Origin of the sequence: Pelomonas sp. KK5, from assembly GCF_001984095.1 — a bacterium.
GTDB lineage: Bacteria > Pseudomonadota > Gammaproteobacteria > Burkholderiales > Burkholderiaceae_C > KK5.
The window spans coordinates 1-50,084 of record NZ_LYVQ01000010.1; the positions used below are offsets into that span (position 1 = coordinate 1).

At 61.2% G+C, this 50,084-nt stretch carries 45 protein-coding genes, 4 pseudogenes and 1 riboswitch; of the genes and pseudogenes, 34 read left to right on the forward strand and 15 right to left on the reverse strand.

Going from position 1 to position 50,084, the window contains the following annotated elements; genetic code table 11:
- Positions 1-388: pseudogene (locus B0W88_RS02445) on the forward strand (ATP-binding protein); the annotation flags it as partial.
- Positions 389-640: 252 nt separating this feature from the next.
- Here the strand turns inward: B0W88_RS02445 and B0W88_RS02450 are convergent.
- Both B0W88_RS02450 and B0W88_RS02455 read right to left on the reverse strand, forming a co-directional pair.
- Positions 641-2,827: a HAMP domain-containing sensor histidine kinase gene (locus tag B0W88_RS02450; protein WP_077033064.1), complete on the reverse strand. Its 2,187-nt coding sequence runs from the start codon at positions 2,825-2,827 to the stop codon at positions 641-643.
- A gap of 16 nt (positions 2,828-2,843) precedes the next feature.
- Complete coding sequence (locus B0W88_RS02455) at positions 2,844-3,536, reverse strand: response regulator transcription factor (RefSeq protein WP_077033065.1); 693 nt, start codon at positions 3,534-3,536, stop codon at positions 2,844-2,846.
- A gap of 232 nt (positions 3,537-3,768) precedes the next feature.
- On the opposite strand from B0W88_RS02455, the gene B0W88_RS35085 reads away from it, so the two are divergent.
- From B0W88_RS35085 to B0W88_RS02490, 8 genes are all read left to right on the forward strand, one after another.
- Positions 3,769-3,903, forward strand: coding sequence for a hypothetical protein (locus B0W88_RS35085; protein WP_255378642.1), 135 nt, complete (start codon positions 3,769-3,771; stop codon positions 3,901-3,903).
- A gap of 242 nt (positions 3,904-4,145) precedes the next feature.
- Positions 4,146-5,081 carry a WYL domain-containing protein gene (locus B0W88_RS02460; protein WP_077033066.1) on the forward strand — a complete coding sequence of 312 codons (936 nt, stop codon included), beginning with the start codon at positions 4,146-4,148 and terminating at the stop codon, positions 5,079-5,081.
- A gap of 140 nt (positions 5,082-5,221) precedes the next feature.
- Entirely contained in the window at positions 5,222-5,458 is a 237-nt protein-coding gene (locus tag B0W88_RS02465; protein WP_077033067.1) for a multiubiquitin domain-containing protein, read from the forward strand.
- 8 nt (positions 5,459-5,466) lie between these two features.
- Positions 5,467-5,865, forward strand: coding sequence for an E2/UBC family protein (locus tag B0W88_RS02470; protein WP_077033068.1), 399 nt, complete (start codon positions 5,467-5,469; stop codon positions 5,863-5,865).
- Positions 5,862-7,199, forward strand: a complete 1,338-nt coding sequence (locus B0W88_RS02475; protein ID WP_077033069.1) for a ThiF family adenylyltransferase — start codon at positions 5,862-5,864, stop codon at positions 7,197-7,199. Before B0W88_RS02470 ends, B0W88_RS02475 begins: the two co-directional genes overlap by 4 nt.
- Position 7,200: 1 nt before the next feature.
- Entirely contained in the window at positions 7,201-8,877 is a 1,677-nt protein-coding gene (locus tag B0W88_RS02480; RefSeq protein WP_077033070.1) for a phosphotransferase, read from the forward strand.
- Positions 8,874-9,404, forward strand: coding sequence for a DUF6527 family protein (locus B0W88_RS02485; RefSeq protein ID WP_144006557.1), 531 nt, complete (start codon positions 8,874-8,876; stop codon positions 9,402-9,404). Before B0W88_RS02480 ends, B0W88_RS02485 begins: the two co-directional genes overlap by 4 nt.
- A gap of 92 nt (positions 9,405-9,496) precedes the next feature.
- The gene (locus tag B0W88_RS02490) at positions 9,497-10,051 is read left to right on the forward strand and encodes a hypothetical protein (RefSeq protein WP_144006558.1); all 555 of its coding nucleotides are present in this window, start codon (positions 9,497-9,499) and stop codon (positions 10,049-10,051) included.
- Between the two features lie 369 nt (positions 10,052-10,420).
- On the opposite strand, the gene B0W88_RS02500 is transcribed toward B0W88_RS02490, so the two are convergent.
- The 3 genes from B0W88_RS02500 to B0W88_RS02505 are packed head-to-tail and all read right to left on the reverse strand — an operon-like array spanning position 10,421 to position 12,109.
- A complete protein-coding gene (locus tag B0W88_RS02500) occupies positions 10,421-10,969 on the reverse strand; it encodes a 3'-5' exoribonuclease (protein ID WP_077033073.1) in 549 nt (182 codons plus the stop codon).
- Positions 10,970-10,976: 7 nt separating this feature from the next.
- Complete coding sequence (locus B0W88_RS32800) at positions 10,977-11,678, reverse strand: hypothetical protein (RefSeq protein ID WP_144006559.1); 702 nt, start codon at positions 11,676-11,678, stop codon at positions 10,977-10,979.
- An 8-nt stretch (positions 11,679-11,686) separates the two neighbouring features.
- Positions 11,687-12,109, reverse strand: coding sequence for a helix-turn-helix domain-containing protein (locus B0W88_RS02505; RefSeq protein ID WP_077033074.1), 423 nt, complete (start codon positions 12,107-12,109; stop codon positions 11,687-11,689).
- Positions 12,110-12,271: 162 nt separating this feature from the next.
- Here B0W88_RS02505 and B0W88_RS02510 point away from each other — a divergent pair, with 162 nt between their 5' ends.
- The 10 genes and pseudogenes from B0W88_RS02510 to B0W88_RS02540 all read left to right on the forward strand — a co-directional run bounded on the left by B0W88_RS02510 (position 12,272) and on the right by B0W88_RS02540 (position 20,879).
- Positions 12,272-12,667: a helix-turn-helix domain-containing protein gene (locus tag B0W88_RS02510; protein WP_083748521.1), complete on the forward strand. Its 396-nt coding sequence runs from the start codon at positions 12,272-12,274 to the stop codon at positions 12,665-12,667.
- A 166-nt stretch (positions 12,668-12,833) separates the two neighbouring features.
- Positions 12,834-13,589 carry a hypothetical protein gene (locus B0W88_RS32805; RefSeq protein ID WP_144006560.1) on the forward strand — a complete coding sequence of 252 codons (756 nt, stop codon included), beginning with the start codon at positions 12,834-12,836 and terminating at the stop codon, positions 13,587-13,589.
- A 49-nt stretch (positions 13,590-13,638) separates the two neighbouring features.
- The gene (locus B0W88_RS02515) at positions 13,639-15,495 is read left to right on the forward strand and encodes a hypothetical protein (RefSeq protein WP_144006561.1); all 1,857 of its coding nucleotides are present in this window, start codon (positions 13,639-13,641) and stop codon (positions 15,493-15,495) included.
- Positions 15,477-16,508 carry a TniB family NTP-binding protein gene (locus tag B0W88_RS02520; protein ID WP_077033077.1) on the forward strand — a complete coding sequence of 344 codons (1,032 nt, stop codon included), beginning with the start codon at positions 15,477-15,479 and terminating at the stop codon, positions 16,506-16,508. Before B0W88_RS02515 ends, B0W88_RS02520 begins: the two co-directional genes overlap by 19 nt.
- 31 nt (positions 16,509-16,539) lie before the next feature.
- Positions 16,540-16,887 (forward strand): annotated as a pseudogene (locus B0W88_RS35285) (TniQ family protein); the annotation flags it as partial.
- A 474-nt stretch (positions 16,888-17,361) separates the two neighbouring features.
- The gene (locus B0W88_RS34580; RefSeq protein WP_233151598.1) at positions 17,362-18,021 is read left to right on the forward strand and encodes a helix-turn-helix domain-containing protein; all 660 of its coding nucleotides are present in this window, start codon (positions 17,362-17,364) and stop codon (positions 18,019-18,021) included.
- Positions 18,022-18,043: 22 nt separating this feature from the next.
- Positions 18,044-18,439, forward strand: a pseudogene (locus tag B0W88_RS35290) (TniQ family protein); the annotation flags it as partial.
- A 66-nt stretch (positions 18,440-18,505) separates the two neighbouring features.
- Positions 18,506-19,585, forward strand: coding sequence for a hypothetical protein (locus tag B0W88_RS02530; protein ID WP_233151599.1), 1,080 nt, complete (start codon positions 18,506-18,508; stop codon positions 19,583-19,585).
- Between the two features lie 510 nt (positions 19,586-20,095).
- Positions 20,096-20,344: a hypothetical protein gene (locus B0W88_RS02535; protein ID WP_077033080.1), complete on the forward strand. Its 249-nt coding sequence runs from the start codon at positions 20,096-20,098 to the stop codon at positions 20,342-20,344.
- A gap of 271 nt (positions 20,345-20,615) precedes the next feature.
- Positions 20,616-20,879, forward strand: coding sequence for a helix-turn-helix transcriptional regulator (locus B0W88_RS02540; protein ID WP_077033081.1), 264 nt, complete (start codon positions 20,616-20,618; stop codon positions 20,877-20,879).
- Positions 20,880-20,992: 113 nt separating this feature from the next.
- On the opposite strand, the gene B0W88_RS32810 is transcribed toward B0W88_RS02540, so the two are convergent.
- From B0W88_RS32810 to B0W88_RS02550, 3 genes are all read right to left on the reverse strand, one after another.
- Positions 20,993-21,295, reverse strand: a complete 303-nt coding sequence (locus tag B0W88_RS32810; protein ID WP_144006563.1) for a hypothetical protein — start codon at positions 21,293-21,295, stop codon at positions 20,993-20,995.
- 471 nt (positions 21,296-21,766) lie between these two features.
- Entirely contained in the window at positions 21,767-22,876 is a 1,110-nt protein-coding gene (locus B0W88_RS02545) for an S-(hydroxymethyl)glutathione dehydrogenase/class III alcohol dehydrogenase (protein ID WP_077033082.1), read from the reverse strand.
- A gap of 106 nt (positions 22,877-22,982) precedes the next feature.
- The gene (locus tag B0W88_RS02550; protein ID WP_077033083.1) at positions 22,983-23,366 is read right to left on the reverse strand and encodes a VOC family protein; all 384 of its coding nucleotides are present in this window, start codon (positions 23,364-23,366) and stop codon (positions 22,983-22,985) included.
- A 327-nt stretch (positions 23,367-23,693) separates the two neighbouring features.
- On the opposite strand from B0W88_RS02550, the gene B0W88_RS02555 reads away from it, so the two are divergent.
- Complete coding sequence (locus B0W88_RS02555; protein WP_077033104.1) at positions 23,694-24,704, forward strand: GlxA family transcriptional regulator; 1,011 nt, start codon at positions 23,694-23,696, stop codon at positions 24,702-24,704.
- 203 nt (positions 24,705-24,907) lie between these two features.
- Here the strand turns inward: B0W88_RS02555 and B0W88_RS02560 are convergent, their stop codons facing one another.
- From B0W88_RS02560 to B0W88_RS02570, 3 genes are all read right to left on the reverse strand, one after another.
- Entirely contained in the window at positions 24,908-25,411 is a 504-nt protein-coding gene (locus tag B0W88_RS02560; protein ID WP_077033084.1) for a bacteriohemerythrin, read from the reverse strand.
- 286 nt (positions 25,412-25,697) lie between these two features.
- Entirely contained in the window at positions 25,698-27,971 is a 2,274-nt protein-coding gene (locus B0W88_RS02565; RefSeq protein WP_077033085.1) for an FdhF/YdeP family oxidoreductase, read from the reverse strand.
- 213 nt (positions 27,972-28,184) lie between these two features.
- Positions 28,185-29,129 (reverse strand): LysR family transcriptional regulator, encoded by a 945-nt coding sequence (locus B0W88_RS02570; protein ID WP_077033086.1) that lies wholly within the window; start codon positions 29,127-29,129, stop codon positions 28,185-28,187.
- Between the two features lie 147 nt (positions 29,130-29,276).
- Here B0W88_RS02570 and B0W88_RS02575 point away from each other — a divergent pair, with 147 nt between their 5' ends.
- The 13 genes from B0W88_RS02575 (at position 29,277) to B0W88_RS02635 (ending at position 42,719) form a co-directional block, all read left to right on the forward strand.
- On the forward strand, positions 29,277-30,347 hold the full coding sequence (locus B0W88_RS02575) for a BMP family ABC transporter substrate-binding protein (protein WP_077033087.1): 1,071 nt from the start codon (positions 29,277-29,279) through the stop codon (positions 30,345-30,347).
- Positions 30,348-30,359: 12 nt separating this feature from the next.
- Positions 30,360-31,013: a Rieske (2Fe-2S) protein gene (locus tag B0W88_RS02580; protein ID WP_077033088.1), complete on the forward strand. Its 654-nt coding sequence runs from the start codon at positions 30,360-30,362 to the stop codon at positions 31,011-31,013.
- Positions 31,010-31,870 carry an aromatic ring-hydroxylating dioxygenase subunit alpha gene (locus B0W88_RS02585; RefSeq protein WP_077033089.1) on the forward strand — a complete coding sequence of 287 codons (861 nt, stop codon included), beginning with the start codon at positions 31,010-31,012 and terminating at the stop codon, positions 31,868-31,870. Before B0W88_RS02580 ends, B0W88_RS02585 begins: the two co-directional genes overlap by 4 nt.
- A 46-nt stretch (positions 31,871-31,916) precedes the next feature.
- Positions 31,917-32,849 (forward strand): PDR/VanB family oxidoreductase, encoded by a 933-nt coding sequence (locus tag B0W88_RS02590; RefSeq protein WP_158080782.1) that lies wholly within the window; start codon positions 31,917-31,919, stop codon positions 32,847-32,849.
- 18 nt (positions 32,850-32,867) lie between these two features.
- Complete coding sequence (locus B0W88_RS02595; protein WP_144006564.1) at positions 32,868-33,512, forward strand: glutathione S-transferase family protein; 645 nt, start codon at positions 32,868-32,870, stop codon at positions 33,510-33,512.
- A 29-nt stretch (positions 33,513-33,541) separates the two neighbouring features.
- Complete coding sequence (locus B0W88_RS02600) at positions 33,542-34,618, forward strand: aromatic ring-hydroxylating dioxygenase subunit alpha (protein ID WP_077033092.1); 1,077 nt, start codon at positions 33,542-33,544, stop codon at positions 34,616-34,618.
- A gap of 159 nt (positions 34,619-34,777) precedes the next feature.
- Complete coding sequence (locus B0W88_RS02605) at positions 34,778-35,770, forward strand: xylose isomerase (RefSeq protein ID WP_198937748.1); 993 nt, start codon at positions 34,778-34,780, stop codon at positions 35,768-35,770.
- A gap of 220 nt (positions 35,771-35,990) precedes the next feature.
- On the forward strand, positions 35,991-36,848 hold the full coding sequence (fghA, locus tag B0W88_RS02615) for an S-formylglutathione hydrolase (protein ID WP_077033095.1): 858 nt from the start codon (positions 35,991-35,993) through the stop codon (positions 36,846-36,848).
- Positions 36,849-37,473: 625 nt separating this feature from the next.
- The gene (locus B0W88_RS34355) at positions 37,474-38,286 is read left to right on the forward strand and encodes a hypothetical protein (RefSeq protein WP_198937749.1); all 813 of its coding nucleotides are present in this window, start codon (positions 37,474-37,476) and stop codon (positions 38,284-38,286) included.
- A gap of 32 nt (positions 38,287-38,318) precedes the next feature.
- Positions 38,319-38,756 carry a VOC family protein gene (locus tag B0W88_RS02620; RefSeq protein WP_198937750.1) on the forward strand — a complete coding sequence of 146 codons (438 nt, stop codon included), beginning with the start codon at positions 38,319-38,321 and terminating at the stop codon, positions 38,754-38,756.
- A gap of 144 nt (positions 38,757-38,900) precedes the next feature.
- Entirely contained in the window at positions 38,901-39,974 is a 1,074-nt protein-coding gene (locus tag B0W88_RS02625; RefSeq protein WP_144006566.1) for an aromatic ring-hydroxylating dioxygenase subunit alpha, read from the forward strand.
- A 48-nt stretch (positions 39,975-40,022) separates the two neighbouring features.
- Positions 40,023-41,123, forward strand: coding sequence for a BMP family ABC transporter substrate-binding protein (locus tag B0W88_RS02630; RefSeq protein ID WP_369973839.1), 1,101 nt, complete (start codon positions 40,023-40,025; stop codon positions 41,121-41,123).
- Positions 41,124-41,375: 252 nt separating this feature from the next.
- A complete protein-coding gene (locus B0W88_RS02635; RefSeq protein WP_077033098.1) occupies positions 41,376-42,719 on the forward strand; it encodes a nucleobase:cation symporter-2 family protein in 1,344 nt (447 codons plus the stop codon).
- A gap of 513 nt (positions 42,720-43,232) precedes the next feature.
- Here the strand turns inward: B0W88_RS02635 and B0W88_RS35150 are convergent.
- Together B0W88_RS35150 and B0W88_RS02645 are read right to left on the reverse strand one after the other, a co-directional pair.
- Complete coding sequence (locus B0W88_RS35150) at positions 43,233-43,892, reverse strand: H-NS family nucleoid-associated regulatory protein (protein WP_077033099.1); 660 nt, start codon at positions 43,890-43,892, stop codon at positions 43,233-43,235.
- Between the two features lie 291 nt (positions 43,893-44,183).
- On the reverse strand, positions 44,184-45,401 hold the full coding sequence (locus tag B0W88_RS02645; protein ID WP_077033100.1) for an IS110 family transposase: 1,218 nt from the start codon (positions 45,399-45,401) through the stop codon (positions 44,184-44,186).
- A gap of 570 nt (positions 45,402-45,971) precedes the next feature.
- Between B0W88_RS02645 and B0W88_RS02650 the strand changes: the two are divergent.
- A pseudogene (locus B0W88_RS02650) lies at positions 45,972-46,601 on the forward strand (ATP-binding protein); the annotation flags it as partial.
- Between the two features lie 9 nt (positions 46,602-46,610).
- On the opposite strand, the gene B0W88_RS02655 reads toward B0W88_RS02650, so the two are convergent.
- Positions 46,611-47,030: a glycine zipper 2TM domain-containing protein gene (locus B0W88_RS02655; protein ID WP_077033102.1), complete on the reverse strand. Its 420-nt coding sequence runs from the start codon at positions 47,028-47,030 to the stop codon at positions 46,611-46,613.
- 99 nt (positions 47,031-47,129) lie between these two features.
- Positions 47,130-49,871 carry a methionine synthase gene (metH, locus tag B0W88_RS02660; protein WP_077033103.1) on the reverse strand — a complete coding sequence of 914 codons (2,742 nt, stop codon included), beginning with the start codon at positions 49,869-49,871 and terminating at the stop codon, positions 47,130-47,132.
- A gap of 63 nt (positions 49,872-49,934) precedes the next feature.
- A riboswitch (S-adenosyl-L-homocysteine riboswitch) is annotated at positions 49,935-50,024 on the reverse strand.
- Positions 50,025-50,084: the final 60 nt, after the last annotated feature.

Sequence of the window (50,084 nt, forward strand, 5' to 3'; positions counted from 1 at the left end):
CCTGCTCGACGTCGTCGCGGCGCTGGTGCCGGGCAGCGAGTCTGCGCTGCCAAGGGCCGAGCCGCTGCCGCGGGCGCTGCCGCCGGCCCAGGCGGACCTGCGCGACATCAAGGGCCAGGCCGGCGCCAAGCGGGCGCTGGAGATCGCCGCCGCCGGCGCGCATTCGCTGCTGATGTCGGGCCCGCCGGGCACCGGCAAGTCGATGCTGGCGCAGCGCCTGGCCGGGCTGCTACCGCCCTTGAACGAGGAGGAGGCACTGGAGTCGGCCGCGGTGCTGAGCCTGGCCGGCCAGTTCGATCCCGCCCGCTGGGGCATGCGCTCGGGCCGCAGCCCCCACCACAGCGCTTCGGCGGCGGCGCTGGTCGGCGGCGGTTCACCGCCGAGGCCGGTAGGCGTCGTCAAAGTTCGAGCAACTTGTCAAGACGCACCTTCAACGACTTAGACGTCAGTTAGTCACAGTTGCATACCCCGCTTCGTCACACTTACGAGCCTATCTGGTGTGAGTCGGTCTCGCGCGTCTGTCCTTCCTCGAATTGACTGACAAAGCCAAAAGCCATCCGAACGAAGCCATGAAATACCGATGACCTAGACTGCCGTTGGCCCTGCGTAGAAATCGCCGCGCTCAGGTCTAGCAGTTGCCTCATACAAGCGGCAGCAGGATGACGAAGGCGACGCCTGCCTGCCGGTTCTCCGCAGCTATCGTCGCGCGCATGCCCATCAGATAGGACTTTGCCGAGTACAAGCCAAGCCCCTTGTTGCGAGGCTCTGGGCTATCGCTCGTCTTGTACAGAAAGATCGACTTCAGACGCTCACCCGGGATCAGCGTCCCGTCGTTGCAGACTTCAAGCACCGCGTCACCGCGATCACGCTGAACAGTCAATCGAACCGTGATCGGCGTGCCCGGCGTCCGGTGCCGGTCCGCGTTGTTCAGCAGGTGATGCAGGACCGTATCGAAATAGAACTCGTCGATGGCGCACTTCACGCCGGCGACCGGTCCCTCGTAGCGCAGATCGACAATTAGGTCTACGGAGTTTTCGACTAGACGTTGCAGGTAGGTCGCCAGGTCCAACGGCTGGCAGACGATCTGCTGACTTTGGATACCGTCTTCGACGGTTGCCGCCTCCAACATGGCCTCGATCGCGTTGTGGATGCGATGCAAGTAGCGCTGGATGTCGTCACGATCCTGGGTGCGGACCATCAGACTTGCCAACGGCGAGCGGATCTCGTGGCCAATCGCGGCCAGCCGCTCCTGACGCAATTCCAGTCGCGCCTGCAGCACCCGTACTTCCTTAGCCTTCTCGGCGGCGGCCTGCTGAATCGCCGCCACACGCTGGCGGATGTTCTTCTGGTTCCATCGGTACTGCACCGTCAGCACCCGCCACAGTGTCGAGATCTCGTCGCGGCGTTTGAGATGGATTTTTGCTTCATCAAGAATCGTCTTGTTGGAGACGAGGTTCCATGCTCCGCGCGTGAATACGCGCAGCTTGGCGACGGCGAAGATGAACAACGCCGCCAAACCCATGACGATCAGCAGCGCCGCGGTGAGCCAGCCGACGGCGCGGGTGGCGGCCGGCGGCAGAACCGCTGCCGGCGAGATCAAGCTAGCGGTCAAGGCTCCGGTGGGCGCCGGCAGCCGGAACTGGATGTCGTAGGTTGCTAATTGCGAGGGCCGGTTCGTGGCCAGCAGCACCTGTGCCCAAGCGTCCGACACTCGCTGCTGCCAGTCCATCCGGCGCGGCGGCGTGGGTAGGTGCAGGTCCGCCGATCGCCAAACCGGTTCGGCCTTGCCCTGCGCGTACTTGATGACAGTCAAAGCGGATTGAGAAGGCACGCTGGAGAGGTAAGCACCCTGCAGGGAAACGAGCGCCCGCCCTTTGGTATTTGGCGCGACGGTAAATACCGACTCGATTCCATCGGCGCCGCGCCGGTACACGTCAATCCCTACAGCCAGAGCTCCAAGCGCTGGCGAAGGCCACGTCTCACTCGATTCGGCCTGCGGGTCCAGAAAGGTAGCATCGATGCGCCCCAGCACCGTCACGTAGTTGCGGACGTCTTCGCCCTCGCCAGCACGCTCGAACGCCTGGGCGTTGAACTGACGCAGCGGACGCTCGGGGGCGCTCGCGAGGAACGCCGCCATCTCGTGAATCCCGGCGAATCGTTCCAACTGGGATGGGTAGCGGGAGACCGCTAGGGCCGGGGTGCGATAGACCAGCACGACCGGAGGTAGCTTCGCTCCGAAACGCAGCACGATCCGGTCCACGCCGACGACGCTCGCGCCGGTACGATGACGGCGCAGCTGCTCGACGGGATAGCGGATAGCGAAGTAACCGAAGCGTCCGGTCGCTTCGCCGGGCACTGCGGCAAAGCACGCCTGGACCGTGAATGGCAACGCATCGGCGGTTCCTTTGCCGACGTCCTTGCCGTTCTTCTTGACATTCTCCTTCCCGGCGAACTCCAGTGTGCAAGGCCTCGGGGAATCCCAAACGATCTTCTCGGAGGTCAAGCGCCTTGCATTCTCGCGATTGAGAACGTAGCTGAAAAAGGACTTCCGGAGTTGCACGAAACGCATCGGCCGCTCAGCCAGCGAAAAGTCCTGTGGATTCTCTAGCAGCGAGGAACCGTCCGGCTCGCGCGTGGACAGCAGGAAGTTGGAAAGCTCGGCCGATAGCGTGTTTTCGCGGACCTGCTGCTCGCTGGCCCGGGCCGAAGTCACCCAGTCGTAGAGCGCGAACAGCAGCAGTCCGGTTATTGACAACGCCCCCAGCACAATGCCCAGCGTGTAGACCCACTTGGACAGCAGGAGAGCAAACCTTCGTAGCAGGCTCATGCGTTCACGTGGAAGGTCAGTCGACCTTCCACACATAGCCCTTCATCGGGTCGGTGCCAATGCGGTCGAAGTCTGGATCCACGTCGCGGAAATGCTGCCGCACGTTCGACATGTGCTGATGCACGACGCGCGTCGAATTTCCAGACTTCAGCACCTCGGTCAGTTCGGTGTAACCCACCGTACGGCCAGGAGCCTGCGCGAGCAGATGCACCATCTTCAGTTCAATGATGCTCAGATTCACCGGGCGCTTGTTCCACAGGAAGCCCGGTAGGCCATTGGCTTCAGTAGATAGGCCATCCGGCCACTTGCGTCCAGACGCTGCCTTGAAGGCCTGCAGGTCGCGCAGCGCGAGCGCATGCTTGACTTTGTTCAAAAAGTCAGTTGGGTTGACTGGCTTGCGCACGAACTCAAAGGCCTTCAGCTGGAGCGAGATCTCATGGAGGTTCTGCTCCGGCATACCGGTGACGATGATGATGGTCTTGGTAGCGCCGTAGCGTGCCAACAGGTCGATCCCGCCCTTAGGTGCAACCGCGCCTGGCTCCAGTTCGATGTCCAGCACCAAGAGGTCGAAGTCCATCGAGTCGATTAACCGCTGCGCCTGCGCCGTGTTGAAGGCCTGGTGCACCTGTGCGTCGGGGATCTCGGTGAGCATGCGCCGATGTTGGTCGTTCATGGCCAAGTCGTCTTCGATGACGGCGATCGTCGGCACGGCAGTGGTCTCCAGCGAAAAGTGACCGCAGCATCGCACAGCCTGGTCCTGATGGATGTGCAGGATTCTTGACACGACTCAGCGCGGCTTGAGAACAGCGAGCGCCGTCTCAAGAGAGTCGCGTGCCATACCCCGCCCATTTGAGAGGGACATTTCTAGACTGGCTATGCCAATCCGGCAGACATATTAGAACCTCCTCGCTATGCCTAAAACACTCAAACCCGGCACCCCGGTGCCCCAGTCTGGCCAGTACAAGAATCCCGCCACCGGCAACGAGGTGACGGGCGTGCAGGGTAAGCCCCTGCCGCCCACGCCCCGCCCGGGTCAGGGCTACGTGCTCGTGGATCCGACGAAGCACAAGCGCTGACCCGACGCCGACATCAGTACAAGAGTCGATGAAGGAGACCACCGAGCCGCCGCCCGGCGGTCTCCACCAACCCGTGTCTCTCGACCCTCGATTGCCTTGAGATCCGACTCCGGAGCAATCACTAGAGCAAAAGCGGCCGCGAACACGGGGACGCCAAGACCTCATGAGATCTTGAGTTGCACGTCTGCGCCACAAGTACTACCATGCGTCTAGTTATGCGATCAATCAATTAAATCGACGCAATGTCCGACTCCTCGTCATCAAGACCATCCACTGAGCGCTGGGGCCCTGAGCGGCGCCGGGAATTTATTGACTTCCGGCTGCAATGGGACGGCAGGATCAATCGCGGCGAGTTGGTCGAGCATTTCGGCATTTCGACCCAGCAGGCCTCGGCGGATCTGGCCCGCTACATGGAGTTCGCCCCCCACAATCTTTTCTACGACAAGAGTGCAAAGGTGTACAGGGCCAGCGACGGCTTCAAGCCGCTCGTGCCTACCAGTGATGCGCGGCAGTACCTAGCCCAGTTGACGGAGATGGCGAGTGGCGCTGCTGGCAGCCCAGCCAATGCCATTGGTTGGATCCCACCGCACGACGCGGTCCACTATCCGGCCCGACCAGTGCAGACGACAGCGCTGCTGCGCCTGCTTCGGGCAATGCGGGACGGCGAAGAGGTGCGCGTCACTTACCAGTCGATGCGCCGGCCCAGCGCGACGGCATTGTGGATCGTGCCGCATGCGCTCGGCAGTGACGGTCTGCGCTGGCATGTGCGGGCCTGGAGTCACGAGGAAGGTGAATTCCGCGACTTCGTGCTCTCGCGCATTCATGCGGTCACTCAGTGGCGACGGACTGAAGTTGATACAGCGCAAGACACGCTTTGGTTTGAATCCATCGACGTCGTGATCCAGCCGCGCGACGGCTTGACTCCCGACCAGCGCAGGGCGGTGGAAATGGACTATGGCATGAAGAAAGGTCGGCTCGTGATCCGCTGTCGAAAGGCACTCGCCTGGTACGTCCTGCGCCAGCTCCGCCTGGATCAGCCAGAGACCGTATCGGTGATGGAGCAGCCTATTGCCTACGAGGACTGTGGCGAACTGCGGCGCTTGCTGGCCGCAGCCCGCAAGCAGTCGAGCGAGCTTCGATCACTAGCCACCGATTCACCAGCCCGGCAGGCCCGCTAGGGAGTATTCGGAAACCATTCGACCCAATCTTCGTCGTTTGAGTAGACCTTTCAGCATCCACTTCCAGCAACATCCGACCATGTCCCCACTTATCGTTCAATTCCCTCGCCTGCAGTCCCCGTTCAACAGGAGCGCACGTTATGTCTGACGTCAAACCAGTCCCCCACCACTTCTACGTCGACGGCAAGGAGTACGAGAGCGAGAAAACCGCCTTGACCGGCCTGGAGATCAAGACGATTGCCAGCGTACCGGGCGACTATCAGCTGTTCCTCGAAGCTGAAGGCGACGCCGCCGATCGCGCAATTTCTGACGGCGAGAGCGTGGCCATTAACCGCAAGCCGCACTTCTTCGCTGTTCCCCCCGCAACATTTGGCTGAGGTGTCCGATGCTTGAGGACCAATTCGAAGATCTAAAGAAGCGAATCCGCGAGAGGAAATGGGGTGGGGAGGTCACCATGACTGCCATGCCCAACGGCGGCATGCTCATCAGGGTCCCGGCCGTGCCCGTCAAGGGGTGGAATCGCACCGAGGCGGACGTGCTGTTTGTCGCTCCGCCGGGCTATCCCAGCGCGCAGCCCGACTGCTTTTGGGTCGAGCCGAACAACTTCCGGCTCGAAAACGGCAGCACGGCTCAAGCTTCCAACGACGGCAATCCGATCCCAGGTGATCCCCAGCCACGCAGTACGACCTGGTTCTCGTGGCATCTGCAAAAGTGGAACCCGAACCAAGACTCGCTGATCGGATACTTTCACACCATCCTCGACCGTTTAATGCCGGCGCGATGACAGGCGAACTGTGCATCACTGAGGCCGACATGGCCCTCCTGCGCAAGCGGCTGCTTTGCGGAGACAGCGAGCGCTGTGCCGTCCTGTATGCGGCGCAGAGCCAGCGCTGCCATGGCCAGCGGCGGCTACTGGTGCGCGAGATCGAGTTCCCGCAGGAGGCTGAGTACACCGCGCAGAGCGCCATCGAGGCGCAGCTGAGCCCGATGTTCGTGGCACGCGTGACCAAGCGGGCGGCCAAGGACAAGCTGTCGATGATCTTTGTTCACACCCATCTCGATCACCACGTGCCGACTTTCTCGCAGATCGACGACAGGGGCGAGCACGCGCTGCGAACCTTCCTGACCAACCGCGAAGTCGACGGCGATCATGCTGCGCTTGTCCTTAGCGAAGGCGGCATCCGCGCCCGGCTACTGGGTACAGAACAAGAGCTGCGCGTCGTGGTGCTGGGCAGCAAACGCAGCATCGCGTTCGACCCCGACGCAGATGACTTGCCGACGGATATGGCCTTTGACCGCCAGGTTCGCGCTTTCGGCGCCGAGGGGCAGAAGCAGCTTGAGAAGTTGCGCGTGGCTATTGTCGGCCTGGGGGGCACCGGGTCCATCATGGCGCAGCAACTGGTTCACCTGGGCATCCGCCAGTTCATCCTCATCGACCCTGACGAGATCGAAACCACCAATCTCAACCGCGTGGTGAACGCCACGCGCGACGACGTGCATGCCAACAAGGCCGAAATCGCGGCGCGCTATCTCCGCTCGTTCGATCCCCGCGTGCGCGTCGAGACCGTCGCAGGAGATGTCACGCGAGACGCGGTCGCGCGCCGCCTGATCGAGGCCGACGTGGTCATGGGCTGCACCGACTCGCATGGCAGCCGCTCGGTCATCCAGCAGGTAGCCTATCAGCACCTGATCCCCTGCATCGACATGGGCTCGACCATCATCCAGTCCGACGGCGAGGTGAAGGGCATCTACGGGCGCGTGCAGTTGCTGGCGCCAGGCCTGCCTTGCCTCTGGTGCAGTGAGCTGTTGAATGCCGCCGAGGTGCGACGCGACATGATGAGCGAGTCCGAGCGTCGTGTCGATCCGTACATCGTTGGCAGCCGGGAGCCTGCGCCTTCCGTGGTGTCGTTGAATGGCACAGTGGTGTCGCTCGCAGTGACCATGCTGCTGGGCGTCGCCGTTGGCGCGCCGCTAGACGCGACGCGGCTCATGTACAACGCCTGCAGCCCCGCCCTGCGGTCCATCCACGGGCAGCCCAAGCAGGACTGCTTCATCTGCTCCAAGAAGGGCGCCCTGGCCTGGGGCGACCATCGTCGACTGTTCACCCGATTGGACTGACATGGCCATCACCGAGTTCAGCAGTGGTCCCGAGCGCAGGCAAGTTGGCTTCGTCGGGGACATGCCTGCCGACGCTGTGGAGGCGTTGAAGCGCCGCGGGCATGAGCCCTATCAGCTACGGACGAGCGATCTCTCGCAGCGCTTCTTCCTGGGCCGCACGTGCGCAGTTGTGCTGACTCAGCAGGTCGAGTCGCCAAAAGGCATCTATCGCGAGTTGGAAGCCTTCGCCGGCGCCCTGAATCACGACTGCCGGATCTACGTCCGCTGGGCCCCGGATGGCCAGGCCAAGGAAGCCTTGCTGCGCTCGCTGAACAAGCTGAAGCTGCCACCCTCCGGCTACAACCGCCGCGAGGCAAAGTTCTTCTACGGCGACTGGATCGATCACGATCTCCCCTTTGTCTACGCACCCTTTGTTCATCTCGTCGATCCCAACGCGAGCTGGGACGAGTTCGCCAACACGATCGTGCACAACGAGGCCGGCCCGGCACCCTACGACTCGCTGAAGATTGAGGCGAGCGACACCGCCGGCAAGCCCATCGATATTGGGGACGAGGCGGACCTGCTGATACGGCGAGCGTTCCACAACTGCGAGCGGGTCTGCCTCTTCGGCAAGGGCAACGGTCTCTCCGGCGTCGGCGCGTACGAGGGATACGCCTACCTGCGCGACGGTGAGCTGGGCGGCACCTGGCCGTACAAGTTCTTCGTCAAACTCGGCGGACGGGTCAAGGTAGCGCGCGAGTTCTACAAGTATGGAACAACCCTGCTAGAGAACGTGCCGTTCCACCTCGGCCCGCGGCTGCGTCGTGAACGCTGCGTGCTCGGTGCGACCCACGGCCTAATCGTCAGCGACTTCGTGTTAGGAGCAGAGACGATTTGCGAGAGCGCCCGTGAGGGCCGTGGCGTATCGGCGATCGCCAACCTGTTTAACGTCACGTTGCTTCCGTGGCGTCGGGCGGCAAAGGAAACACCACTGCCATTGGGCGACTACCTGCTGAAAGAAATATTGAGCAACGAGAAGGGGCAGCCTCGCGCCGTTCCTGATCATCGTGCTGAGCGGTTACAGGCTTTCGGTGCCTCCGCCACGATCGCCGACTTGCTCCAGGTCGTCAGAGACATGTTGCCCAGCACACCGGTATTGACAGGTATGGTGCACGGCGACCTGCACGCGACCAACGTGCTGGTCCGCGGCAACGATGCCGTGGTCATCGACCTGGAACGTGTGAGCACGGACGCGCCGCTGCTCTTCGACGCAGCCAACCTTGAGGCGGGTCTTTTTGTCGATGGCTTCATCAAAGATCGGCGCAGCGCCAAGGACATCTTGGCATCGCTGGCCCCCCTGTATGAAGTCGAAGCCTTCGAGAAGGACGACCATCACTGCGATCCGTCCAATCCTTCCGCCTGGTTCATGGACAGCATTCGACAGATTCGGATGCAGGCCAAGCAGATGGAGTGTGTCAAGCTGCAATACGCGTGGATGCTCGGCGCGGTCTTCGTCAAGAAGGCCTGCAATCCGGATGACTTTGCCGCCGGCGTCGAAGGAGCCCACTTCGTGACGTTCGACGAGATGCCCTCGAATTGGATGACGGCTCGCGAAGCTATCCGTACGCTGACCTACATCGTGGGCGAGCGGATCCTCCTTGGCCTAAGCTCTAGAGAGTCCACCGGAGCCCCAACGTGAAACGCGGCAGAATCAACCTGAAAGCCGAGGTCGCCTCTCGCGGCGGCGTGACCGATCTGCTGCAGGAGCCGGGCGATGCGGTCTTGATCCAGCGTGGTGTTCCTCGCTGGCTAGTGATCAAGTGTCCCTGCGGATGTGGCGAGGAGATCCCTGTCAATCTTGACAAGCGCGCCGGGAAGGCTTGGCGGCTGTACCGCGACGCCAGCGGCGTCACGCTCTTTCCATCGGTGTGGCGGGACACCGGGTGTGAAGCGCACTTCATCATCTGGCGTGACCAAATCGTCACCTTCGGCGGCGGTACCAGCTCGGCGAATTCGCCAGGACCATCGCTGGACGTGACGGACCTGGCCCGGCGCGTCCTGGCAATCTGGCCCGAAGGCGCCCTTGTGTCTTATGTCGAGATCGCCGACCGGCTCGGCGAGATCCCCTGGGACGTCCAAGAAGCCTGTTGGCGGCTCGTGTCAGGCGGCCTACTGGTTGAAGGCCGGGGCGATGCGCGTGGCACTTTCCGCAAGGTAAGGGCGTGACGCAGCATCACATATCCATCCATCGACAAAGCTTTCGGACCTAAACATCGAGTCACCCGATCACCCCGAGACACAACGGAGAGGACAACATCATGATTTCTAGCAATGCCAAGAGGGCGGCTGTAGCAATGGCCATTGGCGCGCTATGTATCGCCAGCGGGAGTGCAATAGGCAGTCCCGTGTACCAGTTTCAACTGAACGGCGACTACCACGCGAGCTGGCAGCTGCCCGCGTCAGCCACGCCCAATGATGTCTTCGTGGGAGATTCGTTCACCGTCTGGGACGTCGCCGGTACCTACTCGAACGCAAGTGCCGGGCTGGCGGACCTAACCTTCTTCAATTCGGCACGCGGCGGCGGCTTGGGCATCTACGACGTACACGCGGCATTGAATCTGCTGTCGACTGACGGCGCACAGCTCTATAGCGGCACCGAAGCAGAACCGCAGTTCATGCTCGGTACGTTTCAGCTGACCGAGTATCAAGGCAATGGCCGGTACACCTTAACGGTGTCCGACATCAACACCATTCCCGAGCCCGCGACTGCGGCACTACTGGTGGTCGGCATCCTGGCACTGGCGTGTCAGCGTCGGCGCCTGGTTGGAGTGACCGTAACTCCGTCTGCGTCGTCGAAAAATATCGGCATGTAAGACTACATCCCAAGGTACATCTACACCAAAGGAAAGTGCAGACCTGATTTAAAGGAGGTCGCTCCCTGCACCGAAGCTATTCCATCACCCGGCCTCTGCCCGAGGACCACGGCCTTCTGGCTACCCAAGACGTGGCGCCTTTGCGTCCATAGCGCTCAGAGTGCGGCACCTCCGCGGTGACTAACATTCGATCTCCGGCTCGTAGGTGATATGTCGAACCGAGCATCGTGAGTGAGCCACATCTGTCCATCAACGAGCAGAATGTCGGAATCGTACGGGTTTGAATGAACAGGGACCACCTGCTGAGAAGCCCATTGGCACTCGACTACCTCGGTGTAGCCCTTGACAAGCGCCTTCTCGCGAAAGGCATCAAAGTCCGCAGCCATGTTTGCCCCCGCCGGTGTCATCACCCGACGACCCGCGACCCGCCGATTTCTCGCTTGCGTCGGCATCATGCAGGAACGCGAATCGGTTGGCGCGCGCATCGTGCAACGCATGATGGCTCCGGCGGCCGTAACGGACCCAGTAGTCCTCAATCCGGCGAGGGTCAAGAACGCTTCTAATTGATTCGCCCTTGACCCATGCCGGCTTCACCAGGGACTCCTCATCCCTGATCAAGTAAACAATCAGTTCCCAGTCTGTTGGATGATCGACGGAGACGATCACGGGAGCCTCGGCAGCGAACTGAGCGAGCCATGCTCTGAGCGCTCGAGAGATCTCGGCTTCAGTACCCCTGCTCGCTGATGCAGTACCCAACTGAGGCACGACCGCGATCCGAGCGAAGTCTCCGCATCGATCAAGGTCCACGTCAGTCCGCTCCATATAGAACTCGCGACCGTCGTCGCTGACAACGCCAACCGACAAAAGCTCGCAATCCAGCAGGTCCGTGAATTCGGTATCGGCAAAGAGTCTGATCATTGGGCCTTCAACCTGAGCGGACATCCCGCATCGCCTCACGCTGCGGTGCGTCGACTAATTTCAAGACTTCTAGATGCGGCAGCCGCCCGGGTCCGAAATGCCAGGCCGTGCGCGAAGCATAAGTACCGAGTAGCAGAAAATTTAGCGCGCCGAGTTCAACGCAAAGCAACGGGCAATCTCGACATGCCGCTTCTGCGACCACGAATGCCATGCATGCGGCCACGACGGCGCCGACGATGCACACCGACCGGCCTGCGAGACTCTGCATCCTTGTCGCAGGCTCGATACGGAGATCACCGTGCCGATCAATAACGCAAGCCCACGAGTGGACAGCCCGCTTCAGCTGGCTGGTGTTCAATCGCCGCGATTGCACCGCATGGCGCAACGCCTGCAAGGTCCACGAAGGTAGCGATAGGCCGAACTCGACTTGACCGCGCGTCCGATCGGCAATCCAGATCGCATCCGCAAGCGCTTCAAGCTGGCCCAATCCAATGCCGCGCAACCGTTCTGCGCTTCGCCAGTATCGAAAGGCAAGCCTCGGACAGGTCAGCCATTGGCCCACCGAAAGTGAGAACGCCAGCACGCGATCACGGTGCCGGATCAACGTATCGATCGGCCTAGCACCGTCTGAGGCAAGTACCCGGTCAAGCTCACCGAACAGGAAGGCCAGCGCTCTCGCCTCCGCAGCCTTGTCGCCTTCGTTGTCCATTCGAAGCCTCAGCTACCGTCCATGATTTCGGACTCCACGGCAGCCGCGTCCGCCTGCGATGCACGCTGGGCCAAAGCGCGGTAGGCCTTCAACACAAGTGCTCCATGTCCCTCGTTGGAAATCGTCAAACCATGCCGCCGGACGAGTGCCGACACGAGCATCACACTCGCACCGAGGCGCTCAAGATCCCAGTCCTCGGAGTCGTCGCTTCGCGCGGTCCCAAATAGCAGGTACCTGACATCGATACCGAGCCGAGCGACCTGCTGCAAATAGCCCGCGTCAAAATTCGCGCCGGTAGCTTCATAGCGGACCTGCGTCATCCTGGTCACTCCGACCCGAGATGCCAGCTCCGCCTGGCTATAACCCAGCCGGGTGCGCTCATCCTTGAGCCGCGATCCGATAGTGGTCAGCGGCTGCCGTTCGAACTTCACAATCGTCCTTGACCTTTTGAAAAGGTGATCTAAATTTCGATCACGTCCCAACATTAGGTCCATCGTGGATACACGTCAAGCGGATAGCAGACGCGAGCGACGCGGGCAAGAACGCCCACGGCGCGCCAGACATTCGCCGAACGCCTGATCCCCGCAAGCAGCATGGCGCGCTTCACTGATCCATCCCAGATGCCAGTCGACGCGCCGTCCTTCGGCGCACTGCTCTTTGGCCTACGCACAGAGAGGCACCTGTCACAGGCGTCGGCAGCGCGGATCTGCGGAATCAGCTCGGCCTACCTCAGCGGCCTTGAAAACGATCGGCGGCCGCCGCCGCCAGCACGGACCACCCTGCGCCTGGCCGAGGGCCTCGGTCTGGCAAAACGCGAGACTGCGCTCTTGCTCACGGCAGCACGCCGCGAACGCAATCCGCTTGCCATTGCAGACCTTCCGTCCAGCGTGGCTCAGCTGGTTGAAGCTCTCTGCCGGCATGGCCATGTCCTACCTACCGAACTGATCCGCGATCTCCAATCGCGGGTTGAGGAGGTCGCCATGAACTGATCAAAACCCACCAAGCAGGCTCCCGAAAGGTCCGAGAGCCTGCCCGTGGGGCCGAGGAGGAACCTCAGCGTCTGCAAAACAAGAGTAGCACCTCCTCCGCCACAGTCAACGGGCCTTCACTGTCAGGTGAACGACCGGCAGGCATGTCGTGTCGGCAGGAGTTGCTATGTCGAAAGAAGCCGCTTTTGGCAGCGATGCCTGGGCGGATTGGGTCTTCCAATCACCGCCCGCACGCGACCCACGTGGACGGTCCCGCGCCACACAGCGATTCGCGCCTCGATTCGATGGCAAGACTGTCTGGGTTGAAGGCACCGAGCAAGGAGCGGCCTACGCGCTCGACTACTTCCAGAGAATCGGACTGGTCCTACGCTGGAAGGCCCAGCCATTTGAATGGCTGCCCCAGTCGGCGCCGAAACCCCGCATCCCTGATTTCCTCGTGGAAATCAGAAGCAGACAACGTCTCATTATCCAGTCGAAGTCAAAAAAGTACCTGACGCCGCTTGTGGCCGCCGAGTTCGAAGCCGAACGAGCCACAGCCCTTGCAGCTCAGGTCCTTCACACCGTATGGACTGAGGATCGGCCGTTCACACGACCGGCCAGAACCCTTTTCTTTCGATTGCGTGGTGCGCGCAATACGGGCTACGAACCGCATGCCTTGCGTGCACTGACGGACCACGTGCGTGCATGCCAAAGGTGCACTGCGGGCGAACTATCGACAGCAGGCCACGAACCCGCGCTCATCCTGGTCGCGGTACGACAAGGCCTCGTCCACATCAGACTGACGGAGGACTTGCATGAGCGATCCATTGTCTCCACGACCCCCATCACTGATGGCCTCGGCTTTCTCCTGGGCTCCGGGTTTGACGCTCAGAGTTGGTGGAACAGTCTGTCAAATCGTCAGCTTGATCGAGCCGGGGCCTGACGAACGCTCACATCCGCTTGCCGTGCTTCGGCACTGGAGCACCGGCGAGTTGAAGACCGAGTCTCTGGAGCGGCTGGCAAGCCTGAAGGACTGCGGCGAGCTGTCGATCATCGATACGCCCGAGTCCATGGAAAGCATCGTGGACCTGGTGTCGCGCAACGATGAGGAACGACGACAGTTGCTAGTCCTCCCACTTGATGGCTGTAGCGATGCCACAGTTCGCGAGACCGCAGTAAGGATCAGATGGCTCCGTGCGCTGCATGACATCGGCTACTACGGATTCAAGGCCTCGCAGCTCTGGGCCATGGACATTCAGCACCTGGCTCAAAAACTCAGCCTGCCGGTTCGCACGTCTGTCGTACTCGCCGGCTGGGAAGCCCGAGGGGCGAACGATGCCTCGGCGCTGATACCCGGATTCAGTCGAAGGGGCGGCGCCAACCAAGCCCGTATCAACCCGGAAGCAGACGAGTTGCTTGCGTCTGTCATCGTGGATGCTCGAAACGGCAAATACCAACTTCGCCCGTCCAGCGTGTACTCGGAATTGCAGCACCGTATCGACAAGAAGAATCTCGAACCGGACAGGCGCTTCGCCGTCCCCAAGCCAAGCCTAAGCACCGTCACGCGACGCTTCCGGGGTCAGGTCAGCACCTACGAACGGGACGTGGCCCGGCTGGGCAAAGGCCCCGCCGACAGACTGCATGAGGCCACAGGTGTTCGACGCAATGTTGGCGCCCCGGGCTTGGTCTACGAGTTCGATGATCTGGACAGCAAAACCTTTGTCATCGACGAAGTGACGGGCCTGGGTTGGGGTCGGCCTTGGATCACCGCGGGGGTGGATCAGCACTCAAAGTTTCCGGTCGGTGTTCAGTTTGACAACAAGCCCCGCTCCGCCTGGTCGGCCATCTGCGCCCTGGTCAACTCGATCGAAGTCAAGGACATGACTGCCTTGGGCTTGGGTGGACTCGGACTTCAATGGGAGTCGTATGGCTACCCCTGCGGAACCATTTTCGACAACGCCACGTACAACGACGAGCGATTCGTCAGCCTGGACGCTGACATCGCGGACCCTGGATGGGCCCGACCTTTCAAGCCTCGTGACAAGCGTGAGATCGAGTACCTCAACAGGCAGACCGTCGCCTTCTTCAGGACCCTGCCTGGCTGGCGCGGCCCTCTCGATGATCCGGACGCTCTCAAGGAGGGATTGGAATCCGCGGTCATGTCGCTCGAAAAGTTCCGCCGCCTGTACTTCAAATGGTTGCTCGGTGACTACTCGAACTCACCCATGAGCAACGGCCGCACGCCGCGAGAGATGTACACCGAGGCCGGGCAAATGGACCTGCGCGCGCGCATGCCACCTGATCCTCGCAGGTTGCGCCTGCTGAGGACCATCCCGCTCGGAAGCGGTCTGCGATGGTCGAGCAGTGGAGTTCGCACCATGGGTCTCGTCTATCAGAACGAAGAGCTGTATCGCCGCTGGATCCGGCGACCTGGCGGCAGGCTTTTGGTTGATGCACGAATCGATGCAGAGGACATCAGTCAACTGTTCATTTCGATACCGGGCACGAATGAGTTGCTCATCCTTCCCTGCCTAAGCCAAACCTACGCGCACCACATGACGCTGTACCAGCAAAAGCTGGTGCTCAAGCTTTGCCGGCAAAAGAAGTTGACCCATCCATCCCTTACAGAGCTCTTTGCAACGCGCCACGAACTGGCCGCGATGACGGCCAAGTTACGCGTGAGCGGAAAGGTCCGTGACCGCCGTCGCGCCGTCCGGGCGGGTGCGGTGCCGAACGGATCCAAGCCGTCGACCAAGACTGAAGCTGTACACGACCTGCAGCAGGCTTACGAAGATCTTGACGCTGTCGAAGTTTCGGAAGGAGCCGTGGGATGGGCGATGCCGGCATGAAAGCCGGAAGGCGGGATTGGGCGGGCGTTGACCTTGATCAGCGACTGCAGCACATGGAGTCGCTGTTCATCCCGCATCCCCAAGTGGTTCGGCTCATTGAAGTGTTGAAGGAACGCATCGACCGCCGCAAGGCCACCGGCGTTGGCCTTGGCCTACTGGGAATCGCTCCATCCGGAGGAGGCAAGTCCACGTTGATCCGGCATCTACATGAGCGATGGCCAAGGCGTGAAGATGCCGACCGCACGATTGTTCCCTTCATCTCATTCAGCGTGCCGATGCCTTGCACGCCATTGAATTGTTCCAACTCAGTTCTTGAATCCTTGGGAGATCCTCTGCACCATGGCAAGAGTACGAGCGAGCAGACGGCCCGAGCGATCGCCCTGCTTCGATCTTGCGAAACGGCCGTCGTCGCCGTGGACAACGCTCAGGACATTCCCGACCGGCGTGCAACCCGCGGCATCGCCGTTATAGGAAACTATTTCAGGGATCTGATCAACGCCGGCGGGCTCATCCTTCTCATGCTTGGGACCGCCGAGGCAGAGATCGTGGTCAGTTCCAATGGCCAACTTAGAAGGCGCATACCCGGCAAACTGTCGCTTTGCGGGTATGAGATCGACAAGGCCACGGGATTGGCTTCGTATCTGAAGCTCATCGCCAAGTTCGAGGAGCAACTGCCACTCTGCGAGACATCTGGACTTGCCACTTCCGCCCTGGGAAAGGCTCTTGCCTTTGCGTCAAACGGCCGGATTTCCTATTTGAAAGAACTGCTCATGGCCGCGGTACGCCACGCAGTCGGTGCCGGCCACGAATGCATCACTCGCGAGCACCTCAAGGCCGCCTACGTGGACGTGTTTTTGGACTACGCGTCCGCCATCGATCCCTTCGCGCCCGACTTTCGAGACTGGCGCTATTTGAATCGCCCCGGTGAGCCGCACTTTGATGAATACGTGCCGCCTCGCCGTATCGACAGGGTCGCAAGCGACGGCGCTCGGGCAAGCCGCCGTCCGGCATAGCTCCGACCGACAGCTTCAGAAAGGCCCGACTATGTTTCTGTTTCGACCAGAGCCGTTCGATGGGGAGTCCTGGAAAGGCTTTCTCCTCCGATTCGCCCATTTCAACGGCATCACCAGCCTCAAATCCCTCGGCTCCACCATCGGATGGAGGCCGATTGACATGATCGACGCCGGACACCGCGAGATCTGGCCCCTGCTGAGACATCAGGACGACTGGATGGCTCAGCCATATCCCTATGCATACACCGCGAATCGCACAGCTTGCCAGCACCGCGTGTCGACACGAGGACGTGTCTGCCCCCTATGCTTGGCCGATGATGCTGTGCCATACATCCGCGCGATCTGGGACCAGCCGCTCTCTATCCATTGCCGTACTCACGGCGTAATGCTGGTAGACGCTTGTGGGGGCTGTGATAGACAAATCAACTACCTCGATCGACCGTGTCTATACAAATGCGCTTGCGGGGCGGCACTGTCCAGGTCGGTGGCACGTTCGCGCGATAAGTGGATCGACCAGCTGGAATCGGCATTCATGATCCCGAGTGACCCTCAGCGGAGTGTGACCTTCGCCGCGTCTTCCAGATCTGAAGTCGCAGGCGCTCGGATCGCATGTCGCCTTGCCAGGCACTCCTTAGGTATTGCGCCTCTGGTAACGCGGGAGTCATTCGTGCTGGAACCATTTCTATGCTCGAAGTACTTGGCGGCCCTGCAGCCATGGTTCACTGAATGGCCCAATGGGTTCTTGTCTCAACTGTCTCCTCTTCAATGGCATACGACCATCAACAAGGCGCGAGCAACCAGGAGAAGCCTCTATGCAATTCACTTTCCTCAGATTGCGGCTGCCCTGAGTCAGGTGACATCCACGACGGCCAAGTCCAGAAGTCCCAATAAGCCTCTGCGGGGATGGGCCAATCGGGACAAGTTTGGCTATACGTTGTCATCGTTGACCGCCCTTTTTGGCTTACCCGCGTCGAGCATTCGATTCTGGTTCACCGAAAATGTAGTTCAGGGCGCCACGGTTGCAACTGGCTCGAAGGCCGGCAGTCACAAGTACCATCTGTCGGCGGATGCGTATCAGAGGGTCATCGAGTTTCATGGTGTCACATGCACGGCCAGAGAGGCATCCAAGCTTGTGGGCTGCTCCGCCAGGACCATGCAGCACCTGTGCCGGGCGCAGCTCATTCCCAGCGTGCAAATCACGAAGGGACACCGAGGCCATCGGATCTATCGGTCGGACCTTCTCGAGTTTTCTTCCGCGCTTCTTCTCGCTGGTTTTGCGGCCCCAGAAATTCCTGAGAGGCGTCGAATCCGGTTCTCGGCCATCGTCAACGAAAAAAGCCTCAAGGCGCATGTCATCTGGACGCTATTTCTTGAGCGCTTGCGTCTTGGACTGCTTGCACTGCATTCGTCGGTAACGAACCCCATGCGCCTCGACGACCTCTTCATCACTCGCGCCGATCGGGACGCGCTGCTCGTCAATAGATCTGGGGTTGTAGACGAGTTGCCTATATAGCCGCCATTGCAAAAGTTCCACCATGTTTCTGCTGCGGCCTCAACCCTTGCCCGACGAGTCCCTGTCTTCATGGCGTCAGCGAGCCGGGATGCAGAACGGCTTTCGACTGTTCCCACTATTCGGAGAGCTGAGGCGCACTGACCAGGATATGGGAACCAATGCCGAGGCGCTCAAATTTCTCTCTGCGTCATTTGAAGTTCGCCCGGTCGAAATAGAACGCCTCTGCCTGACAAGATTTGTTGGTCGTATCTTCGACGATGTCAACGGCCGGTCACACCCTAGATGGCTCGTCCAACCTCGATACACGCGCCGCGGTGTGTGCTCTGGACCGGTCTACTGCCCCAAGTGTTTGGAAGAGGACTCCATTCCTCATTTCCGTTTGACTTGGCGCCTGGGTTTCATGACTGATTGCCCCCTTCATAAGTGCGAGATGCACGAGGCTTGCCCGAGTTGCCAAGAACGTGTTTGGCCCCATGCGGCGTCTGTGAAACCACTTTTCGCGGGCCGTTCGCATGAGCTGCATTGCTGCCCTCATTGCGGACAGGACCTGCGCCAGGCAACCACAATCGATTGCGATGGAAGTGCGGTGGCGCGGCTATCGGCCATTGTCGACACTGAATCTGTCCTTGTTGGACCGGACATGCGGGTGGCGACGCGAGACTACTTCGCGGCGCTCTATGCCGTCTGCCATCTGTTTCTACGCAATCGCGCAAACCGCGCCCTGCGTCGCAGCCGGCATGCTTGGACCGGGACGGCCGAGAAATTCGACCATTGCCCGGTCAATATGGTCGAGCTACTCAACGTCCGCTCACGCCATGAGTTGCTTACCGCTGCCGTGGCCGTGCTGGCGGATTGGCCGGCCTCATTCCTCAGATTCGCCGAGGACACCGGCATTCGTCATGAGCATTTCTCAGGGTCGGAGAATCTGCATCCACCGTGGATGGAGGCCCAGATTTCCGCCCACCTAAGGCGCCAACAGCGATGGGTTCGTCCGCGTCATGTCGACGAAGCCATTCGAGAGCTTCGAGACGCAGGAGAGCCGATTACGCGCACCGCAGTTCGACGGTCCCTTGGCGTCGTAACCGCGAAGGCGATCGATCAACAGATGATTTGGCGGAATGTCGCCGTCGAGTCTGAGCTTAGAGAGCTGCTCGCGCGACTCGACGACTTCGTGTCTCACCGTGGCCGCAGAAGGACGACTCAAATTGTTAGATTACGGGACGCCGTTGCTCTGTTGGTCATTCTGTTGACTGATATGGCCCCGACTCAAATTGCCAGGCTCGGAACAACAGCTTTGCTTGACGCGATTGGCCAAGCCTATGTTGGACAACTTGCTAAGCTCGTCCAGGCAAGCGCGGCTGCCAAGACCGCGGAGCTTCTTTCGCTTCAAGGTGCAACCTGGCCAGAACGGACGGGCAGCACTGTCTTCCACCCGGTGAGGGGATCGTGGGACACGGCACGTCGAGTTCGAACACTTACCCGGCAGCTCATGGAGGGATGCGATCCGCTGCTTCGCCGCAACCTGAAGGTGTTTCGCGCCGCGATAGTGGCCGAGCCGCAGTGACTGATACCACGCAATTTCGCAGCGGGGACCCGCGCGGGCTCTATCAGCCGCAGTCGGCGGCGGCTGTTCGCCAAAGTCTCCTTACGAGCTATGGCGTCAGCGAGCCAGAATGCCAGTCAACGCTTTCTGCGGACAGACGAGGTGAACTATGCGAGTAAACGATGTGAGGCCCGAATCATTTGTCTTTCAACTGCGTTGTGACCGATGCGGAGCGGAGGCACAACACAACGTTGACGACGGCTTCAACAATTTCGTCCAAATCGGTTTCGATGCAAGCTGGGGATCTCAGCTGGGCGATGGCAACAGGGTCGACATTGACCTCTGTCACGGGTGCTTTAAAGAAGCGCTGGGCCCCTGGCTGAGGGTATCAGCATCCAAATGGAACCAGCGCCTTCAACCGTCGGAGTGGATGGGTACGACGCCGGTCTCGGCCATGAGCGGCTGCCGATGGCCGACTGGTTCTGTTCAATCCAAAATCGTCTCGCATGAACCGCCATACGGGAGCATCACGTGAGCAAAGAAGCAAGACAAGTCTTCGGGCTGATCGAGTTCGATCGCGCCAGGAGCGTGTTTGTCGGCAAGATCATCGGATTCCCGCACGTTGAATTCGAAGGTCAAGTGCTCGGCGACGTCGAACGGAAGTTGCGAAACGAGGTCGTCGCAATGATCGCCAGCGATGCGTTGGTCTTGGAGACTGAGTTCTCCGCACTTGTTCATCTCGCCGACGGTGCCAAGGGTCTCGTGGATCTGACAGAGTAGGCAATCGCCGATGTCGACCACCAGCCGGACCCGGCCATTTGCAGTCGTAGCCGAATGACAGCAATGCCGCCGCCCGTCGCTGATCATCTCGCCAGCGGCAGCTCACACCCGAACCTCGCGCCCTTTCCCGGCACGTCCACCAGCGCGATCCGGCACGTTCGGGTTCGCCCTCTTCGGACCTAGCCACAAGGGCTGCTTGCCATTTTCGCGTTGTCGTCTCAGGACGGCAGCAGTGTGGCGTTCACCTTCTCGAGGCAGTTCACAATGCCTCATGGCCCAAGGTAAAAGAGTCTCTGTAGAAATCGGTGCCGATGCGCTCCAATCCATCAAAGACATGGGTTCCGCCGTTAAACGTGCGCGCACCAAGGCTGGTGAAGGCCAGGCCACCGCTGCTGCTCGCCTCGGCGTCCACGTTCAGACCATTGGCCGCATCGAAGCAGGTGAGCCCGGCGTAGCCATTGGCCACATGATGGGCCTGATGGCGCTGTACGGTATTTCGGTCATCTTGAAGGGCTCAAAAGGCGAAGCAGCGTAGATCGACGAGGGATGCTGGCCGGACGAGCCAGCTTGCAGGGAGAAGGGCATGGTCCACCTGACCGGCCTGGGCGGCCGTGCGTTCGCGACCAGGGAGCGCAGGACAACATCCGCTCAATTCTGATCTCGATGCACGCCGATCCGCGCGAACTGGGCAATGGCGTGCGCTAGTTGCTCGGGGCTCACTGGTCGATACCTTGGGTTGCCGGGCTCCGACGTGTACCCGCGCCACTCTGTCTCTGAGCAGGCCGCGGCACCGAGTTGGCGGTTGAAGATGGTCATCGCGACCGCGGGTGGGAGGCCGGACGCCGATACCAGTTCCCGGAGCTGGGCGTTCGGAGCCGATTGACTCTCCAGGGCAAGGCCGATTTCGGAGCGGGCCGAGGTGGCGGGGGCTTCTGCGGTTGAGAGCAGCATGCTGTACTTCCTCCTGTCCTGTTTCTACCGGATCGCAAGGCAGTCGGTATGGCATTGGGTGACGGAATCCCGCAGGTTGGGGGTGCATCATCAGAATCAATGGTGCGGACTGGCGACAAGGGGTGACGCCTATCGTCGACAGCAATACCGGTCTCGACAAGGTCAGTTGGACGTTGTCGGCATTCTCAATGCATGCGATGTCGCGTAGCGCTTGAGGATCGCCGCCGAGCCGAATACGGAACCGACGCAGGCTCCCCAGCGCGAAAGGTTAGGCTTGGACGCACTTGTGGTTTCGCGTCGAGGCAGCGGAACACCTCGTCCGAATGGGTGAGTCCATAGTGGCAGGTCCGTTGATGCACGAGGCCATCCACCTCGGACATCAACTTTGCAGCATCGCGGCCACAGCGAGCATCCCAGCTGCGATCGGACCGGTTGCTGCGGGAGCACTTTCGTCAGGTGCCCCGATCTGGCTCAATAGTGAACGACAGATCGGATCGACTTGCCTTCATGCATCAGGTCAAACGCCGCGTTGATATCAGTGAGCGGCATGGTGTGGGTAACAAACGGGGCGAGCTGGATGTCGCCCCGCATCGCCTCCTCCACCATGCCCGGCAGTTCTGAGCGGCCCTTCACCCCGCCGAAGGCGGTGCCCAGCCACCTACGGCCGGTGACCAACTGGAATGGTCGGGTGGAGATCTCCTGGCCCGCGCCGGCCACACCGATCACGATGGACTGACCCCAACCGCGGTGCGCGCACTCAAGCGCCGCGCGCATCACGCCGACGTTGCCGATGCATTCAAAAGAATGATCCACGCCCCAGGTAGTCATCTCGACAATGACCTGCTGAACAGGCTTCTCGTGATCCTTCGGGTTCACGCAGTCCGTGGCGCCGAAGATCTTCGCAAGTTCAAATTTGCTGGGGTTGGTGTCGATCGCGATGATGCGACCGGCCTTAGCCAGCTTCGCACCCTGAATCGCTGCCAGACCGATCCCGCCGAGGCCAAACACGGCCACCGTGTCGCCCGGCTGAACCTTGGCTGTGTTCTTCACCGCGCCGAGGCCCGTGGTCACGCCACAGCCAAGCAGGCAGACTTGCTCGGGGTTGGCCTCAGGATTCACTTTGGCAAGCGACACCTCGGCCACCACCGTGTACTCGCTGAACGTGGAGCAGCCCATGTAGTGGTAGATCGGCTCGCCTTGATAGGAGAAGCGTGTTGTACCGTCGGGCATCACGCCTTTGCCCTGCGTGGCGCGCACAGCCACGCAAAGATTGGTTTTTCCAGACTTGCAGAACAGGCACTCGCCGCATTCGGCGGTGTAGAGCGGAATCACGTGGTCGCCCGGCTTCACGCTGGTGACGCCCTCGCCGACTTCGACCACGATTCCTGCACCTTCGTGCCCCAGCACGACGGGGAACAGCCCCTCTGGGTCATCGCCCGAAAGCGTGAACGCATCGGTATGACAGACTCCAGTATGGGTGATGCGAACGAGTACTTCGCCCTTCCTGGGCGGCTCGACATCGATCTCGACGATCTGCAGCGGCTGGCCAGCTTCGAAGGCAACGGCGGCACGTGATTTCATTTGACTTGTCTCTCGGAAGGGTTGGGTTCGAACTTGACGGAGGCACTCCGATCGTGAGCGCCCCTGGATCCGCAATAGATCCAGGTCAGCCTCGATCAGTAGCAGATCAGGCAGGCACGAAGGAATAAGCGCAGATCTTGTTGCCTGCCGGGTCACGAAGATAGGCCGCGTAAGCCGTGGGCGTGAAGCTGCGCGGGCCCGGCGCGCCCTCATCGGTACCGCCATTGGCCAGGCCGGCAGCATGGAACGCGCGGACCGCCTCGCGAGACGGTGCGAGGAACCCCAGCGTGCCACCGTTTGCATGGGTAGCAGGCTCGCCGTTACCGGGCTTGGTGATGATGAACTCGGGGGAACTGGCACCATACATGCGGCCGTTGGCGCCGAAGTCGCCCTGCTTCTTCAGGCCAAGCGTGGCAAGAGCTGCATCGTAGAAGGTCTCGCTCTTGGCAAGGTCATTGGTACCAAGCACGGCGTGGGTAAAGATGGACATGGTCAGGGCACTTTCTTCAGATTGAAATGGACAGTCGATGGGGCAGGACCTGCGTTCTGACAGCAACTGCACGTGACGCGCGAGTTTTCAGTCGAAGTCCGTCGAGAGCTGGGCCGGCCAGCAGTCATCGGTATCGCGCGCAACGGCTGTCTGTCGAAGCCCCGTGGTACTCGTCATCATCGGATCCCGATAGGCGGTTCCTCGACGTACGCGAATGTAGACTTCTGCCCACTGACGTACCAGAGGCAACAGCCACATCGACTGCGCTTTGTCCGATCAGGCTTGCAATTCGTCCGATCCGGATTCATTCAGTCCTTCGCTGTCATCATGAATGCTCCCCCATTGACCCGTCTTCGCACGGTGCACCTGATCGTCTATCCCGGCTTCAAGGCCCTCGAGGCGATTGGTCCGATGACAGTCTTCGAGTACGCCAACATTCACCTTGAGCAGCGCGGAATGCGCCGCATGTACGCGGTCTCGGTGGCGGCACCAGTTGCAGGGACCGTGAGCTCCGACATGTTGATGGGCCTTGAAGCGACACATGCGCTCGACCCTCGCCAGGTTCCAGACATCGCCGTCATCGCGGGAGCGCGGAACATTGAACAGGCGCTCACCGAGAACCCTGCCATTGCGCAGTGGGCCGGTGCGGTCATGCCGCGAATCGAGAAGCTCGTCGCGCTGTGCTCAGGCAGCTATTTCCTTGCGGCTGCGGGACTTCTTGAAGGGCGGCGAGCGACGACGCATTGGAACCACGCGGCGAAACTTCAGCAACGCTTTCCAGGCGTCCTGGTGGAGGCCGATGCGATCTACTTGCACGAGGGAAAGCTGTGGACCTCGGCCGGCGTTACGGCTGGGATCGACCTGGCGTTGGCGATAGTGGAAGAAGACTGCGGACGCACTATTGCGCTGGATGTGGCGCGTGACATGGTCGTCTATCTGAAGCGACCCGGAGGCCAGTCCCAGTTCAGCGTTCACCTGGAGAGCCAGCGCACCAGCCACTCAGCCATTCGCGCTGTCCAAGACTGGATCCTCACTAACTTGTCCGCGGCCTTGTCCCTGGAAGTACTCGCCAGTCGCGCAGCGATGAGCGAGCGCAACTTCAGACGCCTGTTTCAGAAGGAGGTCGGGTTGGCACCGGCAGAGTTCATCGAGCGAGCACGGCTGGATGCAGCGCGGCGCCTGCTCGAGGATGGTGAGCTGCCGATAAAGACGATTGCTGACCTCGTCGGCTTCACCAGCGATCAAGCCTTGCGCAAGCTTTTCATGCGCTTGCTCGGGGTCTCGCCCAAGGACTACCGTGAGCGATTTGCGACCAGCACAAGAGTTCCGCCGGTGTGATGTATCGCGCTTCTGATCGCTAGAAATCCCAAAAGAAGCGCGCTCGCTGACTCCGAAATACGGCAGGCCAAACGAGAAAATGGTGGCGTCATCACCGTCGCGAAGTTCGGCCTACTTCCAGATAGGGTGATCCTGAACGCCCCGCGCAAATCCGGGTTGTTGACGATGCGAGAACACTGCTAGCAAAGAGTGAGCGCCCTCGCTCAATTGCTAAGAGAACGACGAAGCACAACGGGTTTTCCGCCCATCTTGCGCTTGGTCATCCAAGCCGCCAAAGCAGAGTCCAGGTAGTCCGCGTGACCTGGAAACCACTGAAACAGGTGCTGTGCAAGATCATGTACGGTCTCTGCGCCAAACCTGCGTTGTGCTACACCCTCACGAACCTCCCGAACCGAGGCAAGGACGGCCGCGTGTTCATCGATATGGCAGTCCCGTGGAGGAAACGCCGTGCTGTGCATCCATCCTTCCTCTTCGGAGAAATGCTCGACGGCATGCTTCTCGAACGCGGATAGCGCACGAAGCGCGTTGTCCTCGTCACACGTGAGGAGATCGAATGCCACGAGATAGAACTCTCTATGCCTATCGTCCATCGGTCCGTAGCCAAGAACACGTGCGTCCGACCAGACGAAGGATGGCGCCGTTCCCGGGGATGCAGGTACTTCAGCGCCTGTCGGGGTGGCGTACTCGTGCTTTGTATCTGTACTCATACCGGCTCTTCTGCGATCAGGAAACGGATGTGAATGCATGCCGGAGGCGGGTTGGGACACGGATCTCGTCGGCCAGCATGCGTCCAATGATCGGGCTGATTACCTCAGTCAGTTTTTTATCTCGTGGCCGCCAGTGTCCTCTTTCTTCCGTTTCAATGTTGAGACGATGCGTTCCGGAATTGATACTTTCGAGTGCATTGCTCTGCAGGCAAGGTCGCATTCGGTGAAACGCGGTCAACGTCGCCAAATCGTCTCGACCTGCGAGCTTCAACAGAGGACGCCAAAACTATTGCGCCGCAGCGCGGATACGCACCGGGATGGACTTGTACGAAGGGGTGCCGCTCTCCTTGTCGATGTAGTCGAGCGGAACAAGTAGATTGGCCTCGGGATAGTAGGCTGCCACCGAGCCGCGGGCGATGTCGTACTCGATAGCCGTGATGCCCTCCATTCGCGCGGAGCGCCCGGCCGAAATCGTCTCGATGTCGACCTTGTCACCGTGCTCCAGGCCTCGCGCAGCCAGATCGTCGGCATGCATGAACAGTACGTCGCGGCGACCGAACACGCCGCGGTAGCGGTCATCCATGCCATAGATCGTCGTGTTGTACTGATCATGACTGCGTATCGTGACGAGGCGCAATACGTCAGGATCCCAAGGCAGGTAGGTTTGGCGAACACCGGGGAAAACAGAGAACATGGCTTTGCCAGTCGGCGTGGTCCACTTGCGCTCAGTGGGCGGCAGCGGCATGCGGAAGCCGCCGGGTGTGCGGATGCGGGTGTTGTAATGGTTGAAGCCCGGCACGGTGCGCTCAATCAGCTCACGGATACGATCGTAGTCATCGACCAGGGATAGCCAGTCGACATGGGTGTCCGAGAGCGTGGCCATTGCCAAGCCAGCCACGATCGCCGGCTCGGAGCGGAGCTGCGCGGACGCCGGCCGAAGCCTGCCGGCAGATGCATGGACCATGGACATCGAATCTTCCACCGTGATCGACTGCGGTCCGGACTTCTGAATATCGATCTCCGTCCGACCCAACACAGGCAGCAAGTAGGTCTCCCTCGCTACGAGCAGGTGCGATCGGTTGAGCTTGGTGGCCATGTGCACACTCAGATCCAGTGCCTTCATGGCCGGGTAGCAGACCTGCGGGTCCGGCAGAGCTACGGCGAAGTTCCCGCCCAGGCAGATCAATGCCTTGGCTGATCCGTCAATCATCGCCTGCATTGCCTGGACGGAATCGTGCCCCGCCGCTGTGGGCGGCATGAAGCCGAACACCTGCTCGATCCGCGCGAGAAAGTCCTGCGACGGTTTCTCGGTGATGCCCACCGTACGATTGCCCTGTACGTTTGAATGGCCGCGCAGAGGGCAGATGCCGGCGCCGGGCTTGCCAAAGTTGCCCCGCAACAGCAGCAGATCGGCGATCAGGCGCACATTGGCTGTGCCGGTGTTGTGCTGAGTGACGCCCATTCCGTAGCAGACGATCGTCGCATTCGATCTCGCGTATGCCGCGGCTACCTCTTCCAGTTCTCCTCGGGTGAGACCGCTTTCCTTCTCGATATCGGTCCAAGACGTCGCATCGAGGTCGGCGGCCATGGTGTCAAAGCCGCAGGTGTGCTCGGCGATGAAGGCGTGGTCGAGAACGTCGCCGCGCCGCGCTTCGAGCACCAGCAGTGCCTTCATGATGCCCTTGAGTGCGGCGGCGTCGCCACCGGCTCGGACGAGGTGATACGTCGATGCAATGTCTGTCGAGCCGTAGGTCGCCATCTCAACCAAGTTCTGCGGATCAGCGAAGCGTTCCAGAGCCCGTTCGCGCAGCGGATTGAAGACGATGATCGGTACCTTACGACGCGCCGCTTCATGCAGTGTGCCCATCATGCGCGGGTGGTTGGTGCCCGGGTTGTGGCCGATCGAGATAATCAGTTCAGCCTGGTCAAAGTCTGCCAGGGACACGGTGCCCTTACCAATGCCGATTGATTGCGGCAGGCCGACGCTGGTGGCCTCATGGCACATGTTCGAGCAGTCCGGAAAGTTATTGGTGCCGAACTCGCGGACAAAGAGCTGGTAAAGATAGGCTGCCTCATTGGAGGCACGGCCAGACGTGTAGAACTCCGCCTGATTCGGGGAGGCCAGCCCCCGCAGGACCTCGCCGATGCGGCTGAATGCGGCCTCCCACTCGACCGGGCGGAATTTGTCAGCGACCGCGTCATAGACCATCGGATGCGTCAGCCGGCCGAAGTTCTCCAGCTCGTAGTCGGACAGTTCCAGCAAGGACGAAACCGTGCGAGCTTCGAAGAAGTCCGGCGTCACGCGCTTGCTCGTGGCCTCCCATGTGACCGCCTTGGCGCCGTTCTCGCAGAACTGGAAGCTCGATTTGTGCTCCTTGTCCGGCCAGGCGCAGCCGGGACAGTCGAAGCCTGTTGGCTGGTTGGTGCGCATCAGCAGGATAGGCGCCTCGATGATCTCCATCTGCTGGCGCACCGCCTGGGCCGTCGCCTTCAATGCACCCCAACCGCCGGCAGGGCCGTCATAGGGCCGAATGCCGGGAACCTCGCGTCGTTTGTTCATTGCATATCTCCGTGCGACATTCAGTGCACTAAATCTGGTAATTGGCGAGCGCCTCACGCATGCGGCACCTGCCTAGTGGAGTGAGCACTCCTGTCTCGGACAGCGATGCTGCCGTCGATGCGCATCGCTGCGACTCGCAGTGAAGACTGTTCGCCACGACTGGTGACCAGCCCTGCTTTGCTCAGTTCAACGAGGCAAGGGATTGGAGACAGGCTACTGCAGCTCGTTCTTAGGAGCCCCTGCCACGAAGAGATTGAACGACTCCATGTCGACGGCACTCTCGGCCAGCAGCGCCATGAACGCTTGCAGCTTCTTGGCCATGTACTTCTGTCGCCTGTAAGCACAGAAGATTCGACGCCTCTCCGGTTTCCATTCGGGAAGAATCGGCACGAGGCTCCCGTGCTTGACCTCAGGGCCAGCGAAGAAATCTGGAAGAAGAGCAATCCCGACGCCGTCTACACAAAAGGACTTCATCACCCAGTAGTCATTGGACGCAATGATCGACCGCGTCGTATACGGATGGGAAGTTCGATCAGAGTGGAGAACAACGGCCCCCTGACCAACGGTCTTCCGCAAGACGACGGACGTATGCTGAGTCAGGTCCTTGGGCTCCTTCGGTATTCCGTGCGCACGTACGTAAGCCGGACTTGCGTATAGACCGTAGGTGAGCCGCCCCATCAGCTTTGCCACCACGTCAGGGAGGTCCGGCGGGTCGGAGCAAACGTAGCAGTCCACGTCCTCCAGGCGCGGGGAGTCTTCGCGCCCGGCCGCATCGAGTTCGCAGTGGATGTTGGGGTGTCGACTGAGGAAAACCCGGGTCACGTGGCAAACAAACGTCGTCGTGAAGTGGTTGTCGGCCAGGATTCGCAAGCGCCCCTTGTCCCCCGAGCTCATCTCCTGGACTTCATGCCGAGCCGTCTCCCAGCGACCAGCCATATCCGCCAGCAGTGACTCACAGTGAGCATGCAGAGCTCGTCCGGCATCGGTAGGTGTCAGCGTGCGCGCAGAACGGGAAAGCAACTGCACGCCCAAATCCTCCTCCAGCTTACGGAGCAGACGACTGAGGGTTGCCTTGGGCATGCCGGTCTGGGTCTCTGCCTTGGTCAGGCTACCGGCCCGCATGATGATGGCGAAGGCTTCAACGAGCTTTATTTCCATATCCACGAGTGTCTCCTCGGGATCGTTCCAAAACTGGAACGTAGCGTCTCGCAGTCTATCTTTCGCAATCCGCCGTTGCTTATTAAATTTTTGACCAACAGATGACAAGGTCATCTGTGCCAGGCCAAACCAAGCAAGGAACGGATCATGAAGACTCCCATGCAGCAGGCAGCGATATGCCTGCTGGCGTTGCTCGCCCCTCTCGCTGCCTCAGCCGCCGAACCCACGAAAGTCGGCTTCGTCTACTTCGGCCCCGTCGGAGATGTCGGCTGGACGTACCAGCACGACCAAGGGCGCAAGGCCCTTGAGCAGGCTCTGGGCAACAAGATCGTCGTCAAGACGGTGCCGAACACTTTCGAGGGCCCGGACGGCGACCGCGTGGTGCGCGACCTGACGGAGAACGGCACCAAGATCATCTTCGCGGTCGGCTTCGGCTACATGCGGGATGTCCTTCGGATCGCGGCCGACAACCCCGACAAGTGCTTCACCACGGCATCCGCCTACATGACCGCGCCGAATGCGAGCGGCTACGGCGCCAAGTGGCACGAGGGTGGCTATCTCGCCGGCATCGTCGCGGGAAAGATGGCCAAGAACAACGTCATCGGATTCGTGGGCGCGAACCCCGTCCCGGACGTGATGTGGTATCTCAACGCTCTGGTCCAGGGCGCGCGTTCGGTGAACCCCAAGGCAACGGTCAAGGCGGTCTTCGTCGGCTCGTGGTCCGACCCTCCGAAGGAGACCGACGCGGCAACCGCGCTGCTGAACCAGGGTGTGGACGTGATGACCCACTACACGAACTCGCCGGCGGTCGTGACCGCCGCCGATGCGCGCGGCGTCCCGACCATTTCCTTCCACTCGGACATGCGTCGGTATGCGCCAAAGCACTACCTGACAGGCGTCACGCACGAGTGGTCCGACTACTACATCAAGTTCACCAAGGACGCGCTGGAAGGCAAGTGCAAGGGCAGCCTCTATTTCGGCGGAATCAAGGAGGGCAACATCAAGATGGCGCCAATGGGTCCGCAGGTGCCCAAGGACGTTGTCGATCTTGTCGCGGCAAAGACCAAGGACATCGCCGAGGGTCGACTGAAGGTCTTTGCTGGACCCATCCGCGACAACAAGGGCGCCGTTCGCGTGGCTGCCGGAAGCGCGTATCCCGATGCCGATCTGGGCAAGATGGATTGGTATGCCGAAGGCATCATCGTCGGACAGCACTGATCGGAGCAAAGCATGCAAACCACAGCATGGCACCCGGTTGTGCCCTCGCATTTCCTGCGCGAAGCCGAGAACATCGTCGCTGGCTTTATCCAAGGACAAGAGGTCGCCTTGTGGCGGTCTCAGGCGGGCGAGGTCCAGGCCTGGGATAACCGATGCCCGCATCGCGGAACGCGATTCACACTCGGCCGAATCATCGACGACCGCCTCTCTTGCGCATACCACGGCTGGGAATTCGCTCCGAGCGGAAAGTGCATGGCCATTCCTGCGCACCCGGAGCTGCCCGCGCCCAAGAACGTAGGTGCCAAGACGTTCCCTGTAGTCGAACGCGACGGCATGGTCTGGGTCGCGAAGGAGGACGGTCAGAGCTGGGCTGGCTTACCCGACTCTGCTGGCTTGTCCTTCTGCCGCTCGCTGGGCTTGCGCGCCAACGTGGAAGTCACCGCAGCGGTACTAGCCGCCAAAGGCCTCGAACGGACGGGGGCCTATGCATGGCAGGGCCGAATCGCTGACTGCGCCGTCCAAGTGCTTCTGAACGAGGCCCATCCAGACCTTACCTTCGCACACGTCTGGCTGGCAGACGAATCCGAGAGCGCTCGCGTGGCCGCTTCGTTGCAGCTGCTGCGCCGCGATGTCGAAGGCGCCAACAGAAATGGAGACACGCAATGACTTTCGACTGTCAGGACAAGACCTTGCTTGACGACTGGCTCACCGCGGGGCCGTCGTCCCGCGTCGAACACGCAACCGCGAGGACCCCTTACACCACTCGGTTGTTGGGAACTGAGATCGCCCTCTGGCGCGATGCTGCTGGACAAGTGCATGGCCGCGCGGGAGCAGCTCCGTTGCTGGTCCTCGAGGCGTATGGCTACCTGTGGGTCTGCCCGAGCGGCCAGCCCCGCAAAGCGCTGTTCGCCTTCCCGGAATTCAGCCAGGACGGTCGGCGCATCGTCGATTGCGACGGCATCGGCGTATCGGTATCCGGCCTTCGAATGGTCGAGAATTTTCTCGACATGGGCCACTTCCCTTACGTCCATGCCAGCTACCTCGGCGAGGTGCCGCAGACCGAAGTTGCCAAGTACGACGTTAGCGTGGACGAATCCGCCGACGAGATCTGGGCAACGAACTGCCGCTTCTACCAGCCTCGCACGTCGAAGGCCGCCACCACCGGTCTCGAGGTTCAGTACGCCTACCGGGTCATGCAGCCGATGAGCGCGATGCTCTACAAGACGGCCTTCCCTCGCCCGGGCGAAATGGACGCGATCGGGCTGTTCGTGCAGCCGCATGACGAGGACCACATCACCGCGTACTGCCTCCTCTCGTACTTCGACGACACCAGCACCGAAACCGACCTGATCGCGTTCCAGCACACCATCTTCGGGCAGGACAAGCCGATCCTGGAAAGCCAGGTCCCGAAGCGCATGCCGCTTCAGCTCGGCGCCGAGATGCCGACTCGCTGCGATGCCATGTCGGTGGCCTATCGCCGCTGGTTGTCCACTCGCGGCACCAGCTACGGCACCGTTCGCTGAGGACATCATGGCTTCAACAAGACCTTTCGTCGTACGGCGGAAGTGGATGACTACGCCCGACGTCGCCGCCTTTGAACTGGCACCGACTGATGGCGCACCCATTCCCGCGATCCAGCCCGGCGCCCACGTGGAGTTCGTCATCGAGCGCGCCGGTCAGCCACCGCTCGTGCGCCACTACTCGCTCTGCAACAGGCCCGGCGAGTCGGAACACCTCGTCTTCGGCATCAAACGTGAACCCCAGTCCCGAGGCGGCTCTGCGTGGATTCACGAGCTTGGCGAAGGAGCGCAAGTCCGCCTCGGCGACGTTCGAAACCTCTTCCCGCTGAAGCCTGAGGCACGTTCCCACTTGCTCCTGGCGGGCGGTATCGGCATCACACCGATCCTCGCGATGGCGCAAGCGCTGGACGCAGCAGGGGGCAACTACGAGCTTCACTACTTCGTCCGCGGTGACGACCACGTGGCCTTTCGCGAGCGTCTGGCCGATGCTCAAGCCAAAGGACGGCTCCACGTCCACGCCGGTCTTGACGGCTCGGCAGTCCGGGCGCTGCTGGAAGGCCTTTTCGACACCCGTACGGACGGCGCGCATGCCTACTGCTGCGGCCCAGGCATCTTCATGGATACCGTCGCCGAGGTCTCCGCAAAACGCTGGCCCGAGGACCGGGTCCACTTCGAGCGCTTTCAGGCTGCTGCGCCGACCGCGAGCGAAGGGGACGCACCGTTCGAAGTGCTTGCGAAGAGAAGCGGCGTGCGCTGCCAGGTGGGCGTGGGGCAGACCATCATCCAAGCACTTTCTGCGGCTGGCTGCGAAGTCATGACCTCATGTGAGCAGGGTGTCTGCGGGACTTGCCTCACACAAGTACTGGAAGGGACCCCGGACCATCGAGACGCCTATCTCAGCAAGGCTGAGCGCGAGGCCGGCAAGCAAATCATGCCGTGTGTTTCCAGGTCCAAGACAGCCCTGCTGGTTCTGGACCTCTGACATCGAATCGACTCGACCATGAAACTCTACGACTACGAACTTTCGGGCAACAGCTACAAGGTCCGGCTCCTGCTGCACATGCTCGGCACCAGCTATGAGCGAGTGGCGGTGAACTTCTTTCCTGGCCGCGAACACAAGAGCGACCGCTTCCTGGCGGAGGTCAATCCGCTGGGGCAGATTCCCGTCCTCGAGGATGGAGACTTCAAGCTGAGAGACGCCCAGGCCATCCTGGTGTACCTGGCCTCCATGTACGACTCCGGCGGCACCTGGTATCCCGACGACGCACGACAGCGCGGTGAAATCCAGGTCTGGTTGTCTACCGCCGAGGACATCACCCGCACGGCCTCAGCCGCGCGACTGCACGACGCACTCAACTATCGCCAGTTCGACATCCGGGCCTGCCGCGTCGGCGCGAAGACAGTGTTCCGCGTGCTGGACGACCACCTCGCCGCCCGGCAGATGGCGCGCAAGACCTGGCTCGTGGGCGAGCACCCCACCATCGCGGACATCGCCTGCTTCCCCTACGTCGCGCTGGCGAACGAAGGCGGCATACCCCTCGACGAGTTTCCGGCGGTGCGTCAGTGGCTCTGGCAATTCCGCAGCCAACCCAATTTCATCGGCATGGCCGGAATCATGGCCATCGAGTTGGCCACCACCAAATGACGCAAGCGTTGCAAAGGCAAGGACACGACATGGACACCAAACAAGCTCTCCGCCCTCTGCTCGAAGACCGTTCCTTCCTACGGCACTTCTGGCATCCCGTCTGCACAAGGGCAGAACTGGAGTGCGCCAACCCGTCCGGCAAGGGCCCGCTGGCGGTCAAGCTGCTGGGCGAGCCGGTGGTGATTGCCAAGCTCGGCGGCAAGGTCGTCGCCCTGGAAGATCGCTGCGCTCACAGGTTCGCCGCCCTGTCCAAGGGCACGATCATCGACGACTCGCTGCGGTGCAACTATCACGGCTGGCGGTACGACTCGACCGGCAAGGTCAATCACATCCCTGCCTGCCCGGAACAGCCGATCCCTCGCAAGGCATGCACGGCGGCCTATGAGTGTGAAGTGAAGTACGACCTGGTCTGGGTGCGTCTCGATGGGAGCTGGAACTGCACCGAGATTCCGTACTTCAGCGAGTGGGACAAGCCCGGCATGCGTCACATCGTTGCGCCGTCCTACGGCTGGAACACGGCCGCCGAGCGTCGATGGGAGAACTTCACCGACCTCTCCCATTTCGCCTTCGTTCACCCGGGGACTCTGTACGACCCGACCTACGACCGGCCGCCCATCCCCGCGGTCGACCGCGTCGACGGAGAGCTCCGCTTCGCCATCGAGCCGCCCCCGGAGATGATCGAGAAGCTGCCTGAGAACGCGCCCATGGGCACGTTCACCTACCGCTGCACGATGCCGTACTCCATCAACCTCAAGATGCAGCTGTACAAGGACGACAGCGACTTCACGCTCTGGACGACGTCCTGCCCGGTGGACGCGACCCACTGCAAGAACTTCATGATCATCAGCCGCGCTGCCAAGGACGACGACCCGGACCACGTCCATACGGCCTTCCAGAAGCTCGTATTGTCAGAGGACCAGCCCATCATCGAGTCGCAGTTTCCTGCGGAAATCTCGCTCGACGAGGTCTCGCTGGGCACGGACAAGGTATCGAACCAGTACCGCAAATGGCTTCGCGAGCTCTCTATCGCCGGCACGAAGGGTCAGGACGAGTTCGTCAAAGCGCTGCGCACGACCGTCACTGACGAGCGACCCATCGGCGCCTGAGTCGTAACGGTTCTCCTGGCCTGGTCGGACCGTCATCGCCCTTGGCGATGCGACCGGGTGGGCCGCTCATCCATCTTTCCCAATTCATCGCCAATCATGGAATTTCCATTTTCGCTGGGCTGCAATGGCCGAGGCGTCGTCCACATCGAGGGGACTCCCATGTCCGTGGACGACCAGTTCCGGCTGCTCAAGTCGGCGGGCTGCTACGACCATTTCGACCGCATGCCCCAGCCTGGCGAGGAGCGCATCTACCTCGACGCGGCCAACCGCCACGGCATTCCCATCCGGACCGGCCTGTGGTGGTACACAGCCGGGCAAGACGAGGCATTGCTCGAGAAGAATCTGTACGTCAGCAAGCAAGGTGGCGCCGAGTTCCACGACATCATGCTGCACATCCGCAACGCCCAAGGTCGGGTCGTGAGCGACGATGAAATCGTCGCGTTCTACGAGCTCGCTCATGAGCTGGGCGAGCGCATCGGCATCGAGATTGGCTTCGAGAACCACATCTACATGTGGTCCGAGGACCCTCGCCGGATCGAGCCCATCGCGGAACGCGTCAGCGCCCGGGGAATGCCCTTCAAGTTCGTCCTCGACCACAGCCACGTGCTCATCAAGGTCGACAACCCGGAAGAGCAGGACATCATCGGCATTCGCCAGGACGTCGAGAGCGGAGCCCTGGTGGTGGACCCGTACGAGGCTGGCAACGTCATCGACCGGTGGATCGCCATGAACATGATTCACTGGCTGCAGGTCCGCCCGGTCTCGCCGAACGGACCGAAGAACCGTTGGGCCATCAAGAACAACAACAGCTACGACGGCGGTGCCTGGGGACGTCCCTGCCAGTACCCGTTCACCAAGCCAAAGCCTGGGGAGTGGCATTCGGACTGGCACGCCTACCGCGTCGAACCTTGCAAGGAGGTTGTCCGCCGCGTGCTCCGACATCACTTGCGCGCCCCGAACAGCCCGCTGCGGTACATCACCACCGACATGATCGACATGGCCGACTACGGCGAAAACGCGAAGTACTCGCTGTTCGAGCAGAACGTCGCCATCGCCACGTGGATTCGCAGCGAATGGGACGCCCTGGTCAAGGAAGACGCCGGCCAACGCGCACTCGAACAACAGCTCTTGAAGAATGGGACGAGCCAATGACGACGCGAGCCGCTGCCGTGTGGAAGCCTGATGGCCGACGGACCGTCCAGTCGCCCGACCTTCTAGGTCAGCGCGCAGGCGAAGGGCTGGTCAAGCTGGAAGCCATGTCCAGTATCAACATCGACGAACTCACCACTCACACTGGACCCCAGTCTGGGCTCCACGGGGGCTTCCACTCGACGAAGCACGTCGAATCCGCCCGCAGCATCGAGGTGGTCTGATGAGCACCTTAGAGCTTCTCGACGAACACCGCTGCTTCGGCGGGACGATGCGCTTCTACCAGCATGAGTCCCGTGAGATCGGCCTGCCAATGAAGTTCTCTGTGTTCCTGCCCCCGGCCGCAGAGAAGAAGGCCGTGCCGGCCATGCTTTGGTTGGCGGGACTCACCTGCAACGAGCAGACGTTCATGTTCAAGGCAGGTGCTCAACGCAAGGCTGCAGAGTTGGGAATCGCGCTGGTTGCGCCGGACACCAGCCCGCGGAATGCCAATGTGCCCGGCGAAGCGGACGATTGGGACTTCGGCGTGGGAGCAGGGTTCTACTTGGATGCGACGCAACTCGGCTGGTCGAAGCACTATCGAATGGAGAGCTGGCTCATCTCGGAGCTTCTACCGCTTCTCGGGACAGAGCTGCCAATTGACCTTCAACGCGTGGGCATGTCGGGTCATTCCATGGGCGGCCACGGCGCGCTCACGCTGGCGCTTCGCCACCCTGGCCTATTTCGCTCACTGTCCGCCTTCGCTCCGATCTGCTCGCCGTCGAAATGTCCTTGGGGAACCAAGGCGTTTCGCGGCTACTTGGGCCCCAACGAGCACGGTTGGCTTCCCTATGACGCTACCGCCCTCATGTTGTCCAAGCGGACGGCCCCTTTCCCAGACGGCATCTTGATCGACCAAGGAACATCGGACAAGTTCCTGGAGACGCAGTTGATGCCAGGTCTGTTCGAGGCGGCCTGCCTCAGCATTCGACAGCCGCTGGCGCTGAGACGGCGCGAGGGCTATGACCACGGGTATTTCTTCATTGCCTCGTTCATCGACGAGCATTTGAAGTTCCATGCCGAACGCTTGACGCCCGCCTAGTCATATGAAATGACTTGAATATTTAGAAATATCACCACCCCAAATACTCGGCTTTGATTTCAAAGCCGAGTTGTCGGCGCTTGCTGTCAAAAATCAAGATATAGCTGACGACCGAACCACAATCCAAAAGCACCCCTTCCGCATGTAAAGCGCCGCTTCCTGTTAAGGCTTGCGGCGCTTTTCATTTTCGGGGGCAATCCGAAGCCAGAGTCCGAGGAAATTCCCACTTTCAAGTAGGAATCACCCTAGACCTTTCCGTCATCACACAGTTGCACTCGGGAGAAACCCGACTTTCCTCAACGAAAATGTTCTGCGCAAACGCGAACATTAGTCCTTTTCGGCTCAGAGCGTCCTAGAAGTAGAGCAAAACCCTGATCGTTCCGCCATTGGAACGGATCGTCTCGCCGACGGTCCTTATATAGAGCCAAGCGCTTCGCTATTGTCACGATCACATAACGAACTTCGGCTTGCAACTATCCGGTCCATCCACAAAGACGGCTGCGCCTACCGGCACTGACTGCCTATCGATGGTCGCATGGTTAAAAAGGGGTCTGGGATGTGAACACTGCCGCCAGCAAAGGCGCGGCCTATTTGACTGAATCCAACCAATCCAAAAGGTACGTCCATGAAGATTTCAGCCATTGCACTCGCCATTGTGGGTGCATCAGCCAACGCAGCAGATTGGAGTGACGCATCACTGTCCTACTCGCACGGCAGCAGCTATCACGAACCGGCAAATACTCACGACGTCACGAAAGACATCCTGAGCCTTTCGTACCTCGGCGGCAACTCCGTCGGGCACAACTACTTCAACGTCGACATGCTGCGTTCCAACAAGGACAACCCGGCAAACAACGGCACGAGCGGAGCGCAAGAGGTCTATGTGGTCCTTCGCAACGTGCTGAGCTTCGGGAAACTCAGCGACAAGAAGCTGTCTTTCGGCCCGGTCAGCGACGTCGGCCTCGAGAGCGGAATCGACTTCAGCTCGAAGAACGACGCTTTCGGCGGCGCAGAGTTCAAGTGGATGGTGGGACCGATGGTGCAATTCAATGTACCGGGTTTCTGGACCCTATCTTTACTTGCCCTGAAAGACACCGGCAATAACTCGCTTGCCGGCGTCCATGTCAATTCGCCCATCACTTGGCGTCTATCGACAGCTTGGTCCTTCGACTTTCAGGCGGGGGCTCCCGTGGTATTTAAAGGCTGGGCCACCTACACCGGCACGCGGGGCAAAGACGGATTTGGCGGCCCGACGTATCCGGAAGTATGGTTCTGGTCCAGTCTGACCTGGGACGTCGGATCGGTATTCGGCGCCAAGCCGAAGAAGTATTACGCCGGCGTCGGGTACGAGTACGTCAGAAACAAGTTCAACGACTCCCCGAACCTGATCGGAACCAAAACGTCGGTTCCGTCCATCCGATTCGAGGCCCATTTCTAGCAGTCACATGGCCGAGAGCTAAAGGAGCCATCGTGGAATACACCCCTCTTTTCAATATCTTCTGCCGGGACGTGGATCGCATGATGCGGTTCTACAGAACAATCTGTGGCTGGCGCGACATCCCTGAAATATCCTCTCCAATCTACAGAGTTCTCGAGCGCGACGGCGTTCAAATTGGCTTCAACGGCTGGAAAGCATATGACCTGCTGGGATTATCGGCTCGCCAGAAGTTGGAGGGAGACGATGTGCCGGTATCGTCCATGCTCAGCTTCGTGGTAACTGATCCCGCCCTTGTGGATAAGGCCGCAGCGTTGGTGAAATCAATGGGATGTCGCGTCATCCAAGGCCCATTCCCCACGTATTACGGCCACTGGCAACTCGTATTCGAAGACCCCGAGCGGAACATAGCGCGAATCACGTGCCCCAAGCTGCCGGCGGGGGCGGTCATCCCCACCGTCGATTTGTCCTAGGCCCCAGAAGCCGACCGGACAGAGTCGGGTACTGACGGCCGGAACTGCATATTGCAGCCAAAGAATACCCGCATCACCCCTTTTGCGCGCAGCGGTACGTACTCATCGCGCAAATAACGTCAATGGTTAAACGGAGAAATTACCGTGCAAGCAAGTCCTCTGATTAAAGACAACTCCTATCTTCGCCACTTCTGGCACCCCGTGTGCTCCGTGAAGGAGCTCGAAATGTCGAGCCCGTCCGGCCTGGGGCCGCTTGGAGTGACCCTCCTCAGCGAACACCTGGTAGTGGCAAAGCTTGGCGGTGAGATCGTCGCGATGCGGGACCGCTGCCCACACAGGTCAGCCAAGCTATCCGCCGGTCAAGTCGTGGGCGCTGACCTGCAGTGTCCGTATCACGGCTGGAAGTACGGCGCGTCAGGGAACTGCACGCACATCCCGGCCTGCCCGGACGGGCCCATCCCGGCCAAGGCCAAGGTCGAGCGATTCGACTGCCAGGAGAAGTACGGCCTCATCTGGGTTCGAATGGATTCGTCCTTCGACTGCACGGAGATTCCGCACTTCAGTGCTGCGGACAATCCGAAGTTCAAGATCATCATCCAGGAGCCCTACTACTGGAAGAGCTCGGCGGAACGCCGCTGGGAGAACTTCACCGACTTCTCCCACTTCGCCTTCGTCCACCCGCAGACCCTCTTCGATCCGAACGCCGCGCAGCCGCCGCTCGTTCCCATGGACCGCGTCGACGGGCAATTCCACTTCGTCTACGACACGCCCAAGGGCATGGACGTCAACTCGCTGGCCATCATCGGTAAGTTCTCCTACGTCTGCTCCATGCCGTTCGCAATCAATCTGTCGTCGCTCAAGTACAGCGACAACACGACCAGCGTGCTCTTCAACGTTTCCTGCCCGATCAACGACTCGGAGACCAAGAACTACTTCATCTTCGCGCGGGAAAAGCACGACGACTCCGACTGGCCGCACATCGCGTTCAACGACCTGGTGTTCGCGGAGGACAAGCCCATCATCGAGTCGGAATGGCCGCAGTACCTGCCGGACGACGAGGTGTCGGTCATCACCGACAAGGTGTCGATGCAGTACCGCAAGTGGCTCCGCGAGCTGGAGTCCGCCGCACGAGAAGGCAAGGAGGCGTTCAACCATGCGCTCAATAACCGCGTCCTCGAAAGCGACCGGACCTATCCGCAGCCTGGCCCCACTTTCTGAGCAGGAGGTCACATGAAGACTGAACAACATGCCTCCGGGAGCGTCCGGATCCACGCTCTCTTCAAACGGGTTGCTCTGCCGGTGCTCTGCCTGGCGTTGGCTGCGGGGTGCCTCAGCGGCTTCACCCGCAACGCCAATGCCGCAGAAGCGCCCAAGATCGTGTTCCTCTATAGCGCGCCGGTCGGCGATGCAGGTTGGGGATTCGCGCACGAGAAGGCGCGGCGCGAGGTCCAAGCCAAGTTCGGCGCGAGGATCCAGACCCAGGCCATCGACAACGTCGCGGACGGACCGGATTCGGAACGCGTGGTGAGAGAGGCGGTTTCCCAGGGCGCGAAGATGATCGTCGGGACGAGCTTTGGCTACATGGATCCGATGCAGCATGTGGCCGTAGACGAGCCGCAGGTGAAATTCGAGCACGCGTCGGGTTACAAGACAGCGCAAAACATGCGCACGTTCAATAGTCGCATCTACGAGGGCTACTACCTCGCTGGTGTGGTTGCGGGCTCGATGACGAAGACCAATGTGCTGGGCTTCGTGGGTGCGGTTCCGATTCCTGAAGTCATTCGTAACCTGAACAGTTTCACCCTCGGTGCGCAATCGGTGAACCCGGCTGTCACGACCAGGATCGTCTGGACCAACGAGTGGTTCAACCCGCCTCGTGAGACGGATGCGGCGAATTCGCTGATCAACGCCGGAGCCGACGTGCTGATGCAGAACACCGCATCGCCTGCGGTGCTGCAGGTAGCCCAGGTGCGAGGCAAGAGGGCTTTCGGCGTCTACTCCGACATGACGGCGTACGCGCCGAAGGCCAGCCTCGGTTCCGCCATCATCAACTGGACGCCGTACTACACGTACGCAGTCCAGGGCTACCTCGACGGGACCTGGAAGACTGGTTCGAGCCTTTGGGGCGTGAAGGAAGGCTCAGTGGATTTGGTCTCGCTGGCCAGCGACGTTCCGGCTGCCACCCGTACAAAGCTTGACCACGTGAAGGAGAGTATCAAGGCCGGCACGTTCGCGGTTTGGACGGGGCCAGTCTTTGACCAAGCAGGGAAGGAAGTGCTTTCCAAAGGGACGCGTGCGACGGATGCGTACCTCGACTCCATCAACTTTCTCGTGAAAGGTGTTGAAGGACGACTGCCAGGCAAATAGGCAGTCCCAGCCAGGTCAGCACTGAGCGCTCACGCCCTCAGCAGGTGACCTGGCTTTGGCCCGTCTGATGTGGATTTCGGATCGCTCCTGGAAGCGAGGCCGAAGACGAATTACGTCGGGTGTTGGTCGCCGTCCTGTCAACGGCAAGTCCGAGGAAGAACCTGACGTCGCGGCATGACGGTGTCGCCTGTTTGGTCCCGTTCTGCGCGCATGGCTAGACCGCAATCAGCACACCTGAAGAGGACTCTCAAAATGAATCAAAGCGACGTCGACAAGAAGTTAGCACCCGTACCAATGTTCGTACTCGGGTGCCAGCACGTGCTAGTCATGTATGCAGGTGCTGTCGCAATTCCTCTAGTTTTGGGGGCTGCACTGAAGCTGCCCAAAGACCAGTTGGCATTTCTTATCAGTGCCGATCTTTTCGCGTGTGGTCTGGCAACCCTCATCCAATGCATCGGTGTCGGCATGTTCGGCATCAGACTGCCGGTAATGATGGGTGTGACGTTCACCGCAGTCTCTCCCATGATTGCCATCGGCGTCGACCCGAGCATGGGCCTGCAGGGAATCTTCGGAGCAACCATTGCTGCCGGCATCTTCGGCATTCTGGTCGCGCCAACCATCGGCAAGCTTCTGCGATTCTTCCCTCCGGTCGTAACTGGCCTGGAGATACTTGCCGTCGGCTTGTCATTGATGGTGGTCGCGGCCACCTGGTCTGGCGGAGGCTTCGGTGCCCAGGACTTCGGCAACCCGGTCTATCTAGCGATCGCCGGAGCAGTCCTTGCTGTGATCCTGCTAATCGTCCGTTTTACAACAGGTTTCGTTCACAACGTCGCCGTTCTTATCGGGTTGATCGCTGGATTCGGCGTCTCATCATCGTTGGGCTTGGTATCCACGACTGGGTTGGGCGAAGCTCCTTGGTTCGGCCTGATCGTGCCGTTCCATTTCGGAGTGCCGACGTTCAATTTCTGGGCGGTGTCGGCCATGTGCATCGTCATGCTCGTGACGTTCATCGAATCGACTGGCATGTTCCTGGCGCTCGGTGACATTGTGGAAAGACCTGTTGCCGAGGATGAACTGGTACGCGGGTTTCGCGCGGACGGCATTGGCACCTTGATCGGCGGCCTGTTCAATACCTTTCCCTACACTTCATATGCTCAGAACATTGGCCTCGTGAGTGTCACTGGCGTGCGGAGCCGATGGGTCTGCGCCGTCGCGGGGGCCGTGCTTCTGGCGCTGGGTCTCTTCCCGAAGATGGCCGTGGTAATCGCGTCCATCCCGCCTTACGTGCTGGGGGGCGCCGGAGTGGTCATGTTCGGCATGATCTGCGCAAGCGGCGTCAAGACACTGGCGCGGGTGGACTTCAAGCGAGTCCAGAACCTCTATATCGTTGCCATCAGCATCGCGGCTGGCATGCTGCCCATCGTGTCGCCGCAGCTGTTCTCCAAGCTGCCACATAGCCTGGCTCCCGTGCTTGAGAGCCCAGTCCTGCTGACGGCGCTGTGCGCCATCATGCTGAACATATTCTTCAACGGTGTGGGCAGCACCGAGACGGCGCGCAACTCACTGATGTTGACGGCAAAGGAAGCTGATCTTTGACGACCTATGGCGAAGGCGTTCAGGAAAGTCCGCGTCACGGCTCGCCGCAACCCCAGAGCGCCTAGGAGGAACTACAGCCATGTCAGCGCTTGGCGCCTACGCAGCCAGCAGTTGATCAGAGCGTCAACCGAGCATGTCCCCTCCGTCGAGTGACGTCCGACGGGATTGCCCTGCAGCAGCAACGCTGACAGGGCCTTTTTCCGCGCTTCGCTATGACTGACCCAGTGTCTGTAGGGAATGTCCGCTTCAGGGCGTCCAGTCTGACTAAGGCAACTACCGCAACGGGTCGACATCTGCCAGTGGTAGCCGAGGGTGACGCAGGCCCTTAAGTTGCGCTCACTCCAGGATGACTCAGGAGACGAACTACGGCTCCGGTCTGTGCGCAAGGCCTGCGGGTAGATGGCCATCGTGCTCCTGCATTAGCGCTTAAGTTCGACGGCGAGCCGCTTCTGCTAGGACCAACGCTTGCCTCGTGACCACCACCATTCCGCAGCGCTTCTCCGGCTGCGTGACTCAGGACTGCCCCACCTGAGTCTCTGCCGCGGCGGCGGGAGCGGACGCCGCTGAGTGCTTAGCCACCTTCTTGGTGGTTGTCTTCGAAGCAACCTTGCGTGCAGGCTTAGCTTCACCCGCTACCTTGACTGCCCGGTTCGACGCCGGAGCCTTTGGCTGGCCGGGCGCCTTTGCCCTTGTCGAGGTCTTTGGTGTCCTTTTAGCGGCTGATCTGGTTGCGGCAGGAGCCTTCTTGACGACTGCAGCCTTCTTCGCCGGGACCTTCTTGCTCGTTGCAGTCCTCTTTCCTACTTTGGCGGACTTCTTCGCCGCTCCTGTGATTGCGGTCGCCTTCTCGAGAAGGAACTCTTCGAGCTTGCGCCCGGCCTCGATGGCCTCGTGAATCCACTGCGGACGTTTCCCAATGCCGTGCCAGGTGTTGCCCTGGCCGTCGGCAAATTTGGCGGGTTTGTCAGCCCCAGTCCTTTTCCCCGAACCCACCTTCGCCCTTAAGGCAGTCGCGTTGTTGGCACTATGCCCAGAACCAAACAAATCCTCTACGGTAAGGCCGTGCTTGGCAATCTCTGATCGAATGCGGGCAACCACGCCGGATTGAAGCGCGGCAGCCTTACGTTGCAGTTTCTCGATTTGATTCTTGATCTGTGCCAGAGAAGATGCCATATGAAGACTCCGGGAAATTTTGTTCCAGGAGTCTACTCACTAACCGGAGAAATGTGCTGACTTGAGTTGGGCGCGCCGCCTCATCGTGGTTCTCGGATAGTCTTCCGTTGCGAGGCCGGATCGAAGCGAGCCATTCCAGTGACTTCTCGACGTTCGCCCTTTCGAGAAGACCCGCCCCGTTGAGCGCGCCAACGCGCACGTGCTTGTTCAGCGTGATCTGTTAACAATGCGCAGAACGTCGGACGGCATGACTCACGACTTGTGCCGTCACGCTAGGCATGACCATTCCCCTCACGAGTCTATGCCGTCCGTTGCAAGTGCCACCTTCCGCCTTGCTTTCACCGGCCAAGCGGGTTGCGCTGTTGGATATTCGGACTCCAGACTGGTAACGCTTGGCTGATCGCCATGCAATCGACATTTCGAGTTCTCCGAATCTCCCGCTCCCGCCTGAGGCCATCGTCTGCCGGGCGGATCAGCAGACCTTCCTCCATGACTTGACAGCACGCACCATAAGGTCCGCGCGTTTCTGTTCGCGATGGCGATCATGGCCTTGGACCATCCCACTCGAGCACGGAGCTGAACGGCCCACTTGCTCAATGCATCGTCTCTTCGGGAGACGGCCGTCAAGGCTGCGCGCCCACCGAGGACAAGCATCTTTCGCAGGTAAGCATCTCCGCGTTTGGTGATCGAACCAAGCCTTTGCTTTCCGCCAGTGGATGACGTACGAGGGACAAGTCCAAGCCAAGCGCTGAACTGCCGGCCGTTCTTGAATTGATTCATGTCGCCGACGGACGCGACCAGGGCGGATGCCGTAATGGGCCCCACGCCGAACACCTTCAGGGCCAATTGAGCGCGTGGATCAGTCGCGGCGTGTCGCTCTATCTCACCGGTGCACCAGGCTATCTGCCGCTCAATGGCGTCAAAGTGGACCACACACCGGCGAAGAGCCATCCGCGCGAGGGACGGCAACTCGCTGTCCTCCTGGCGGAGCAGCTTGAGCAACTCGCCGTGGAACCTTTCGGTCGACAGAGGAAATAGGATACCGAACTCGGAAAGTATTCCCCGAGCCCGATTCATGCAGGCACCTCTCTCTTCGATATAACCCTCCCTCAACGAATGGACGGCGCACCAGCTTTGTTGAGCAGGTGTCTTCACGGGAACAAATCGCATCTGGGGCCGACTAGCTGCCTCACAGACGGCGGCTGCGTCATTTGCATCGCTTTTCCCTGTCTTCCCACTCATGCGATATGGGCCCACGAAGGAAGGTGAGATGAGTCGGGCGTCAAGTCCAAGTTTGATCAGTTCCCGCGCCCAATAGTGCGCGGAAGAACATGCTTCTATCCCAATAAGGCATCCCTGCGGCAGCTCCGAGCACCAGGATAGGAACCCGCTCCGCGGCAACTTCTTGGCCGCGATCACAGTGCCGTCATCCGCCACGGCGTGGACCTGGATGACTGTCTTTCCCAGGTCTACCCCGACCCGGACGATTCTCTTTCGCAGTTTCCTCATTGAACGGCACCTCCGTCAGAGACTAGGTCGAGAGCAGCAAAGGCGCATCTCGCCTATCCACTGTTGGTGGGACATCACCTTCATTCGTCATAAACAGCCAGCGAACACATGATGACCGCCGATGCCTGTGGCTATCGAATGGGAGTGTGATGAGTGGCGGTCAGCAGGGGCCAAAATCTCAATCTGCTTTGAATGCTTGGCTCCACCAAAGCGTAGACTGGCCATTCCCTGAGCGGCTCCGCTTTTCCTGCCTGAGCAGGAGTCTCAGCGAGATGACAGCGATGAGACCTTGCGCGGCTCCGACCGAGTTGTCGGGGCCGTCCTTTTATCTGGTACCAACAGGCTGGCTGAAACTTCTTGAGCAAGTGACGCGAGAGTCATGAGTTTTCGCGAATGATGGCCTCAAGTCATTGCGGTCCGCCTCGCGACTGTCGCTGATGGGTCGAGAAAGGAAGTCGAGACCGATCCAGAAATCCGGACAAAGGACATTCACGGCCATCTCGCGGGCCCCGCTCGTCACAGTTGTGGATAACTGTGACGACACTAACGCTTAACTGTGACGAAACCTAGCCGGGCGAGATCTCGCTGGCGCTTCACTCGGTCCTGTTCCTCGATGAGTTGCCGGAATTCACCAAGACGGCACTTGAGGCCCTGCGCGAACCGATGGAAACCGGCCGCATCACGATCTCGCGCGCGGCGCGGCAGAGCGAGTTCCCGGCCCGCTTCCAGCTCGTGGCCGCGATGAATCCCTGCCCCTGCGGCCATGCCGGCAATCCGCTGCGCGAATGCCGCTGCACGCCGGACCAGATCGCCCGCTACCAGGGCAAGCTCAGCGGTCCCTTCCTGGACCGCATCGACCTGCGCATCGAGGTACCGGCGATCCCTCCGGCCGCGCTGGCCGCCGCACCGGACGGCGAAGCGAGCAAGATCGTGGCCGAGCGGGTGCGCGTCGCGCGCGGACGGGCCGTCGCCCGCCAGGGCTGCCCCAACGCCTTGCTGGATGCCGCCCTGCTCGATCTATACGCCCAGCCCGGCAAGCCGGCGATGGACCTGCTGCTCAAGGCCGCCGAGCGGCTGGGCTGGTCCGGCCGCAGCTACCACCGCGTGCTGCGCGTGGCGCGAACGATCGCCGACCTGGCCGGGCGCGAGGAGATCGGCCCCGCGCAGATGGCCGAGGCGATCCAGTTGCGGCGCGGGTAGCACCGCTTCTTAACCGCGGCGGGCCAGGTGCCCGTCCTTCTGGGCGACGACGACATCGCCGGCGCGCAGGTGCGGATCGCTGCGCAGTTCGCGGCGGCGCACGGTGCCGTCGGCGCGCTTGAGCTCGACCACCCACACGCTGTACTTGTGCATGTTCTTCTCGATCTCGTTGCCGGCATAGCCGCCGGCCGCGGCGCCGCCGACCGTCATCAGCGCGCGGCCGGTGCCGCCACCCACGCGGTTGCCGAGCAGGCCGCCGATGACCGCGCCGCCCACCGCGCCGGCGCCGCTGCCGGATTCGGCCTTGCGCTGCTCGACGTGGACGTTGACGACACGCATGCAGTCGCGGCACAAGGGCGCGGGATCGGCCTGGGCGACACCGGCAGAGAGGGCGAGGACGGCGGCGAGGGCGTGGTACTTCGTGTTCATGATCGGGCCTTGCTAACGGCGATGTTCAACTGAGGGCACGCAGCATGCCACCCGTCTTCGCCGAGAGCGCCACGCGGCGCCACGAACTTGTAACCGCTCTTATCCCAGCAGCGGCGCCAGCGCCCGGCTGGCGGCCGCCTCGTCCAGCGCCATCCGCTCGGCCCAGTCCTTCAGTTGGTCCTCGCCGATGCGGCCGACGTTGAAGTAGCTCGCCTCCGGATGCGCGAGATAGAAACCGCTGACGCTGGCCGCCGGCGTCATCGCCATCGCGTCGGTCAGGCCCATGCCGATCTCGGCCGGGTTCAGCACCTCGAACAGGCCGCGCTTGGACAGGTGATCCGGGCAGGCCGGATAGCCGGGCGCCGGGCGGATGCCGCGGTACTGCTCGGCGATCATCTGGTCGTTGCTGAGCGCCTCGTCCGGCGCATAGGCCCAGAACTCGGTGCGCACCCGCTGGTGCAGGCGCTCGGCAAAGGCCTCGGCCAGACGGTCGGCCAGGGCTTTCAGCATGATGGCCGAGTAGTCGTCGAGGTCGTCGACGAACTGCTTTTCCTTCTTGTCCACGCCAAGGCCGGCGGTGACGGCGAAGAGGCCGATGTAGTCCGGCACCTTCGACGCTTGAGGCGCGATGTAGTCCGCCAGGCAGCGGTTCGGACGCTTGACGCCATCCACCACCGGCCGCTCCGACTGCATGCGCAGCCCGCGCCAGGTCATCAGCACCTTGCTGCGCGACTCGTCCTCGTAGATCTCGATGTCGTCATCGTTCACCTGCGCCGCGGGGAACAGGCCGAACACGCCCGAGGCCTGCAGCCAGCGGCCCTCGATCAGGCGCTGCAGCATGCGCTTGCCGTCGCTGAACACGCGCTGCGCCTCCGTACCGACGATCTCGTCCTTGAGGATCTGCGGGAAGGGGCCGGCCAGGTCCCAGGTCTGGAAGAACGGGCCCCAGTCGATGTGCTGGGCGAGTTCGGCCAGGTCGTAGTTCTTCAGCACGCGGCGGCCGATCACGCGCGGCACCGGCGGCGCATAACTGGACCAATCGACAGACACCTTGTTCTCACGCGCCTGCGCCAGCGTCACCAGCGGCGTCTGCTTCTTGTTGGCGTGCAGCTGGCGCACCTTCTCGTAGTCGCTCTTCAGCTCGTCGATGAAGGCCGTGGCGCGTTCGTCGGACAGTAGCTCCGTGCACACGCCCACCGAGCGCGAGGCATCCGGCACGTAGACCACCGGGCCCTCGTAGTGCGGGCTGATCTTCACCGCCGTGTGCACGCGGCTGGTCGTCGCGCCGCCGATCAGCAGCGGGATCTTCTTGATGCGGAAGTAGTCGTCGCGCTGCATCTCGGCGGCGACGTGCTGCATCTCCTCGAGGCTCGGCGTGATCAGGCCCGAGAGGCCGATGATGTCCGCGCCTTCCACCTTCGCCTTGGCGAGGATGTCCTGGCAGGCCACCATCACGCCCATGTTGACGACCTCGTAGTTGTTGCACTGCAGGACCACGGTGACGATGTTCTTGCCGATGTCGTGCACGTCGCCCTTGACCGTGGCGATGACGATCTTGCCCTTGGGCTTCACGTCGCCGCCGGCCGCTTCGAGCTGGCGTTTTTCTTCCTCGATATAGGGCACCAGGTGGGCCACGGCGGACTTCATCACACGAGCCGACTTCACCACCTGCGGCAGGAACATCTTGCCCGCGCCGAACAGGTCGCCGACGATGTTCATGCCCGCCATCAGCGGGCCTTCGATCACGTGCAGCGGCCGGCCGCCGCTGGCCTGCACGGCCTGCCAGGCTTCCTCGGTATCGGCCACGATGAAATCGGTGATGCCGTGCACCATCGCATGCGAGAGCCGCTCGTTGACATTGCCGGCGCGCCAGGCCAGTCGGGCCGTGTCGTCCTTGGCCTCGCTCTTGGCCGTATCGGCGATCTCGACCAGGCGCTCGCCGGCATCCTTGCGGCGGTTCAGCACCACATCCTCCACGCGCTCGCGCAGCGTGGGCTCGAGGTCGTCGTACACGCCGACCATGCCGGCGTTGACGATGCCCATGTCCATGCCGGCCTGGATCGCGTGGTACAGGAAGACCGTGTGGATCGCCTCGCGCACCGGGTCGTTGCCGCGGAAGCTGAAGCTCACGTTGGACACGCCGCCGCTGACCTTGGCGCCGGGCAGGTTCTGCTTGATCCAGCGCGTGGCCTCGATGAAGTCCACCGCGTAGTTGTCGTGCTCCTCGATGCCGGTGGCGATGGCGAAGATGTTCGGGTCGAAGATGATGTCCTCGGGCGCGAAGCCGACCTCGTTGACGAGGATCTTGTAGGCCCGCTCGCAGATCTCGATCTTGCGCGCGAAGGTGTCGGCCTGGCCCTTCTCGTCGAAGGCCATCACCACCGCGGCGGCGCCGTAGCGGCGCACCAGGTTCGCCTGGCGGCGGAACTCTGCCTCGCCTTCCTTCATCGAGATCGAGTTGACGATGCCCTTGCCCTGGATGCACTTCAGGCCGGCCTCGATCACCTCCCACTTGGACGAGTCCACCATGATCGGCACGCGGGCGATCTCGGGCTCGGAGGCGATCAGGTTCAGGAAGCGGACCATCGCGGCCTTGCTGTCCAGCATCGCCTCGTCCATGTTGACGTCGATGACCTGGGCGCCGTTCTCGACCTGCTGGCGGGCCACGGCCAGCGCTTCCTCGAACTGGCCGTTCAGGATCATCCGCGCGAAGGCCTTGGAGCCGGTGACGTTGGTGCGCTCGCCGACGTTGACGAACAGCGTGCCCTCGCCGATGGCGACCGGCTCCAGGCCGGAGAGCTTCATCGGGGGTGGGGTCAGTGGGGAATTCGCGTTAGACATGACGGCCTTCGTGCGGGCCGCATGCGAATGAATGAGCTCACCGCGGCCACTGGGAATACAGGGATCGGGTGAGCGTCGTTGTCGCGGGCAGCATGCCCGCCGGGTCCAAGCCTGGCGGAGAATCAATGCCCCGTCGCAACGCTCCTTGAACCGAAGCCGGCATTTTATCCGTGGAACTCGTCCCCCTGCCCCCCGACAGCCTTCGCCTTGGCC

What these genes read in the sequence shown, in the direction of transcription:
- B0W88_RS02655 (WP_077033102.1), bottom strand. Translation starts at nt 47,030, where the DNA reads ATGAACACGAAGTACCACGCCCTCGCCGCCGTCCTCGCCCTCTCTGCC.
- B0W88_RS02595 (WP_144006564.1), top strand. Translation starts at nt 32,868, where the DNA reads ATGAAACTCTACGACTACGAACTTTCGGGCAACAGCTACAAGGTCCGG.
- B0W88_RS02545 (WP_077033082.1), bottom strand. Translation starts at nt 22,876, where the DNA reads ATGAAATCACGTGCCGCCGTTGCCTTCGAAGCTGGCCAGCCGCTGCAG.
- B0W88_RS02450 (WP_077033064.1), bottom strand. Translation starts at nt 2,827, where the DNA reads ATGAGCCTGCTACGAAGGTTTGCTCTCCTGCTGTCCAAGTGGGTCTAC.
- B0W88_RS02565 (WP_077033085.1), bottom strand. Translation starts at nt 27,971, where the DNA reads ATGAACAAACGACGCGAGGTTCCCGGCATTCGGCCCTATGACGGCCCT.
- B0W88_RS35150 (WP_077033099.1), bottom strand. Translation starts at nt 43,892, where the DNA reads ATGGCATCTTCTCTGGCACAGATCAAGAATCAAATCGAGAAACTGCAA.
- B0W88_RS02635 (WP_077033098.1), top strand. Translation starts at nt 41,376, where the DNA reads ATGAATCAAAGCGACGTCGACAAGAAGTTAGCACCCGTACCAATGTTC.
- B0W88_RS02600 (WP_077033092.1), top strand. Translation starts at nt 33,542, where the DNA reads ATGGACACCAAACAAGCTCTCCGCCCTCTGCTCGAAGACCGTTCCTTC.
- B0W88_RS02550 (WP_077033083.1), bottom strand. Translation starts at nt 23,366, where the DNA reads ATGTCCATCTTTACCCACGCCGTGCTTGGTACCAATGACCTTGCCAAG.
- metH (WP_077033103.1), bottom strand. Translation starts at nt 49,871, where the DNA reads ATGTCTAACGCGAATTCCCCACTGACCCCACCCCCGATGAAGCTCTCC.
- B0W88_RS02585 (WP_077033089.1), top strand. Translation starts at nt 31,010, where the DNA reads ATGACTTTCGACTGTCAGGACAAGACCTTGCTTGACGACTGGCTCACC.
- B0W88_RS02575 (WP_077033087.1), top strand. Translation starts at nt 29,277, where the DNA reads ATGAAGACTCCCATGCAGCAGGCAGCGATATGCCTGCTGGCGTTGCTC.
- B0W88_RS32800 (WP_144006559.1), bottom strand. Translation starts at nt 11,678, where the DNA reads ATGGACAACGAAGGCGACAAGGCTGCGGAGGCGAGAGCGCTGGCCTTC.
- B0W88_RS02520 (WP_077033077.1), top strand. Translation starts at nt 15,477, where the DNA reads ATGGGCGATGCCGGCATGAAAGCCGGAAGGCGGGATTGGGCGGGCGTT.
- B0W88_RS32805 (WP_144006560.1), top strand. Translation starts at nt 12,834, where the DNA reads ATGTCGAAAGAAGCCGCTTTTGGCAGCGATGCCTGGGCGGATTGGGTC.
- B0W88_RS02490 (WP_144006558.1), top strand. Translation starts at nt 9,497, where the DNA reads ATGATTTCTAGCAATGCCAAGAGGGCGGCTGTAGCAATGGCCATTGGC.
- B0W88_RS32810 (WP_144006563.1), bottom strand. Translation starts at nt 21,295, where the DNA reads ATGCTGCTCTCAACCGCAGAAGCCCCCGCCACCTCGGCCCGCTCCGAA.
- B0W88_RS02590 (WP_158080782.1), top strand. Translation starts at nt 31,917, where the DNA reads ATGACTACGCCCGACGTCGCCGCCTTTGAACTGGCACCGACTGATGGC.
- B0W88_RS34355 (WP_198937749.1), top strand. Translation starts at nt 37,474, where the DNA reads ATGAAGATTTCAGCCATTGCACTCGCCATTGTGGGTGCATCAGCCAAC.
- B0W88_RS02480 (WP_077033070.1), top strand. Translation starts at nt 7,201, where the DNA reads ATGGCCATCACCGAGTTCAGCAGTGGTCCCGAGCGCAGGCAAGTTGGC.
- B0W88_RS02460 (WP_077033066.1), top strand. Translation starts at nt 4,146, where the DNA reads ATGTCCGACTCCTCGTCATCAAGACCATCCACTGAGCGCTGGGGCCCT.
- B0W88_RS02475 (WP_077033069.1), top strand. Translation starts at nt 5,862, where the DNA reads ATGACAGGCGAACTGTGCATCACTGAGGCCGACATGGCCCTCCTGCGC.
- B0W88_RS02500 (WP_077033073.1), bottom strand. Translation starts at nt 10,969, where the DNA reads ATGATCAGACTCTTTGCCGATACCGAATTCACGGACCTGCTGGATTGC.
- B0W88_RS02580 (WP_077033088.1), top strand. Translation starts at nt 30,360, where the DNA reads ATGCAAACCACAGCATGGCACCCGGTTGTGCCCTCGCATTTCCTGCGC.
- B0W88_RS02465 (WP_077033067.1), top strand. Translation starts at nt 5,222, where the DNA reads ATGTCTGACGTCAAACCAGTCCCCCACCACTTCTACGTCGACGGCAAG.
- B0W88_RS02645 (WP_077033100.1), bottom strand. Translation starts at nt 45,401, where the DNA reads ATGAGGAAACTGCGAAAGAGAATCGTCCGGGTCGGGGTAGACCTGGGA.
- B0W88_RS02510 (WP_083748521.1), top strand. Translation starts at nt 12,272, where the DNA reads ATGGCGCGCTTCACTGATCCATCCCAGATGCCAGTCGACGCGCCGTCC.
- B0W88_RS02540 (WP_077033081.1), top strand. Translation starts at nt 20,616, where the DNA reads ATGGCCCAAGGTAAAAGAGTCTCTGTAGAAATCGGTGCCGATGCGCTC.
- fghA (WP_077033095.1), top strand. Translation starts at nt 35,991, where the DNA reads ATGAGCACCTTAGAGCTTCTCGACGAACACCGCTGCTTCGGCGGGACG.
- B0W88_RS02470 (WP_077033068.1), top strand. Translation starts at nt 5,467, where the DNA reads ATGCTTGAGGACCAATTCGAAGATCTAAAGAAGCGAATCCGCGAGAGG.
- B0W88_RS02555 (WP_077033104.1), top strand. Translation starts at nt 23,694, where the DNA reads ATGAATGCTCCCCCATTGACCCGTCTTCGCACGGTGCACCTGATCGTC.
- B0W88_RS02605 (WP_198937748.1), top strand. Translation starts at nt 34,778, where the DNA reads ATGTCCGTGGACGACCAGTTCCGGCTGCTCAAGTCGGCGGGCTGCTAC.
- B0W88_RS02560 (WP_077033084.1), bottom strand. Translation starts at nt 25,411, where the DNA reads ATGAGTACAGATACAAAGCACGAGTACGCCACCCCGACAGGCGCTGAA.
- B0W88_RS02570 (WP_077033086.1), bottom strand. Translation starts at nt 29,129, where the DNA reads ATGGAAATAAAGCTCGTTGAAGCCTTCGCCATCATCATGCGGGCCGGT.